This window comes from Pseudomonas sp. NFACC41-3, assembly GCF_900109505.1.
Taxonomy (GTDB): Bacteria; Pseudomonadota; Gammaproteobacteria; order Pseudomonadales; family Pseudomonadaceae; genus Aquipseudomonas; species Aquipseudomonas chlororaphis.
Genome location: NZ_FOAE01000005.1, coordinates 114,584 through 172,137, shown reverse-complemented (window position 1 = coordinate 172,137; position 57,554 = coordinate 114,584). Strand labels below are relative to the sequence as shown.

General features: G+C 62.8%; 46 protein-coding genes, 1 tRNA gene and 2 pseudogenes (2 of these 49 running past the window's edge). 20 read left to right on the top strand and 29 right to left on the bottom strand.

The window, feature by feature from the left end; translation table 11 throughout:
• From BMY68_RS22395 to BMY68_RS22385, 3 genes are all read left to right on the top strand, one after another.
• On the top strand, positions 1-4,163 hold the final stretch of the coding sequence (locus BMY68_RS22395) for a TcdA/TcdB pore-forming domain-containing protein (RefSeq protein ID WP_085534312.1). 4,813 nt of this gene lie to the left of the window's left edge; 4,163 of the gene's 8,976 nt are visible here — the last part of the coding sequence; its start codon lies beyond the left edge, outside the window; its stop codon occupies positions 4,161-4,163.
• A gap of 81 nt (positions 4,164-4,244) precedes the next feature.
• Positions 4,245-5,702, top strand: a complete 1,458-nt coding sequence (locus BMY68_RS22390; RefSeq protein ID WP_085534314.1) for a TolC family outer membrane protein — start codon at positions 4,245-4,247, stop codon at positions 5,700-5,702.
• Positions 5,703-5,821: 119 nt separating this feature from the next.
• Positions 5,822-9,391, top strand: coding sequence for a PAS domain-containing protein (locus tag BMY68_RS22385; protein ID WP_085534430.1), 3,570 nt, complete (start codon positions 5,822-5,824; stop codon positions 9,389-9,391).
• Here BMY68_RS22385 and BMY68_RS22380 read toward each other — a convergent pair.
• From BMY68_RS22380 to BMY68_RS22360, 5 genes are all read right to left on the bottom strand, one after another.
• Positions 9,388-10,305 carry a LysR family transcriptional regulator gene (locus BMY68_RS22380; RefSeq protein ID WP_085534315.1) on the bottom strand — a complete coding sequence of 306 codons (918 nt, stop codon included), beginning with the start codon at positions 10,303-10,305 and terminating at the stop codon, positions 9,388-9,390. The genes BMY68_RS22385 and BMY68_RS22380 overlap by 4 nt on opposite strands.
• Before the next feature lie 20 nt (positions 10,306-10,325).
• Positions 10,326-11,300, bottom strand: a complete 975-nt coding sequence (locus tag BMY68_RS22375) for a response regulator (RefSeq protein WP_085534317.1) — start codon at positions 11,298-11,300, stop codon at positions 10,326-10,328.
• Positions 11,301-11,500: 200 nt separating this feature from the next.
• Positions 11,501-11,962 carry a YccF domain-containing protein gene (locus tag BMY68_RS22370; RefSeq protein WP_009044436.1) on the bottom strand — a complete coding sequence of 154 codons (462 nt, stop codon included), beginning with the start codon at positions 11,960-11,962 and terminating at the stop codon, positions 11,501-11,503.
• Between the two features lie 72 nt (positions 11,963-12,034).
• The gene (locus tag BMY68_RS22365) at positions 12,035-13,798 is read right to left on the bottom strand and encodes a hypothetical protein (RefSeq protein ID WP_085534319.1); all 1,764 of its coding nucleotides are present in this window, start codon (positions 13,796-13,798) and stop codon (positions 12,035-12,037) included.
• A 216-nt stretch (positions 13,799-14,014) separates the two neighbouring features.
• Positions 14,015-15,013, bottom strand: a complete 999-nt coding sequence (locus tag BMY68_RS22360; RefSeq protein ID WP_085534321.1) for a bile acid:sodium symporter family protein — start codon at positions 15,011-15,013, stop codon at positions 14,015-14,017.
• An 84-nt stretch (positions 15,014-15,097) separates the two neighbouring features.
• Between BMY68_RS22360 and BMY68_RS22355 the strand changes: the two genes are divergently transcribed.
• The 3 genes from BMY68_RS22355 (at position 15,098) to BMY68_RS22345 (ending at position 16,502) form a co-directional block, all read left to right on the top strand.
• A complete protein-coding gene (locus BMY68_RS22355) occupies positions 15,098-15,886 on the top strand; it encodes an AraC family transcriptional regulator (RefSeq protein ID WP_085534323.1) in 789 nt (262 codons plus the stop codon).
• A 96-nt stretch (positions 15,887-15,982) separates the two neighbouring features.
• Complete coding sequence (locus tag BMY68_RS22350; protein ID WP_009044432.1) at positions 15,983-16,231, top strand: type II toxin-antitoxin system Phd/YefM family antitoxin; 249 nt, start codon at positions 15,983-15,985, stop codon at positions 16,229-16,231.
• The gene (locus BMY68_RS22345) at positions 16,221-16,502 is read left to right on the top strand and encodes a type II toxin-antitoxin system RelE family toxin (RefSeq protein WP_007930524.1); all 282 of its coding nucleotides are present in this window, start codon (positions 16,221-16,223) and stop codon (positions 16,500-16,502) included. Before BMY68_RS22350 ends, BMY68_RS22345 begins: the two co-directional genes overlap by 11 nt.
• 190 nt (positions 16,503-16,692) lie before the next feature.
• Here BMY68_RS22345 and BMY68_RS22340 read toward each other — a convergent pair whose 3' ends face one another.
• The 3 genes from BMY68_RS22340 to BMY68_RS22330 form a co-directional block, all read right to left on the bottom strand.
• Entirely contained in the window at positions 16,693-18,342 is a 1,650-nt protein-coding gene (locus tag BMY68_RS22340) for an FMN-binding glutamate synthase family protein (RefSeq protein ID WP_085534325.1), read from the bottom strand.
• Positions 18,343-18,394: 52 nt separating this feature from the next.
• Positions 18,395-18,877: an acyl-CoA thioesterase gene (locus BMY68_RS22335; protein ID WP_009044429.1), complete on the bottom strand. Its 483-nt coding sequence runs from the start codon at positions 18,875-18,877 to the stop codon at positions 18,395-18,397.
• A gap of 485 nt (positions 18,878-19,362) precedes the next feature.
• The gene (locus tag BMY68_RS22330; protein WP_085534327.1) at positions 19,363-20,154 is read right to left on the bottom strand and encodes a class I SAM-dependent methyltransferase; all 792 of its coding nucleotides are present in this window, start codon (positions 20,152-20,154) and stop codon (positions 19,363-19,365) included.
• A gap of 87 nt (positions 20,155-20,241) precedes the next feature.
• Between BMY68_RS22330 and BMY68_RS29705 the strand changes: the two are divergent.
• Positions 20,242-20,328: pseudogene (locus BMY68_RS29705) on the top strand (ATP-binding protein); the annotation flags it as partial.
• 359 nt (positions 20,329-20,687) lie between these two features.
• Here the strand turns inward: BMY68_RS29705 and BMY68_RS22320 are convergent.
• Positions 20,688-20,960, bottom strand: a complete 273-nt coding sequence (locus BMY68_RS22320; RefSeq protein WP_085534329.1) for a hypothetical protein — start codon at positions 20,958-20,960, stop codon at positions 20,688-20,690.
• 415 nt (positions 20,961-21,375) lie between these two features.
• Here BMY68_RS22320 and BMY68_RS22315 point away from each other — a divergent pair, with 415 nt between their 5' ends.
• The 4 genes from BMY68_RS22315 (at position 21,376) to BMY68_RS22300 (ending at position 25,070) form a co-directional block, all read left to right on the top strand.
• Positions 21,376-21,765, top strand: coding sequence for a RidA family protein (locus BMY68_RS22315; protein ID WP_085534331.1), 390 nt, complete (start codon positions 21,376-21,378; stop codon positions 21,763-21,765).
• 205 nt (positions 21,766-21,970) lie between these two features.
• Complete coding sequence (locus BMY68_RS22310; protein WP_009044425.1) at positions 21,971-22,735, top strand: IclR family transcriptional regulator; 765 nt, start codon at positions 21,971-21,973, stop codon at positions 22,733-22,735.
• Between the two features lie 37 nt (positions 22,736-22,772).
• A complete protein-coding gene (locus BMY68_RS22305) occupies positions 22,773-23,990 on the top strand; it encodes an amino acid deaminase (protein WP_085534333.1) in 1,218 nt (405 codons plus the stop codon).
• A gap of 162 nt (positions 23,991-24,152) precedes the next feature.
• Complete coding sequence (locus tag BMY68_RS22300; protein WP_085534335.1) at positions 24,153-25,070, top strand: sugar kinase; 918 nt, start codon at positions 24,153-24,155, stop codon at positions 25,068-25,070.
• Between the two features lie 187 nt (positions 25,071-25,257).
• Here BMY68_RS22300 and BMY68_RS22295 read toward each other — a convergent pair whose 3' ends face one another.
• The 12 genes from BMY68_RS22295 to BMY68_RS22240 all read right to left on the bottom strand — a co-directional run bounded on the left by BMY68_RS22295 (position 25,258) and on the right by BMY68_RS22240 (position 42,122).
• The gene (locus tag BMY68_RS22295) at positions 25,258-25,533 is read right to left on the bottom strand and encodes a peptidylprolyl isomerase (RefSeq protein WP_007932676.1); all 276 of its coding nucleotides are present in this window, start codon (positions 25,531-25,533) and stop codon (positions 25,258-25,260) included.
• A gap of 52 nt (positions 25,534-25,585) precedes the next feature.
• Positions 25,586-28,123, bottom strand: coding sequence for a PAS domain-containing sensor histidine kinase (locus BMY68_RS22290; protein WP_085534337.1), 2,538 nt, complete (start codon positions 28,121-28,123; stop codon positions 25,586-25,588).
• Positions 28,124-28,428: 305 nt separating this feature from the next.
• The gene (locus tag BMY68_RS22285) at positions 28,429-30,384 is read right to left on the bottom strand and encodes an acetoacetate--CoA ligase (RefSeq protein WP_085534339.1); all 1,956 of its coding nucleotides are present in this window, start codon (positions 30,382-30,384) and stop codon (positions 28,429-28,431) included.
• Between the two features lie 156 nt (positions 30,385-30,540).
• Positions 30,541-31,326, bottom strand: a complete 786-nt coding sequence (locus BMY68_RS22280) for a 3-hydroxybutyrate dehydrogenase (RefSeq protein ID WP_007924463.1) — start codon at positions 31,324-31,326, stop codon at positions 30,541-30,543.
• A gap of 7 nt (positions 31,327-31,333) precedes the next feature.
• Positions 31,334-32,725: a GntP family permease gene (locus BMY68_RS22275; protein WP_085534341.1), complete on the bottom strand. Its 1,392-nt coding sequence runs from the start codon at positions 32,723-32,725 to the stop codon at positions 31,334-31,336.
• 287 nt (positions 32,726-33,012) lie between these two features.
• Positions 33,013-34,431, bottom strand: a complete 1,419-nt coding sequence (locus BMY68_RS22270) for a sigma-54 interaction domain-containing protein (protein ID WP_085534343.1) — start codon at positions 34,429-34,431, stop codon at positions 33,013-33,015.
• 297 nt (positions 34,432-34,728) lie between these two features.
• Positions 34,729-36,303: an ABC transporter ATP-binding protein gene (locus tag BMY68_RS22265; RefSeq protein WP_085534345.1), complete on the bottom strand. Its 1,575-nt coding sequence runs from the start codon at positions 36,301-36,303 to the stop codon at positions 34,729-34,731.
• 17 nt (positions 36,304-36,320) lie between these two features.
• Positions 36,321-37,343: an ABC transporter permease gene (locus BMY68_RS22260; RefSeq protein WP_062822787.1), complete on the bottom strand. Its 1,023-nt coding sequence runs from the start codon at positions 37,341-37,343 to the stop codon at positions 36,321-36,323.
• On the bottom strand, positions 37,343-38,404 hold the full coding sequence (gene yejB / locus BMY68_RS22255; RefSeq protein ID WP_085534347.1) for a microcin C ABC transporter permease YejB: 1,062 nt from the start codon (positions 38,402-38,404) through the stop codon (positions 37,343-37,345). Before yejB ends, BMY68_RS22260 begins: the two co-directional genes overlap by 1 nt.
• Positions 38,404-40,272: an extracellular solute-binding protein gene (locus BMY68_RS22250; RefSeq protein ID WP_009044415.1), complete on the bottom strand. Its 1,869-nt coding sequence runs from the start codon at positions 40,270-40,272 to the stop codon at positions 38,404-38,406. The genes yejB and BMY68_RS22250 overlap by 1 nt, the downstream gene beginning before the upstream one ends.
• A gap of 135 nt (positions 40,273-40,407) precedes the next feature.
• The gene (locus BMY68_RS22245) at positions 40,408-40,689 is read right to left on the bottom strand and encodes a peptidylprolyl isomerase (protein WP_007924449.1); all 282 of its coding nucleotides are present in this window, start codon (positions 40,687-40,689) and stop codon (positions 40,408-40,410) included.
• Between the two features lie 341 nt (positions 40,690-41,030).
• Entirely contained in the window at positions 41,031-42,122 is a 1,092-nt protein-coding gene (locus tag BMY68_RS22240) for a 3-deoxy-7-phosphoheptulonate synthase (protein WP_085534349.1), read from the bottom strand.
• 641 nt (positions 42,123-42,763) lie between these two features.
• On the opposite strand from BMY68_RS22240, the gene BMY68_RS22235 reads away from it, so the two are divergent.
• On the top strand, positions 42,764-43,522 hold the full coding sequence (locus tag BMY68_RS22235; RefSeq protein ID WP_085534351.1) for a carbon-nitrogen hydrolase family protein: 759 nt from the start codon (positions 42,764-42,766) through the stop codon (positions 43,520-43,522).
• Positions 43,519-43,965: a GNAT family N-acetyltransferase gene (locus BMY68_RS22230; protein ID WP_085534353.1), complete on the top strand. Its 447-nt coding sequence runs from the start codon at positions 43,519-43,521 to the stop codon at positions 43,963-43,965. The genes BMY68_RS22235 and BMY68_RS22230 overlap by 4 nt, the downstream gene beginning before the upstream one ends.
• A 57-nt stretch (positions 43,966-44,022) precedes the next feature.
• Here the strand turns inward: BMY68_RS22230 and BMY68_RS22225 are convergent, their stop codons facing one another.
• On the bottom strand, positions 44,023-44,253 hold the full coding sequence (locus BMY68_RS22225) for a DNA-binding protein (protein WP_009044411.1): 231 nt from the start codon (positions 44,251-44,253) through the stop codon (positions 44,023-44,025).
• An 81-nt stretch (positions 44,254-44,334) separates the two neighbouring features.
• On the opposite strand from BMY68_RS22225, the gene BMY68_RS22220 reads away from it, so the two are divergent.
• The 3 genes from BMY68_RS22220 (at position 44,335) to uvrC (ending at position 47,313) form a co-directional block, all read left to right on the top strand.
• A complete protein-coding gene (locus BMY68_RS22220; RefSeq protein WP_009044410.1) occupies positions 44,335-44,700 on the top strand; it encodes a helix-turn-helix domain-containing protein in 366 nt (121 codons plus the stop codon).
• A 145-nt stretch (positions 44,701-44,845) separates the two neighbouring features.
• Positions 44,846-45,487 (top strand): response regulator transcription factor GacA, encoded by a 642-nt coding sequence (gene uvrY, locus BMY68_RS22215; protein ID WP_009044409.1) that lies wholly within the window; start codon positions 44,846-44,848, stop codon positions 45,485-45,487.
• A gap of 2 nt (positions 45,488-45,489) precedes the next feature.
• Positions 45,490-47,313 carry an excinuclease ABC subunit UvrC gene (gene uvrC / locus BMY68_RS22210; protein WP_009044408.1) on the top strand — a complete coding sequence of 608 codons (1,824 nt, stop codon included), beginning with the start codon at positions 45,490-45,492 and terminating at the stop codon, positions 47,311-47,313.
• An 8-nt stretch (positions 47,314-47,321) separates the two neighbouring features.
• Here the strand turns inward: uvrC and BMY68_RS22205 are convergent, their stop codons facing one another.
• Positions 47,322-47,738, bottom strand: a complete 417-nt coding sequence (locus tag BMY68_RS22205; protein ID WP_037004821.1) for a hypothetical protein — start codon at positions 47,736-47,738, stop codon at positions 47,322-47,324.
• Positions 47,725-48,855 carry a polymorphic toxin type 44 domain-containing protein gene (locus BMY68_RS22200; RefSeq protein WP_085534355.1) on the bottom strand — a complete coding sequence of 377 codons (1,131 nt, stop codon included), beginning with the start codon at positions 48,853-48,855 and terminating at the stop codon, positions 47,725-47,727. Before BMY68_RS22200 ends, BMY68_RS22205 begins: the two co-directional genes overlap by 14 nt.
• 362 nt (positions 48,856-49,217) lie before the next feature.
• Here BMY68_RS22200 and pgsA point away from each other — a divergent pair, with 362 nt between their 5' ends.
• Positions 49,218-49,778, top strand: coding sequence for a CDP-diacylglycerol--glycerol-3-phosphate 3-phosphatidyltransferase (gene pgsA, locus BMY68_RS22195; RefSeq protein WP_007924430.1), 561 nt, complete (start codon positions 49,218-49,220; stop codon positions 49,776-49,778).
• 63 nt (positions 49,779-49,841) lie between these two features.
• Positions 49,842-49,917 (top strand) — tRNA-Gly (locus BMY68_RS22190).
• Between the two features lie 196 nt (positions 49,918-50,113).
• On the opposite strand, the pseudogene BMY68_RS29700 reads toward BMY68_RS22190, so the two are convergent.
• The 5 genes and pseudogenes from BMY68_RS29700 to BMY68_RS22170 all read right to left on the bottom strand — a co-directional run.
• Positions 50,114-50,230, bottom strand: a pseudogene (locus tag BMY68_RS29700) (IS3 family transposase); the annotation flags it as partial.
• 141 nt (positions 50,231-50,371) lie between these two features.
• On the bottom strand, positions 50,372-50,941 hold the full coding sequence (locus BMY68_RS22185) for a hypothetical protein (RefSeq protein WP_009044406.1): 570 nt from the start codon (positions 50,939-50,941) through the stop codon (positions 50,372-50,374).
• Between the two features lie 11 nt (positions 50,942-50,952).
• Entirely contained in the window at positions 50,953-53,154 is a 2,202-nt protein-coding gene (locus BMY68_RS22180; RefSeq protein ID WP_085534356.1) for a xanthine dehydrogenase family protein molybdopterin-binding subunit, read from the bottom strand.
• A complete protein-coding gene (locus tag BMY68_RS22175) occupies positions 53,151-53,609 on the bottom strand; it encodes a (2Fe-2S)-binding protein (RefSeq protein ID WP_009044404.1) in 459 nt (152 codons plus the stop codon). The genes BMY68_RS22180 and BMY68_RS22175 overlap by 4 nt, the downstream gene beginning before the upstream one ends.
• A gap of 935 nt (positions 53,610-54,544) precedes the next feature.
• Positions 54,545-55,204 carry a YdcF family protein gene (locus BMY68_RS22170; RefSeq protein WP_085534358.1) on the bottom strand — a complete coding sequence of 220 codons (660 nt, stop codon included), beginning with the start codon at positions 55,202-55,204 and terminating at the stop codon, positions 54,545-54,547.
• Between the two features lie 729 nt (positions 55,205-55,933).
• Between BMY68_RS22170 and BMY68_RS22165 the strand changes: the two genes are divergently transcribed.
• Positions 55,934-56,203: a hypothetical protein gene (locus BMY68_RS22165; RefSeq protein WP_053262084.1), complete on the top strand. Its 270-nt coding sequence runs from the start codon at positions 55,934-55,936 to the stop codon at positions 56,201-56,203.
• 27 nt (positions 56,204-56,230) lie between these two features.
• Positions 56,231-57,554, top strand: the 5' portion of a protein-coding gene (locus tag BMY68_RS22160; protein ID WP_085534359.1) for a monovalent cation:proton antiporter-2 (CPA2) family protein. 431 nt of this gene lie beyond the right edge of the window; the window shows 1,324 of its 1,755 coding nt (coding positions 1-1,324); the start codon lies at positions 56,231-56,233; the stop codon falls past the right edge of the window.

Here is a 57,554-nt window from a genome sequence, read left to right as displayed (position 1 = left end):
TGCGCCTGGGGGCGGCGTTGACCACCTTAGACGCCGAGCAGTGGGGCGCGCGCTTCGAAGTCGCCAGCACCCGGCTGGCCCAGGAACATCAGTTGGGCGGCCAATGGATACCGATCATTGCCAACATCGAGGAGCAGAAGGAGGGCGGCTATCGGGTCCAGTTCATCAACCGTGAGCAACCCGAGCAGACTCGCTGGCTGGCCACCGACGATGGCACCTTTGTCGAGTTCCGGCGTTTCGTCGATGAGCACATGCGGGTGTTCAACCAGCACTTCACCCTGGAGCATGGGCAGATACGGCCCCGCGCCGGCGTTAGTGAAGCATCGCCGGTGGACGGCCTGAACGCCGGCTTCGCGGTACAGACGCTGATCCAGTGGTTTGCCGACAAGAACCGCAAGGACACAGCCCAGGGCACGGTTTCGCCGGACCTGGCCACCGCGCTGAAGATCCACAGCTACCTGGGCCTGGCGCAGATCGGCCATGGCACCTTGCAGGACGTGGTCAAGGTCACCGAACTGGTGCAGACCGCGTTGCGCGGCGAAGCCATGGCCGCCGAAACCTCGCTCAAGGACTTTGCCTCGACCCTGGGCCACACCGTCAACGAAGGCGCGGGCGTGCTGTTTGGCGGGGCCATGGTCGGCCTGGATGCCTATGAACTGGCCCATGCCGAGAACGATGTGCAGAAGGCGGTGTTCGGCACCCAGCTGGCGTTCGATTCGGCCAGCTTCGTCACTGGTGCAGCCGGGGTCGGCGCCGGGCTGCTCGGCGCCTCGACGGCGGCCGCGGTGCTCGGCGGCGCGGGGGTAATCCTCGGTGGCCTGGCGGTGGGTTTCACCGCGCTGGCCCAGGCCTTTGGCGCGGTGGCCGAAGACGCCAAGGCGGTCGGGCGTTACTTCGATACGCTCGACAAGGCCTACAAAGGCAATGGCTACCGTTATGACGCGGAGAAGAAGGTGCTGGTGCCGCTGGCCGGCGCGGTGGTCAAGCGCCTGGACCTGCGTAACAACCAGATCGGTTTCGACAGCCAGTACATTTACCGCACCCACCACGGCTCCACCGGTTCCGGGGCGATCAACTACTTTTTCTGGGCCGGGGATTTCCCGCGGATGATCCACGATCGTGGCCAGGCGATCGAGGTGCGCAGCGGTATCGGCTACAAGGACGCCACGCGTACGCTGGAGCATGGCGACAGCACGGCGGTGATCCTGCCGGGCACGCCCAAGTCCTACATCAGCTACGAGTACATGATCCTGCCGGGGTCCACCACCCGGCATGACACCGGTTTCGATGTGATCCGCCGGCTCGAGGAGGACCGGCGCTTCGACTACGACTTCTACATCTTCCCGAGCGAGGAGACGATCCGGCGGATTCGCCAGGAATACGTCGAGACCCCGATCGAGGTGCTGCTCGACTCGCGTGACCGGCAACTGGTGATACCCGAGCTGCCCAAGGAGCTGCACGGCTATCTGAACTACCAGATCAAGGGCGCGGGCGGGCGCTATCTGGTGGGGCTCAATGAGGGCACCCGGGTCGATCTCGCCAGCGAGGCCGGCACGCCGTCACGCTGGATTATCGATACCAGCCAGCTCGAGAGCGACAGCATCAGTGTGTCGAAAGACCAGCTGGTGGTCGGCGGCGTGGTGGTCAAGCTCGACCCGGCGAGCAACGGCCAGGTGCTGGTGGTCAACGCCAAGGGTGAGGTGCGCGAAGTCGATTTCGCCGGCATGAGCGCCCGGGTGGTGGAGGAAGACGCGAGCAAATGGCAGCTGCCTGGCCAGCGTATCGAACAGCACCTGAGCGAGCTGGCCAAGGCCCATCAGCTGCACGGTCAGTATGTGGTCGTCGATAACTACCGCCACGAAGGACGCAATGTCGGCCGGGCGTTCTACGACGTCGCCAACAAGCGCATGCTGTTCACCGACACCCAGGTGGAGCAGGCCAGGAACGCCCAGTTGGGGGCGGTCATCGGCGAACATGCCTACTTCGTCGACGCCGAGAACGCCGCGGCGTGGCGGGTCGAGATCGCCACCGGAAAGGTCGACGCGCAGTTCGCCCCGTCGTTCAACCAGAGCGCAGGCCGGATCAGCCGGTTCTGGCAAGAGGGCGAGGCGGTCTACCTGGCCCGTCGTTATCAGCTCAAGGAGCGCGAGGCCGAGCTGAACTTCCGCATCCTCGGTGACCGGATGGAGCTGGTCGGGGTGGTCGGCGATGACGCATTGCTGCAACTGTCGGCCCGTACCGACCAGCATGGCGATGCGCTCAAGACCCTGCTCCAGGGTTACCAGAGCCAGGCCACGCAGCGGGCCACCCCGGTGTACAGCCTGGGCGCGCCGATGATGGAACCGAGCGCCGCGGCGCTGGTGACGGTGTTTGGCCTGGATAACGCGAAAGTCGCGCACCGCTACTGGGTGCGCACCAGCGACGGCACGGTGATCAAGCCGAACCTGGCGCCCCCGGCGGGTCAGCAGCCGCCGGTGGATGCCCAGGGCAAACCCCAGAGCGCCTGGCCGATTCCGGCGGACCTGGTGTTCGCCGGCAGCATGCCGCAGCCCGCTGGCCAGGAAGTGTTTTTCTTCTACAGCCAGAAGCAGAAGGTGCTGTTCCGCCAGGAAGGGCCGGGGCAGAAAGTCCTCGACGGTAGCCAGCCGAGCGCCTTGCGCCTGGCCACGCCGACCCTGGCCAATGTGCTCGAACTCAACGGCCATCTGCTGGCCGTGACCGAGGACGGGCTGGTCGCGCGGATCGAAGCGACAGGGCGCCTGAGTTATGAAGCGGTCAACGAGCACTGGCTCAAGGGCCGCAGCACCTGGTGGCAGGACCTGGCCAGTGTCAACGGCAGCAACGCCACCCTGGCGGTATTCGGGGCTAAGGCCGCCGACGGCAAAAGTGCGCTGCCGGTGTGGTACCACAACGGCCAGGTGGTCGTGGCGGCGTCCTCGCTGCAAGGCAAGCCGCTGCAATTTCTCGGCTTCGACAGCGCCAGCTCCAGCGCGCGGCTGTTCGAGCCCGAGAGCGGCAAGCTCTACCTCCAGGCACCGATGACGTCCGAGGCGCTGGCGACCGCGTTCGGCGGCGACGAGGTGCTTGAGGCTTCGGCGCAGCTGCCCGCCGCCACGCTGCCGATGCCCGAGGTGCAACTGCGCTCGGCGGTCCAGGTGGATGCCGGGCTGCGGTTGACGACGGTGCAGGGCGAAATCCTGCTGCGCGCCAACAACGGCGATGTGCAGCTGGTGGCGCTCGACAAGGGCTGGCAGCAGCAACACCTGGGCAATCTGTCCCAGGCGCTGGCGCAAGTGGCTGGCCAGTGGCGAGCCAAAGGCGTGCTGACCTTGCCAGGCGCTGAGAGCCTGGGTTGGTTCGATGTCGCCAGCGGGCGGATGTTCGCCAGCACCGGCATTCCCGCCGCGAGCGACCTGCGTTTTATCGGGGTGGCCGCCGAATCGCAGCGCTCGGCCTACGTCTACAGCCCGACGGAACAGGTGCTGTACAAGGTCAAGGAAGGGGCTGCGCAGAAGCTCGGTCACTACGCCAATGTCGAGCGTATCGGTTCCTCGCTGCTGCTACAGGGCGGCGGCGGTCGTCAGGACGAACTGGCGCCGCCGCTGATCGCCGGGCTCGACAGGGTGGTGCTGCATGGTGGCGGTGCCAGCGACACCTACCGCTTCAGCCCGGCGATGTGGGTGCATTACCGCACGGTGGTGATCGACAACGATGACCCGGGCCAGGCCCTGGACCGCCTGATCCTGCCGGTGGCCGATGGCAAGAACATCCTCGTCAGCCGTCGGGGCGAGGACGTGCTGCTGACCGACGCCGGCTCTGGCACGGCCTTGGTGCTGCGCCAGGTGTTGGGCAGCCAGGCCGCGGCGCACCGGCATCTGCAGGTCGAGCTGCAAGGCGACTCGTCGGTGATCAGTGTCGATCAGCTGGTGAAGGGCTTTGCCCAGGCGGGATCGGCCAAGGACGCTTTGTTCGAGCTGTCCTCGCGCGAGCGCCAGGCCGTGCCGACGGCGAACGACATCGCCTCGGTGACGGAGGCCGAGGGGCCCAGCCTGGCCAAACTGAGCGGGGCCATGGCGGCCTTCGCCGACACCGGCGGGGCGCGTGAGCACCTGCCGCAAAACCGTCAGGCCGCCCAGGCGGTGCTGGTGCCTTCACTGACCTGACCACGCGGGAGCAACCACAGGAGGGGCGCAAAGCCTCTCCTGTCTCCGGCCGAATCACTTCTTTATGTAGAACAGCAAACCATGATCAACCCCATGATTTCGCGGCAGCGAGCCCTTGCCGGCTGGCTGCTTGTCCTTCTGTTGCTGGCCGCGTTGTTGGCGGCCTCCCTGGCGCAGGCCACCGAACACCCGCGCCAGGCCCTGCCCAGCGACCTGTGGCGGGTGTACCTGGATGCCCAGCAAAACAACAGCGAACTGGCGGCGGCCCGTGCCGACCAGGCCGCCCGCGCCGAGGTGGTGCCCCTGGCCCGGGCCGGGCTGCTGCCCACGCTGTCGGCCAGCGCCGAGCTGAACGGCACCAGCACCTCCCTGCAACAGCCACGGCAGGACACCCGGCGCAGCGGCACCAGCTACCAGGCGGTGCTGAACCAGCCGATCTTCCGTGCCGATCGCTGGTTCAGCCTCAAGGCCGCCGAAGCCGAGGACCAGCAGGCCCGGCTGGAGCTGGCGGCAGCCGAGCAGAAACTGATGCTCGACAGCGCCCAGGCCTATTTCGGCCTGCTCAAGGCCCAGGACGCCCTGGCGGCGGCCAAGGCGGAAGAGGCGGCGCTCAAGCGCCAGCTGGAACTGGCCGAGAAGGGTTTGCAGCTGGGCCTGTCGGACCGTACCGATGTGCTCCAGGCCGAGGCCGGGCATGACACCGCCCGGGCCAACCGGATCGTCGCGCAGAAGCGCACCGACGATGCCTTCGAGGCCCTGGACACCCTGACGCACCAGCAATACGCGGCGATCCAGGGCGTGCGGCATGACATGCCGATCTTGTTGCCCGAGCCCAACGATGCCCGGCGCTGGGTCGATACCGCGGTGCGCCAGAACCTGACCCTGCTGGCCAGCCAGCAGGCCCTGGACGCGACGCAGCAGACCCTGAGCGCGCGCAAGGCCGGGCACGCGCCGACCCTCGACGCGGTGCTGCGTTACCAGACCGGCGACAACGACAACCTGGGGTATGGCAACAGCGATATCCGTGGCAGCGGCTACGGCGGCAATGTCGAGCAGCGCTCCGTCGGCCTGCAGTTGAACATTCCGCTGTTCAGCGGCGGCCAGACCTCTTCCCAGGTGCGCGAGGCCCACCAGCGGATGAACCAGCGCGAGTACCTCAACGACAACCTGCGGCGCCAGGTGGTGGAGCAGACCCGTAACCTGCATCGCGGCCTCAACAGCGGCGTCGATCAGGTCAAGGCCCGGCGCCAGTCGATCATCTCCAACCAGGGCGCGGTGCTGGCCTCGCAACTGGGCTTCCAGGTCGGCACCCGCAATATTGTCGATGTGCTGGAAGCCCAGCGCCAGTTGTATAACGCCGTGCGCCAGTACAACGACAGCCGCTATGACTACATTCTCGACACTCTGCGGCTCAAGCAGTCGGTGGGAACCTTGTCGCCCCAGGACCTCAAGGCGCTTGGTGATTACCTCAAGGCCGACTACGATCCCGACCGCGATTTCCTGCCGCCGGAGTTTCCACGCCGGCTGGCGGCGCGTTGAGGCTGTTTGTCAGGGCACAGGCGTATGCGCACGGGTTTATCAGGTAAAGGGGCGAGGTGTTGCACAGGCTAACCAACTTCTTCGACAGCCACAGACGGTGTTGCTACGCCCTGGGCGTGGTGCTCGCGGTCGGTGCCGCGGTGGCGCTGGGCAACTACTACCGCCTGCAGGTCGAGGACGTCTACCAGGCCAGTATCGAGATGCAGACCCAGGAGTACGCCGCGGATCTGCAGCAGTGGAAGTCCGACGGTTTTGCCATTGGCGCGCTGTCGATCCTGGGGCGCCACAACCCCTCGCTGAAACGGGTAATCCTGGAGCGCGAGCCCTCGGCAGAATTGATGGCGCAGGCGGCGATCCCGTTGAAGACGCTGTCGATGGTGGTGGGCGCCAACCACGCCTTTGTCCTCAACCGCGACGGGGTGGTGGTGGCGGCCCACGATCACCAGGGCCAGGCGCCGCTGGGGCTGAATGTGGCCTTCCGGCCCTACTTCAAGGTGGCGCTCAACGGCGGCAGCAGCGTCTATGGCGCGATCAGCGTCACCACCGGCACCCGCATGTTCTACATGGCGGTCCCGGTCTACGAGTCGCGCACGCGCCAGGATCAGGTGATCGGGGTCCTGGTGGCGCGTTTCGACGGCAAGATGCTCGACACCAGCCTGAGCAAGCAGTATGGCGACGACCTGAAAATGATCCTGTCGCCCAGCGGCGTGGTGCTGGCCGCCAGCACTCCGGATTTCCTGCTCAAGGCCGATCGCGCCTGGTCGCTGCGCGAATTCGGCGGCGAGATCCGCCGCCAGTTCGGCGACTACCCGTTCGCCCACGGGGTGCCCGAACGCTTGCCGTTCGATGCCCGTCAGCCGCAGGTCAAGCTGGACGGCCGGCGCTACAGCCTGTCCCGGGTCGATTTCGACTGGAACGACCCCAGCGGTCCCTGGACCCTGGTCACCCTGGGCGACCTGGATACGGTACTGCCGGCCGAGCAGGTGCTGCTGATCAAGGGCTTGAGCGCCGTGGTGTTCCTGCTGTTGCTGTGGGGCGGCCTGCGGCGCTTGGCCGATGCCCGGCGGCACAAGGCCGACGTGGCGCGGATCGAGCAAAGCGAGCGACGCCTGGACATGGCCCTGCAAAGTGGGGCGCTGGGGCTGTGGGACTGGAACGTCAGCCTGGGGATCGTCATCAACAACGATGTCTGGCTGCGGATCCTCGGCTACAGCAAGGAGGAGCTGGACCAGACCTTTGGCAATGGCCTGGATCGCTGGGCCTGCCTGGTCCATCCCCAGGACCATGAACCGGTCATGGCCAGGCTCAGGGCGCACCTGAACAATGAAGTCGAGGAGTACCGCGCCGAGTACCGCATGCGCAGCAAAAGCGGGCGCTGGCTATGGGTGCTGGACATCGGCCGGGTCATGCAGCGCGATGCCGATGGCACGCCGACGCGGGTCACCGGCGTGCTGCAGGACATCACCCAGGCGGTCGAGGTGCAGCAGTCGATCGTCGACAGCCAGACCAAGTTGCAATCGATGATCGCCAACATTCCCGGGGTGGTGTTTCGCAGCCTGCCGGACGGCGCGCGGACCATGGTGTTCGTCAGCGAGGCCATCGAGGGGCTGAGCGGTTTTGCGGCGGCGCATTTCCTCGCCGGGCACAGCTATCGCGACCTGGTCCACCCCGACGACCTGGAGATTTTCGCCGGTTGCCTGGGCAGCGCCAGCTACATGCTCGAGTACCGGATCATCACCGCCAGCCAGGAGGTGCGCTGGGTCTACGACAAGGGCCAGACCATTGTCGTGGACGGGGTGCCGCAGTACCTGGACGGGGTGATTTTCGACATCAGCGAGCGCAAGGCGGTGGAGGCGCAGATCCAGCAATCGCGGCGCGACGCCGAGCTGGCGACCCAGGCCAAGTCGGAGTTTCTCGACAGCATGTCCCATGAAATCCGCACGCCGCTGAACGCGATCATCGGCATGGCCCACCTGGTGCAGGACATGCCCCTGGAGCGGGTGCAGCGCGACTACATCGAGAAGATCGACCGCGCGGCGCGCAACCTGGTGGGCACCATCAATGGCGTGCTCGACCTGTCGAAGATCGAAGCCGGCAAGCTGAGCATGGAGCAGGTCTGCTTCGACCTGCGCGAACTGGTGGACGATGTGTTGCTGCTGGTGCGCCAGCGCGCGGAAGAAAAGGCGCTGCAGCTGCGCCTGGACATTCCCGCCCTGCTGCCGCGCAGCTATGTCGGCGATCCGCTGCGCCTGGCCCAGGTGCTGACCAACCTGGTGGACAACTCGATCAAGTTCACCGAGGCCGGCCATGTGTGCATCGGCGTGTGCCTGGTGCGCCAGTGGAACGACAAGGCCCTGCTGTGCTTCAGCGTCACCGACACCGGGGTGGGCATCAGCGACGAGCAGCAGGCGCGGCTGTTCAATGCCTTTGTCCAGGCCGACCTGTCGATCAGCCGGCGTTACGGCGGCAGCGGCCTGGGGCTGACCATCTCGAAAAAAATCGTGCAGATGATGCAGGGCGACATCTGGGTGCACAGCAAGCCGGGGCAGGGAGCGCTGTTCAAATTCACCGTGCAGTTGAACGTGCCGCAACGGCGGCCGCAGGAATCGCCCACAGCGAGTTGCAGCGCGCCGGCCACGCCATCGGTGGCCGGCGCGGCGGGGCTGTGCACGGTCAACGACTACGCGCGGTTGCTGGCGGGGACGCGGGTGCTGGTGGTCGAGGACAACCGGCTGAACCAGGATGTGCTGCAGGGCCTGTTGCAGCGCGCCGGGGTCCAGGTGGTGCTGGCCGCCAACGGCGCCGAGGCCTTGCAGCGGTTGCTTGAGGACGAGCGCTTCGACGGGGTGCTGATGGATTGCCAGATGCCGGTCATGGACGGCTACGGCACCACGCGCAAGATCCGCGGTTACCCGCACCTGCGCTCGCTGCCGATCATCGCGGTGACCGCCAGCAGCCAGGCCGATATCCAGGGCCGGGTGCTGGCCGCCGGCATGAGCGACCTGGTGCGCAAGCCGCTGGAGGTCACGGCCTTCTATCGGACCCTGGTGCGCTGGATCAAGCACCTGGAACTGCCGCCGGGGGCGATTGCGGCGGATCCGCCCAGCGGCGTCTCGACCCCGGGCTACGAGGGCATCGACTCGGCGCTGGGGCTGGCGGTGGTGAACCAGGACCTGGCGCTGCACCAGAAGCTGCTCGCGGATTTTCGCGATGACCAGCAGCAGGTCATCGAGCGCCTGTGGCTGGCCCATGCCGCCGAGGACTTGCAGGCCATCGGCTTTCTGGCCCACAGCCTGCAGGGGGCGGCCGGCAACATCGGCGCCACCGCGGTCCGCCAGGCCGCCAGGCAACTGGAGGAGCAGTGTGCCGGGCAGGCCGACCTGGTGCCCTTGATCCGCCAGCTGGCGTTGTGCTTGGAGCCGCTGCTGGCCGGCCTGGTGTGCTTGCCAACGGCGGGTGCCGAGCCTCCGGTCCGGGACAACGAGGCACTGGGCAGTGAGCAGCTGTTAAAACTGGAGCGACTGGCCAAGCTGCTGCACAACCATAATGCGCAGGCCCTGGCGCTGATCGATGAGTTGTGCGAACAGAGCCGTAGCGGCGCCCTGCGGACGATTCAGGAGCGGATCTATCGGCTGGAGTTCCAGCAGGCCTATGCGCTGCTGGTCGAGTTGCGCGCGGCCCAGGGTTAGCGCGCGGCGCAGGTCAGCTCGAGGTAGCGCGCCATCCGGTCCGTGCAGTGCTCCACCAGGCACTGGTGCAGGGCCCGCAGCGACTCGGTGATTTGCGAGCGGTGCGATACCACCAGGCTCAACGGCGCGGCGTCGGCCTGCCAGCCAGGGAGCAGGGGCAGCAGGCGCCCGGCGAGCAGGTCCTCGACCACGTTCAACAGCGGCAGGTAGACCACGCCATGGCCGGCCACCGCCCAGCGCCGCGCGGCATCGCCATCGTCGCAGCAGAAGTGCCCCTGCACCCGTACGTCCTCGACCTGGCCCGGCGCATGGAAACGCCAGCGGCTCTCTGGCCGGCCAATGCTGTGACAGATGATGCACTCGTGCTCGCTCAGCTGTTCCGGCGATTCGGGCGTGCCATGTTCGGCCAGGTAGCCGGGCGCGGCGCAGGCGATGAAGTGGTGCTGCTTGAGCACCGGCAGTTCGACCAGGTCCAGCGCCAGGCTTTTGCCGTAGCGCAGCGCCGCGTCGAAGCGGCCCTTGAGCAGGTCCTCTTCCTTGTCGCTCAGGGCCAGCTTGATATACAGCCGCGGGCGTTCCTGCTTGAGCCGGGCGAGCAGGTCCAGCAGCAGGTTGCGGCCCAGGTCGGAAGACACCGTGAGCTCCAGCATGCCGTCGTCGTGGGTCAACGAGCGCTTGCCGTTGGCCAGGATCTTCAGGGCGTGCTGCGCGCTTTCCAGGTAACGCACGCCCTCGGGGGTGAGTTTCATGGTGCGCGTGGAGCGGGTGAACAGGCGCACGCCGAGACGGTTTTCCAGGCGTTTGAGCGCCAGGCTGGCGGCGGCCGGGGTGATCGACATGATGCGCGCGGCGGGCGACAGGCCCTGCAGCTCGGCAATCAGCACGAACAGTTCCAGGTCGGCGAGGTTAGGCATGGGCAAGGCTCACTGTCCGTTCACAGGTCGAAAAAGCTCTGTGACGAACTCAGCAAGGCCGCCGAGAGCGACGCCGGGCCGCAGGCGATGCATTGCTCGAACCCCGGCTGTTGAGACATCCGCGCCATGGCCTGGGCGTGCCGGCCGGGAAGGTCGCCGCCGGGTTGCAGCAGGCTCAGGTGGTAGTCCAGCGCCAGGGCGAACAGGCGGGCCGAGAGCGGCAGATCGAGGCTTGCCGGGCCGCGGTCGCCCTGGAGCAGCGCCGCGGCATGGGTGATTTTCCAGGCGAGGTTGAGGATGCGGTCTTCCGGGTCGGCGTGGGCGAGAATCTCCTCGATCAGCACCCGGCTGTGGGCCAGGGCCTGGCCGATGCTGCCGCCGGGCTGGTTGAGGCCCATCAGGGCCAGGCAGGCGGCGCTGCGAAACGCCGCGGGGTCGCTCTGGGTCACGCCGCTGTCGAGCAGGATCGACAGGGTGTCGAGCAGCGCCTCGAGGCGGATCCGCGGGTTGCCGGCCAGCTGCAAGGCCAGGGCGCCGACGAAACCGTCGCGCATGTCGCTGCCGGCCGAGGGCTCGGCCGCCGGTTGCGGGCTGTGCAGGGGTTTGTCGCGGTAACCCAGTTGTGTCGCCACCCGGGCCAGCACCACCGGCGGCGAAATCGGCTTGGCGATGTAGTCGGCGGCGCCGAGCAGCAGGCCCAGGCGTTCGTCTTCGACGCTGCTGCGCGAGGTCAGGAAAATCACCGGGATGGCGGCGGTCGCCGGGTGGCTCTTGAGTTCGCTGAGCACCTGGAAACCGTCCATCTCGGGCATCAGGATGTCGAGGATGATCAGGTCGGGGCTGGCGCTGCGGGCCAGGGCCAGGCCACGCTCGCTGTTCTTCGCCAGCAGCACTTCATATTCGCTCGTCAGGGTTTTCGAGAGCACGATCAACGACTGCGGGTCGTCGTCGATCGCCAGGAGGGTATAGGGCTTGGGGGCGTGCTCTGCGGGCATGACGGGGGCGCCTGATCAAGAGAGGGCGGCAGTTTACTTTATTTGATCGGCCGGTCGCGCTGGTGCGTTGCCGCAGGGGGCACGGGTGAAAGGTGTAGCGATTTGCGAGCTTGAGGGCAGTCGGAGTGCGCAAGCGTGGGGAGAATGCCGGCCGGCATGCGCAGCGGCGGAGGCCTCGACGAGGTCTCCGCGCCTGAACTTCAGCCCGGCTGACGCTGTTTCAGCGCCGCATCCTGGGCATTGAAAGTACGCGCCGCGGCGGCCACTTCCTTGCGCACAATGGTCTTGCCGATCGGTGCCAGGGCGATGCCCGCCAGCTTCAGGTGCTGGATGCCGAAGGGAATGCCGATGATCGTGATAAAGCACAGCAGCGCCGACATCACATGCCCCAGCGCCAGCCAGATCCCGCCGAACACAAACCACAGCACATTGCCGATCACCCCCAGGCCGCTGGTGCCGATATCGTCCTTGTTGTTCAGCTCGCGCCGGCTGATCGCTTCCTTGCCGAACGGAAAGAACGAGAAGGCACCGATCACGAAACAGGCCCGGCCCCAAGGGATGCCGACGATGCTGATAAAGGCCAGGATGCCCCACAGCCACCAGCACAGGCCCATGAAAATGCCGCCGAGGATAAACCAGAGAAAATTGCCGATGGCGCTCATGTGAAGCTTCCTTGTTTGAACCGTGAAGGGTATTGAACAGGCCCCGTTCGAGGCCCGTGCAGGTATAGACGCTTATTCCTTGCGCCGAGTCAGGCCGGAGACGATCGCCACCAGCAACAGGCTGATGCCCCAGCCGATCAGGGTTTCCAGCCAGATCAGCAGACGGATGCCGTGGCCCCATTCGAGATTCTTCAGTTCATCCCAATAGCTGGGGAAGGGCGTTGGAGTGATAGGTCCCCAGTCCTTCTCCTGCTGCAGATCGACCAGCGACAGCAGGATGTCCAGCGAATAGGCGCCGGGGCTGAAACCCGTGTACTCACCGCGCAAGGCCTTGCAGGTGTACCAGTTGCCGATATCGGAAGGCAGGTCCTGTTTAGGGTGCTGCTGCTTCCAGGCCTCGCCATATTCCGCGGTACAACTGGCGTAGGTCTCGTTCTGGAACACCAGCGGGTTGCTGGGGGCGAAGACCTTGTGTTCGACGGCGGCGTACCAGTAGACGCTGGTGAACAACAGCCAGATGCCCAGTATCCAGGCCAGCAGCCGCATGGGGCGATAGCCGTAGCCGGTGAGAGCGCCATAGAGCACGTGGGGGACCTTGCCGAGCCAGCGGGTTCCCCATATCCAGTTGGCGGTGCGATGGCCCACCATGCCGACCTTGCGTAGACGCTGTTCGAAAGCAATGCCGACCTCGCGTGCCTCTTCGAAGTGGCCCATCTTTTCAAAGACGTGCTTCAGCTGGAGCCAGGGCTGTGGCAGGAATCCGCTGTCGGCGCCTTTGAGGCCGTCGTCACCGGTGCTGGATGGCAGCTGTGAGTCGAGCCAGGCGATACGATCCTTGGCCCTCAAGGGGGAATCGGTGGTCAGGAAGTCGTAGGTAAAACCGTTAAGGCCCAGCTCCTTGCCCCAGGTCTTTGAGTCGTCGTTCAAGGTTTTGACGTGAGAGCCGCTGAAAGCCGCATTCTGTAAAGGATGCTCCAGATGGGTGAGCATCAGTGTTCTACCGACGATCATGTTTTGCGCGAGCAAGGAAAAGCCGCCGTTGCCATCCAGATGATGTGAACCTTTCAGGCTTAGTTGTCCGTCGATCTGCGCGGCTGTGAGGCGCACGGTACCTATGGAGTGGAAGCCGGTAGAGAGAAACACACTGCCACTCACACGGGCTTTGTCAGCATTCAAGGCAATGCCGGTGGTGGCGGTAAAGGTGCAGTTCGAGCAATTCAAGCTTTTCATGGTTGCGCTGTTCAATCGCACTTCGCCCAGAGACTTGAACCCTTCGTCAAAGATGATGTTTGCGTCGATTACACAGCGGTCTGCCTCCAGAGCATTGTTCCCCAGACCATCGAGCTGAGCTGCGCTGAATATCAGCGACCCCGCGATTTTTGCTCCGATCAGGCAAATGGTTCCCTGGGAATGGAACGCTTTCATCTGGACCGATGAGCACACGCGAAGATACTGGGCCGCAACGCCGGAAAACTGGCTGCCGTTCAAATCAAGCCAGCCGTCGATAACCGTGTTTTCAAGCCGCAGGTCCTTGTCACACAAACAATGGGTCAAGCTGACGTTGGTGGCGATCGTGGCGGAACTGAGATGCAGGGAGCCCTGGATGAAGGCGCCTTCGAGGTGAACCCCGTTCAGATCTATTGGGTTCTTGTCATCGCCGCCCAGTATCAGGAACCTCAGGAAACTGGCGCGAATGGTGTTCTCCGCAGTGCCGGCTACCGGCCTTTGCTTGGCGATACTGAACCGCGCTCCTGTGGCGCCGTACGCCAGCAGTTTTTTTTCCACCGGGTTCAAGGGCAGGTAGTGCTGGAGTACCCGATCGGCTGTAAGCGTCATGCTTTTCACTCCTGAGCAGCGCTGAGTTCGGCGGGAGTGGGCGCTTGTCTGAGGCGGCAACCAGTGAGGAGGGGCAAAGCGTAAGGCACGAGCGGGAAACACATAAAAACTTCCATGTAGGGGCGTCGGGCGGCAAAAGGGCTGGCAGTATGCCATTGGCTTGCCGTCCCGACAAAAGCACAAGCCCCTGCTCCTGCAAGGGCTGTTGCGGGTGCTTCAGGGATCGACCTGCGCCATCAGTTCCGGCACCGACTCAGGGCGTTTGGCGTAGCGCTGGGCCAGCACCGCGCAGACCATCAGCTGGATCTGGTGGAACAGCATCAGCGGCAGGATCAGCACGCCCATGGTGCTGCCGGCGAACAGCACCTGGGCCATGGGCACGCCGGTGGCCAGGCTTTTCTTCGAGCCGCAGAACAGGATGGTGATGCGGTCTTCCTGGTTGAAGCCGAACAGCTTGCTTAGCAGGCTGGAGGCCAGCAGCGCCAGCGCCAACAGCACGCAGCAGGCCAAGACCAGCCCGCCCAGTTCCCACAACGGGATCTGATGCCAGATGCCTTCGTTCACCGCTTCGCTGAAGGCGCCGTAGACCACCAGCAGGATCGAACCCTGGTCGACGAATTTCAGCCAGTTCTTGTTGCGGCCGACCCAGGCGCCGATCCAGCGGCGGGCGATCTGCCCGGCGATAAAGGGCAGCAGCAATTGCACGCTGATCTTGACGATGGCATCCACGGTCGAGCCGGCATCGCCGTGCACATTCAGCAGCAGGGTCACCAGCAACGGTGTGAGGAAAATCCCGAACAGGCTGGACGCCGCGGCGCTGCAGATCGCCGCCGGCACGTTGCCCCGCGCCAGGGAGGTGAAGGCAATCGCCGACTGCACGGTGGCGGGCAGGGCGCAGAGGTAGAGCATGCCCAGGTACAGGTCGTTGCCGATCAGCGGCGACAGCAGCGGCTTGAGCGCCAGCCCGAGGATCGGGAACAGCACGAAGGTCAGGCTGAAGATCAGCAGGTGCAGACGCCAGTGGCCGGCCCCGGCGATGATCGCCTCGCGCGACAGCTTGGCGCCGTGGAGGAAGAACAGCAGGGCGATGGCGGCGTTGGTCAGCCAGCCGAAGCCTAGCGCCACCTGGCCGCTGGCGGGCAGGAAGCTGGCCAGCAGCACCACGCCGATCAGGGTCAGGGTGAAATTGTCGGGCAAAAGACGTGAGCGACTCATAACGGGATCATCCAGGGGTTGCCAGGGCGGTGGGCCGACTCTAACGTGATGGCGGACTGCCGACTAACGCCAATGAGCCAGTAAATGCCGCCTAAAGGACATGAAAAGATCGTCCGCCGCAGTATTCCCGGTCTGCCAAGCCTGCCGCGACCGGTGTACGGGCGCACCGAATCCCTGCCCAATCGGGCGCTGACCCGGCGCCACAGCCACCCCTGGGTGCAACTGTCCTACGCCATCCAGGGCGTGCTGGAAGTGCAGACCAGCGCCGGGCGTTTCATCGCCCCGCCGCAACGGGCGGTGTGGATTCCCGCTGGCATGCCGCACAAGGTGTTCAGCTCGCCGCGCACTGAAATGCGCAGCCTGTACCTGGATTGCCGTGTCACTGCCTGGGCCGGCGAAACCTGCCAGGTGCTGGCGGTGAGCAGCCTGCTGCGCGAATTGATCCGCGCCTTCAGCGAGCTGCCGGTGGAATACGCCGAAGACGGCGCCGACGGCCGCCTGGCCCAGGTCCTGCTGGACCAACTGGCCGCCGCGCCGCAACTGGACCTGATGCTGCCGCTGCCCCAGGACCCGCGCCTGCGACAGATCTACCGCAGCCTGCAAGCGCACCCGGACCAGCCGACCACCCTGGGGCAGTGGAGCGAGAAACTGGGGGTGACGGAGAAAACCCTGAGCCGCCTGTTCCTGCACGACACCGGCCTGACCTTCCGCGCCTGGCGCCAGCGCCTGCGCCTGCTGGGCGCCCTGACGCCCCTGGAGAACGGCGAGCGGGTGACGGACGTGGCACTGGCCTGCGGCTACGACTCGACCTCGGCCTTTATCGCCGCGTTCCGCCAGCAGTTCGACGCCACGCCCGGGGAATTCTTCCGCTAGCGCTCGTTCCCTGACACTTCTCGTCTGCTCTCAAGGTACTTTTTTACGCAAAAGTGCTATTTTGAGTGCTCTTAACAGCACTCGTGAGAGCACTCCATGACCCATGTTCTTCTGTCCAATGTCGTCGCGAGCATTTCCGAGCTCAAGAAAAACCCCATGGGCACCGTTGCGGCCGGTGGTGGTTCCTCCGTGGCCATTCTCAATCGCAATGAACCGGCGTTTTACTGCGTTCCGGCCAAGGAATACGAAGCGATGATGGAGCGTCTGGAGGATATGGAGCTGCTCGCCTTGTGCCGTGAGCGAGAGAATGATCCGACCATCAAGGTTTCGCTCGATGACTTATGAGCTGGAGTTCTCCGAGAAAGCCTGGAAGGAATGGCAAAAGCTGGGCCCCACGCTGAAAGAGCAATTCAAGAAGAAGCTGCAGGAACGACTGGTCAACCCCCATGTTCCGGCTGATCGCCTGAGCGGTTTGGGCAATGCCTACAAAATCAAATTACGTACGGCGGGCTACCGCCTGGTGTATCGGGTGGTGGATGAGGTGTTGGTGGTGACGGTCATTGCCGTGGGCAAGCGGGAGCGGGGGAGTGTCTATCAGCAAGCCAGGAAGCGTTAGTCAGCCAGGAGAAGCTCAAACTATCCGCAATGGTCTGTGGCCCTTGTAGCCGCTGCCGCAGGCTGCGATCGGGCGCTTGCGCCCGTCACGATCTGACTTCTGGAATGCGCTGACGCCGACAGCCGCCACCCTTCAACCCTGGACCTGATACCCATCATCCAGCGCGAGCGGCCACCGCGTCCTTCAAAAACTAAGCCGGCGTCAGCCGCTCAATCCTGGCGGGCGTAGCCACAACCAGCGGCGCAAAGCTGTGGGGTTGGGCCATGTTCCACATGCGTGCGTAGAACTCCGAACTGATGGGGCGTTGCAACAGCTCGCCGGGTTCGAGGAACACGTGGATCTGCGAGAACAGTCGAACCTCGGTGGTGGTCAGGCGCCGTACCAGGTGCTTGGCCTGCAATTGCGCCGGGTGGTCGAGGCCGGCGGCGCTGAGCATCTCGCCGAGGGCGACCAGGGTGTTGCGATGGAAGTTGTGCACCCGCTCGGCCTTGTCCGTGACCAGCAGCGCTTTCTGGCGCAGCGGGTCCTGGGTGGCGACGCCGGTGGGACATTTGTTGGTGTGGCAGCTTTGCGACTGGATGCAGCCGATGGCGAACATGAAACCGCGCGCGGCATTGACCCAGTCGGCGCCGATGGTCAGCACGCTGGCGATGTCGAAGGCACTGATCACCTTGCCGCTGGCGCCCAGCTTGATCTGCGAGCGCAGGCCGGCGCCGACCAGGGTGTTATGCACGAACAGCAGGCCCTCGCGCATGGGCATGCCGATGTTGTCGGTGAACTCGCGAGGCGCGGCGCCGGTGCCGCCTTCCTTGCCGTCGACCACGATAAAGTCCGGCTGGATGCCGGTCTCGAGCATGGCCTTGACGATGGCCATGAACTCCCAGGGATGACCCACGCAGAACTTGAAGCCCACCGGCTTGCCACCGGACAGGTTGCGCAGCTTGACGATGAACTCCAGCAGTTGCATGGGCGTGCTGAACTCGGAGTGCCGCGCCGGCGACACGCAGTCATGGCCCATCTGCACGCCACGGGTCTTGGCGATTTCGGCGGTGACCTTGTGCTTGGGCAGGATGCCGCCATGGCCGGGCTTGGCGCCCTGGCTGAGCTTGATCTCGATCATCTTCACCTGCGGATGGCTGGCCTGCTCGGAGAAGCGCTGGGCATCGAAACGACCGTCCAGGGTGCGGCAACCGAAGTAGCCGCTGCCGATTTCCCAGATCAGGTCGCCGGCGAATTCCTGATGATAGGGGCTGATGCTGCCTTCTCCGGTGTCGTGGGCAAAGCCGCCGAGCCGGGCGCCTTTGTTCAGGGCGCGGATGGCGTTGGCGCTCAGCGCGCCGAAGCTCATGGCCGAGATGTTGAACACCGAGGCGCTGTAGGGCTGCAGGCAATCCGGCCCGCCGACCACCACGCGGAACTGGCTGGGGTCGCAGGCGTCGCCCGGGACCATGGAATGGCTGATGAATTCGAAGCCGGGCTGATAGACGTCGGCCAGGGTGCCAAAGGCCTTTTCCGCGGGCTGGTTCTTGGCGCGGGCGTAGACCATCGAACGCTGCGAGCGGGAGAAGGGTAGCTTCTCGTCGTCGCCTTCCAGCAGGTACTGGCGGATCTCCGGGCGAATCGACTCGATCAGGTAACGGATATTGCCGATGACCGGGTAGTTGCGGCGCACCGCATGGTGGCTTTGCAGCAGGTCGTTGAGGCCGACCAGGCTGAGCACCCCGGCCAGCACGATCAGCCCCTGGCCCCAGAGGCTGGCGGGCCAATACAACAGGCCGAACAAGGTAAGGGCAAGGCAAAGGGTCAGGGTCGCGTAGCGACTGAGCAGCGATATCTTCATGGTCGTTCCTTGGGCAAATCGCAAGACATGGGTTCAGGCGGGCAGGGCGGGCTCAATCCGAGTTGCGGATCTGCCGATAGCGCTCCTGCAGCTCCTGGCGCTGCTGTTTGCGCAGCAAACCCTGGGCGTAGCGGCGTTGTTCGATGGCGGTTTCCGGCACGAAGGCGCGCACCGGGTGCGGGCGCCCGTCGGGGTCGACGGCGACCATGGTGAAGTAGCAACTGTTGGTGTGGCGCACCGTGCGTTCGTGGATGTTCTCGGTCATCACCTTGACCCCGACCTCCATCGAGGTGCGTCCGGTGTAATTGACCGAGGCGAGGAAGGTCACCAGCTCGCCGACATGGATCGGCTCCTTGAAGATCACCTGGTCCACCGACAGCGTGACCACATAGCGCCCGGCATAGCGCTTGGCACAGGCGAAGGCCACTTCGTCGAGCAACTTCAGCAGCGCGCCGCCGTGCACGTTGCCGGAGAAATTGGCTTTGTCGGGCGTCATGAGCACGCTCATGCTCAATTGATAACTGCCTGGTTCCATGGGTGACCTCATCAGTAATCGATGTTGTCCGGATAGGCAGGCTAGAGCCCCGCGGACAGCATTTGGCTGGAGACCGGAGGGTAATAAGAAGTCTTGATAGTTAGCTAGCTATCTTTTGCAATGAGCTGTTGTGGGGATTGCAATAATGAGTGGGGAGGGGGGATACCTAGCGCTTGTTATTCAACGGTGAGTCGCTTTGGTTGCAGTCAGGGCTAACAACCCTGCCGAGTTCACTCGCATGGGGAGCAGATTCGTTCAAGCCTATCGGTAATACCGCGAACTCTGTAGCCGCTGCCGCAGACTGCGATCAGGCGCTTGCGCCCGCCAAGCCTGATCCACGATTTGAACGATGGGGGGCGCTACGGTAGCGACTGTTTCTTTGCATGACACCGCCCTGTAGGAGCGAGCTGGCTCGCGATAGCGTCCGTGCTCGCGCTGCCGTTTTTTGGACGGAGTCATAGGTCGCCAAAAAATTGAATGCAGGATCAATAATGATAACGACGGATTGCTTGTTCAAGACGGAATTCCGTTTTCGGAGGATTGTCCACAAGCCGCGCAACAATGAAGAGCTTATCGACATCATCGACCATGTGTCGCAGGTAACAGTTGACCATTCGATAGCGTTCTATGGCGAAATAGGTGTTCATTATTTTGATTTTTTCGTCCATATCACCGTCATCGCCTACGTTGCCAGCACCTGGCCCGAAAACATTGTGGCTTTCAAACAGTAGGTAGCCACCCGGCTTTAGAAACGACACCAGGCGCTTCATGTAGTTTTCAAACCCCATATTGAGGTTGCCATCAATGGTGTGATGATTGGAAAACGACAGCACCACATCAAATTTTTTATCTGTGGCAAATACCGAAAAATCGCTTTCTATAAACTCTATATTGCCGCGCTTCAAATAACGCGCGGTATCCTTCGCCACTTTATTGAGAAAAGGATTGAGTTCGACGGCTGTCACGGATTTCGCCAGTCGCGAACAATAGACTGAGACAAAACCGCAGTTGCTGCCGATGTCCAGTACGTCAGCGCCCTTCAATGCTTCATCGATGGCGTATTGCTTGAACCGAAAGCCCGTAGGCTTCACGCCTGTGATGCCCAGTTCTTCCAAGCCCTGATAGAAATATCCTTGGCTGTATTGTTGCTTCTTTGGCCAGTTCTTCTGCTGCTCCTTCAAATGCCCTCGCAAACGCTTCTGGATGAAAAGCGTGCCTTTGAAGAGTCCCTTCCAGAAATCAAAAAATGAAAGCCTGACGCTATATGGAATTTCCATTGATCACCCTGAAATAAGACGTCGATACTGGTGAACCTTCCAGACTATCGGCCGCAGGTGGGTTCACATTAGGCGTGCAGCCTTAACAAGATGACCACGGCGTTGCTGGATCGGCTGGCACACCACTGCCACATCGTCGAAATGGGCAACGAGTCCTATTGCCTGCAACACAGCAGGTTGGTCGCCCAGACAAAGATCAAACACGACATATCCATTGCTGCGGTCACGGCGGCTTATGGTGTCGCCCTTACGGCGGGTCACTTTTTTTCAAACGCCAAAAAAAGTAACCAAAAAACGCTTGCCCCTGCGTACGGCCTTCGCTGCGCTCAGGTTCCCTCGCTCTGGCGTCCATCAGGGGGCATCGACTCCGGTCGGCTTCGCTTCGACCTCCATACGATGTCCTCGACTGCGTCGAGGGGCGCTGCGCGCCTGTCCCCTGATGAACACCTCCACTCGGCCTCCCGGTGGGGCGGGTGGATCAAGATCAAAAACAAAGCCAAAGCACAGCAAGAGCAAAGGCTAAGGCGGTTCGGTTAAGGGTTTGGCAGATCCATCGCTCGTTGTTCTACCACGTGCAACACGTCGCATCCGTCCTGCAACAACAAGGTTGCCACGCTGGAGAAGCGCATCAGGTCGAGATCATCGGCGTTGCGGCTGGTCATGCCGGACACGCAGTCCAGCATGTCGCGGGCAGCGCGGATACGCAGGCCGGCGTAGGTCAGCAGGTCAAGCAAGGGGGCTTGCGGGTTGATAAAGGCGACGGGGTGGTCGGTGGTGTTGGAAGAGGTGAGGGGTTGGAAATCCATGACGGTGACGCTCCATGAAGGAAGTTTAGGGTGTGCTCATGGAGATTCGGACGGCCAAATCCGGTCGCAGTGTTGGGAGCGACGAAACGGAATATAGGAGGCGTATAGCGGAGTAACAAGCCTGGAGGGCATGTTTACACCAGATACAGAAACGCCTTACACGAGCCGTCATTAATGGCTGAATAAATAGGGAGTAGCAGCATTTATTTCAGGCCTGTTCTCTATCTCCTTGGTTCCAGATGTGTTGCCTATCCTCTGTTATCCCTCTCTTTCCCATGGCACACTCTTCGTGAATTTTCCGTTGTTGTATATTTTGATCCGCTATAGCGGAATAAATGTCTCCTGGAGTTACGCGAAGCGCCTTTTAGGAACGGCTTATTCTGCTCAACCTTCCCTTTACTCAGGAGAACACCCCATGAGCATCACTCGCTACGGCACCGGCAGCACCGCCGGTGGTGGCCAGCCTCGTCCTTTCGCTCGTGCCGTTGAGGCCGATGGTTGGTTGTATGTGTCCGGTCAGGTGCCGGCGCTGGATGGTGAAATTATTCATGGCGGGATTGTTGAGCAGACCCATCAGACGATGCGCAATGTGGTGGCGATTCTGGAGGAGGCGGGGTACAGCCTGGAGGATGTGGTGCGGGTTGGGGTGTGGCTGGAAGATCCGCGGGATTTCTGGAGTTTCAACAAGGTGTTCGGTGAGTATTTCAAGCCGGAGCATGCGCCGGCGCGGGCCTGTGTGCAGGCCAGCATGATGGTGGATTGCAAGGTCGAGATCGATTGCGTGGCTTACAAGAAGAAGGGCTGATTTGCGGCGTTTTTGTAGACGCCTGTAGCCGCTGCCGAGCCCGCGAGGCTGCGATCGGCCCCGAAGGGGACGCGGCGATTTTGAAATCCATGCGCCCGCGTTGCGGTCGATCGCAGCCTCGCGGGCTCGGCAGCGGCTACGGGGATAGGGGCAATGCCGGGGTTTTGGGCGCCGGGAATTTCGCAGTTTTGCAAAAGGCACAAAGATGACCGAAGACACCATCAAGCGTCGGGCCAAGGGGCTGGACCGGGCGTTCGATATTCTCGATTTCCTCAAGGAGATCGGCCAGCCGTTGCGCCCCAACGATATCGCCAAGGGGATCGGCAGCCCCAAGTCCACGGTGTACGAGCTGGTGGCGTCCTTGCTGGAGCGGCGGGTTCTGGAGCCGGTGGGCCAGGACGGGCATGTGTACCTGGGCCGGCAGCTGTACTTCCTGGGGCAGGCCCATCTGCGCCATTTCGACCTGACCCGCGAGGCCGACTCGGCCTTGCAGGAGATTGTCAGCCAGACCCGCGAGACCGCGCAGATGTGCCTGCTCAACGGGCGCAAATACACGGTGGCGCTGATGAAGGAGGGCGAGCGGCATTTCCGCATCTCCTCGAATATCGGCGAGAACGCGCCGATTCCCTGGACCGCTTCCGGGCGGCTGCTGCTGGGGCATTTGAGCGATGAGCAGATTGTCGAGTTGATCGACGAGCGCGACTTCATGCTCCCCGACGGGGAGCGTCTGCCTGTGGCGACCTTCTTGAAGGAGATCCGCCAGGCCACGCAGGACGGTTTCTTTTCCTTCGACAGTGTGGCCGACACCTTTACCCATTGCTTCGCCGCTCCGGTGCGGGACGAGCGCGGGGTGTGCATCTGCACCCTGTGCATCGTCGCACCACGGGCCGATGCCCAGAACAATTACGCTGACTACCGCCGGGTGCTGATCGACAGCGCGAATCGCCTGGCCCGTCGCATCAACGACTAATGCCAGCCCCTGTGGCTGCGCCGTAAGGAGTTCGAATATGTCTTCTGCCTTGATCAATGCCGCGGTGGAAAAGGGCGCCGCTCAACCGGGCGTCAGCCTGGTGCGCGATGTCAGCCTGCCGGCCCTGGTACTGCACCGCGCGGCGCTGGAACACAACATCCGCTGGATGCAGAAGTTCGTCAGCGACAGCGGCGCCGAGCTGGCGCCCCACGGCAAGACCAGCATGACCCCGGCGCTGTTCCGTCGGCAGCTGGAGGCGGGCGCCTGGGGCATCACCCTGGCCACCGCGGTGCAGACCCGCGCGGCCTACGCCCACGGTGTGCGCCGGGTGCTGATGGCCAACCAGCTGGTGGGCACGCCGAACATGGGGCTGATCGCCGAGCTGCTGGTCGACCCGACGTTCGACTTCTATTGCATGGTCGATCACCCGGACAACGTCGCCGACCTCGGGCAGTTCTTCGCCGCGCGCGGGGTGCGCCTGAACGTGATGATCGAGTACGGCGTGGTCGGTGGCCGTTGTGGCTGCCGCAGCGAGCAGGAAGTGCTGGCGCTGGCGCAGGCGATCAAGGCGCAACCGGCCCTGGCCTTGTGCGGCATCGAGGGCTACGAAGGGGTGATCCATGGCGATCACGCGGTGAGTGGCATTCGGGAGTTTGCCGCGTCCCTGGTGCGCCTGGCGGTGCAGTTGCAGGACGACGGGCTGTTCGCCATCGATAAGCCGATCATCACCGCGTCGGGGTCGGCCTGGTATGACCTGATCGCCGAGTCCTTCGAGGCGCAGAACGCCCAGGGGCGTTTCCTCAGCGTGCTGCGCCCCGGCAGTTACGTGGCCCACGACCATGGCATCTATAAAGAGGCGCAGTGCTGCGTGCTCGACCGTCGCAGCGACCTGCACGAAGGCCTGCGCCCGGCGCTGGAAGTCTGGGCCCATGTGCAGTCCCTGCCGGAGCCGGGGTTCGCGGTGATCGCCCTGGGCAAGCGTGACGTGGCTTATGACGCCGGCTTGCCGGTGCCGTTGTTGCGCTACAAGCCGGGCGCGGTGCCGGCCAAGGGTGATGATGTCAGTGCCTGCAAGGTCACGGCGGTGATGGACCAGCATGCGTTCATGACCGTGGCGCCGGGGGTTGAGTTGCGGGTGGGGGACATTATTTCTTTTGGTACTTCGCACCCGTGCCTGACCTTTGATAAGTGGCGCACCGGGTTGCTGGTGGATGAGCGGCTGGATGTGCTGGAGAGCATGGAGACCTGTTTCTAAGGCGACCATCGCCGCGTTTCGGCTATCGCGAGCAATCGAGCGTCGACCGGCTGCTCCTACAAAGGACCGCATTGCCCTTGTAGGAGCGGCCGGTGGACGATCCGGCTTGCCCGCGATGACGTTCTCCCCAACAACAAAAAACTGTCAGAGACGCCTCCCCCCATGAACACTTTCAGCACCGGGAAACGCATCGCCCTGATCGGCGAATGCATGATCGAACTGCAACACCGCGCCGACGGTAGCCTGCAACAGAGCTTCGGCGGCGACACCTTGAACACCGCGGTGTACCTGGCCCGTGAATTGGGCGAGGGCGCCCATGTCGACTATGTCACCGCCTTGGGTGACGACAGTTTCAGCGATGCGATGTGCCAGAGCTGGGCCGAGGAAGGCATCGGCCTGGGCATGGTCCAGCGCCTGCCGGGGCGTTTGCCCGGGTTGTACTGTATCCAGACCGACGCCAAGGGCGAGCGGCGCTTTCTTTACTGGCGCAACGAAGCGGCGGTGCGCGACTGTTTCACCACCCCCGCGGCCGAGCCGATCCTCGCGGCGTTGCCGACCTACGCGGTGCTGTATTTCAGCGGCATCACCCTGGCGGTGCTCGGCGAGTTGGGGCGCAAGAAGCTGATCGAGACCTTGGTTGAAGCACGCAAGCGTGGGGCGCAGATCGTCTTCGATAACAACTACCGGCCACGGCTCTGGGCCTCGGTGGAGCAGGCGCAGGCGGCTTATCGCGAGGCGCTGGCCTATGTCGATCTGGCGCTGCTGACGGTGGATGACGAGCAGGCGCTGTTCGGTTATGCCGACAGCCAGGCGGTATTGGCGGCCTACGCGGACACGCCGGAAGTGGTGCTCAAGCGTGGCGCCGAAGCGTGCCTGATCCGCTGTGACGGTGAGTCGTTCGAAGTGCCGGCGCAGCGGGTGGAGCAGGTGGTGGACACTACGGCGGCGGGGGATTCGTTCAGTGCGGCGTATCTGGCGTGTCGACTAAAGGGCGGTAATCCGCAGCAGGCGGCGCAGGCCGGGCATCGCTTGGCGAGCCGGGTGATCCAGGTGCCGGGGGCGTTGATCCCAAGAGCCTGACGCCAGCCTGTAGCCGCTGCCGAGCCTGCGAGGCTGCGATCGGCACCGCAGGGGCCGCAAAACCTGGCAGCGCGGTCTACCTGAAAGATTGGGGATACCGCCCTTGCGCCGGCTGCGCCGTCGATCGCAGCCTCGCAGGCTCGGCAGCGGCTACAGGGGCGTGGTCGAAGCGTGGTGAGCGACGCGGTCAATCGCGGTAGAACACCTGCACCAGGTGATAGCCGAACTTGCTCTTGATCGGCCCGTGCACGGTGCGCAGGGGCTTTTTGAAGATCACTTGGTCGATGGCCCCGACCATCTGCCCCGGACGCACTTCACCCAGGTCGCCGCCGCGTTTGCCGGAGGGGCAAGTGGAGTATTTCTTCGCCAGCACGTCGAAGGCTTCGCCCTTGGCGATGCGTTGCTTGAGCTGTTCGGCCTCTTCGGCGGTTTTCACCAGGATGTGGCGGGCTTGGGCTTTCATGGGGCAATTACCTTGGAACGGTGCGGACGGCGGGGGCGGATTATGCCTGAAATCAGCCCTGCCGGCCGATCATCTGACGAATCTTCTGGGCCAGCGCCTCGATGGAAAACGGCTTGGCGATCAGGTCCATGCCGGCGTCGAGAAAGCCCTGGCGCTCGGCGGCTGTTTCCGCGTAACCGGTCATGAACAGCACCTTGAGTTCCGGCCGCCGCTGGCGGGCGATCTCCGCCAGTTGCCGGCCGTTCATGCCCGGCAGGCCGACGTCGGTCACCAGCAGGTCGACGCGCCGCTCGGACTCCAGCAACGGCAAGGCGCTCTTGGCGTCCTCGGCCTCGAAGGCGCTGTAGCCCAGTTCGCTCAGTACGTTGAGCACCAGCATACGCACCGCCGGGTCGTCCTCCACCAGCATCACCGATTCGCCGGCCACCGCGTACGGCGCTTCGACGCTGGCCGGTGCGGGGCTGGCGGGTTGGGCGACGCTGTACAGGCGCGGCAGGTACAGGCGCACGCAGGTGCCCTGGCCCGGTTCGCTGCTGATGGTCAGGTGGCCGCCGGATTGCTGGGCGAAGCCGTAGATCATCGACAGCCCCAGGCCCGTGCCCTGGCCGATGGGCTTGGTGGTGAAGAACGGGTCGAAGGCCTTGGCCAGTACTCGCGGGGTCATGCCGGCGCCGTTGTCGCTGACGCCGAGCATCACGTAGTCGCCGGCCTTGACCGGTTCCAGGGTGCCCAGGTCGCTGCCGTTGAGGTAGCTGTTGGCGGTCTCGATGGTCAGCACGCCGCCGTCGGGCATGGCGTCGCGGGCGTTGATCACCAGGTTGAGGAGGGCGTTTTCCAGCTGGCTGGCGTCGCTGTTGATCGACCAGACGTTGGCGCCCAGGTTCATCTTCAGCTCGATATGCTCGCCCTTGGTGTGGTTGAACAGGTCCTGCAGCGAACGCACCAGCTGGTTCGGTTCCAGTGGCCGGCGGTCCAGCGACTGGCGTCGGGAGAATGCCAGCAGGCGGTGGGTGAGGGCGGCCGCGCGCTTGGCCGAGGACATCGCCGCTTCGGTGAAGCGGCCGATTTCCGCGCTGCGGTCGGCGTCGATATAGCGCTGCATCAGCTCCAGGCTGCCGATGATGCCGGTGAGCATGTTGTTGAAGTCGTGGGCGATGCCGCCGGTGAGCTGGCCCACGGCTTCCATCTTCTGCGCATGGCGCAGGGCGTTTTCGGCGCGCTCGCGTTCGAACATCTCGCTCTGCAGGCGCTGGTTGGCGGCGGCCAGCGCCTGGGTGCGCTCGGCCACCCGTTCTTCCAGGGTTTCGTTGAGGTTGCGCAGGGCTTCCTCGGTCTGTTTGCGCTCGGTTTCGTCGATCACGAAGATGTAGAAACCATTGATCGCGCCGTCGGCGCCGTAGCGCGGCAGGTACTTCATCAGCGCGTGCCGCGCGCGCCCGTCGCGGTGCGGCGAGTTGGCTTCGAAGCTGCAGGGTTTGCCGGCCAGGGCGGCGGCGATCTTGTCGGCGCGGGTGGCGTAGATCTCGTCCCCCACCACTTCGCGGATGGTCCGCCCGTACAGCTCCTGCGGGGTCAGGCCGTACCAGTCGAGGTAGGCGCTGTTGTTCAGGCGAAAGCGCTCTTCGTGGTCGACGTAGCCGATCAGCACCGGCATGGCGTTGATGATCAGTTGCAACTCGGTCTGGCTCTGGCGCAGCGCCTGTTCCATCTGCTTGCGGTCGGTCAGGTCCAGGACGGCGCCGAGGAAGCGCACCGGCCGGCCGTGGTGATCCTTGTAGCAGCGCCCGCGGGCGAAGACCCAGCGGATCTGCCCGTCGGGCTGTTGCAGGCGGTATTCCTCGGCGTATTCGGTGCCGTGGGTGATGCAGTGCTTGATGCTGCGCGCCACCATGCCGCGGTCTTCCGGGTGCACGCCCTTGAGGTAGTCGCTGATGGGCAGTTGCCCGGCCTGGGCCGGGTCGATGCTGTGCAGTTGGGCGAAGTGGGCGTCGGCGATAAAGCGGTCGTCGCCGATGTCCCAGTCCCAGGTGCCGACGGCGTCGGTCGCTGCCAGTGCCAGTTGCAGGCGCTCTTCGGTTTCGTGCTGGGCCTTGAGGCTGGCTGCCGAACGCTGCTCCAGTTCCAGGGCGATGCGCCGGCGCTCGTTGGTTTCGATGCTGGTGACCAGGATCCCGGCGACTTCGCCGCTTTCGTCGCGGATCGGGCTGTAGGTCAGGTCCAGCCAGACGTCCGACTCGCGGCCGTGGCGCAGCAGGGTGAAGGGTTTTTCGCTGAAGGTGCGCACCTGGCCTTGCAGCACGGCTTGGTAGATCGGCGCGGTGAAGTCCTGGAGTTCCGGCCAGGTCAGGTGGGTCGACTGGCCGAAGGCGCCAGGGTGCTTGTTGCCGGCCAGCAGGGCGAAACCGTCGTTGTAGATCTGTGTCAGCTGCGCGCCCCACAACAACAGCATCGGCATCGGCGAGTGAATCACGATGTCCACCGCGGTGCGCAGGCTCTGCGGCCAGTGGTCGACCGCGCCCAGCGGCGTGGCGGCCCAGTCCAGCCGGGCAATCAGGGTTTCGGCTTCGCTGCCGGAGGGGGAGGCGTTCATGTCGGGGGTGTCCTGAGCGTGCATCACGTCGGCATTGTAGCCGCTGCCGCAGGCCGCGATCGACGGCGTAGCCGGCGCGAGGGCGGTTTCCCCGATCCGGCAGGTGGATCGGGTCGCCCGGTTTGGCGGCCCCTGCGGTGCCGGGCGCAGCCTGCGGCAGCGGCTACAACTGGCACCGCGCCCAGCCCTTGTAGCCGCTGCCGAGCCTGCGAGGCTGCGTAAAGGCCCACAGGGCCTTCAGCGGTCCTGAGATCGCGCCCCTGCGGGTCGTTCGCAGCCTGCGGCAGCGGCTACAGGGGCAGCCGTCAGTCCTGTAGCTCAGGGCGATCGCGAAACTGCTCCAGCGCCTCGGGGTTGGCCAGGGCGTCGGTGTTTTTCACCGGCAGGCCGTGCACCACGTTGCGCACCGCCAGTTCGACGATCTTGCCGCTGATGGTCCGCGGGATGTCGCTGACCGCGAGGATCTTCGCCGGCACGTGCCTTGGCGTGGTGTTGGCGCGGATCACCTGGCGGATCTGCTCCTGCAGGGCGTCGTCCAATTGCACGCCGTCCTGCAGGCGCACGAACAGCACCACCCGCACGTCGTTGTCCCATTGCTGACCGATGGCCAGGCTTTCCAGGACCTGTTCGAGTTTCTCCACCTGGCGGTAGATCTCCGCGGTGCCGATGCGCACGCCGCCGGGGTTGAGCACGGCGTCCGAGCGGCCGTGAATCAGCCAGCTGCCATGGGCCAGTTGCTCGGCGTAGTCGCCCTGGGCCCAGACCCCGGGGAACTGGCTGAAGTAGGAGGCGCGCAGCTTCTCGTGCCGCGGGTCATGCCACAGGCCGATTGGCATGGCTGGGAAATGCCGGGTGCAGACCAGTTCGCCCTTTTCGCCGATCACTGCCTGGCCCTGGTCGTTCCACACCTCGACGGCCATGCCCAGGCCCTTGCCCTGCATTTCGCCGCGGTGCACCGGCAACAGCGGGTTGCCGATGATGAAGCAGGAAATGATGTCGGTGCCGCCGGACATCGAGGCCAGGCACAGGTCCTGTTTGAACGCGCGATACACGTAGTCGAAGCTTTGCGGCGACAGCGGCGAGCCGGTGCTGAGCAGGGTCTTGAGGCTGGCCAGGGAATGGCTCTGGCGCGGCTCGATGCCGGCCTTTTCCAGGGCCACCAGGTACTTGGGGCTGGTGCCGAAGACACTGATGCCTTCCTGGTCGATCAGGTCGATCAAGTGTTCGGGCGCCGGGTGGAACGGCGAGCCGTCGTACAGCAGTACCGTGGCGCCCACCGCCAGGGCGGAGACCAGCCAGTTCCACATCATCCAGCCGCAGGTGGTGTAGTAGAACAGCACCTCGCCGGCGTGCAGGTCGGTGTGCAGGCCGTGCTCCTTGAGGTGCTGCAACAGCACGCCGCCGGTGCTGTGGATGATGCACTTGGGCACGCCGGTGGTGCCGCTGGAATAGAGGATGTACAGCGGGTGGGCAAAGGGCACGGCGACGAACGCTGGCTCGCCGCCGGGGCGGTAGAAGTCGTCCCACAGCGCGACGTTGGCCGAGGTGCGGAAGTCTTCGGCGCGAGCTTCGGGCCGCGCGTACGGCACAATGATCAGCTGTTGCAGGGACGGCAGGCGTTCGAGGATCTCGTTGACCTTGGCCGTCTGGTCGATCTGTTTGCCGGCGTAGCGGTAGCCGGCGCAGGTGATCAGCACCTTGGGTTCGATCTGGCCGAAACGGTCGATCACCCCCTGGGTGCCGAAATCCGGCGAGGAGCTGGACCAGACGGCCCCGAGGCTGGCGGTGGCGAGCATGCCCACCAGGGTCTGCCAGGTGTTGGGCAGGCAGGCCGCGACCCGGTCGCCAAGGCCGACGCCGGCGGCCCGCAGGCTCTGTTGCAGGCCGGCGACATGGGCCGCCAGCTGGTTGTAGGTCAGCTGTTCGCGCTGGCCGTTCTCGTTGATCGCGATTACCGCGACACCGTCGTCACGCCGCTTGAGCAGATGCTCGGCGAAGTTCAGGGTGGCGTCGGGGAACCACTGGGCGGCGGGCATGTTGCGGCCTTCGATCAGCACCGCGCTGGGGGACGCATGGAACTCGACGTCGAAGAAGTCGACGATGGCCTGCCAGAAGTCCTCGCGCCGCTCGATGCTCCATTGGTGCAGGGCGGGGTAGCCGTCGAGGTCCAGGTCGTGACGATGATTGATCAAGCGCCGGAAGGCTTCCATGCGGGTCTTGCTGATGCGCTCGGCACTGGGTTGCCAGAGTAATTCGGACATGGGTGGCCTCTTGTTTTTCTGCTGCACACACAAAGCGGGTCCAACTCTACCTGTAGCCGCTGCCGAAGGCTGCGATCGACCGGAACGGTCGTGGCGGTCTCAAGGTCGCGGAGGTCCTTCGGACCTATCGCAGCCTGCGGCAGCGGCTACAGCGGTTTACTGCGCCAGCCAGCCGCCGTCGATATTCCACGCCGCGCCACGCACCTGGCTGCCGGCCTCACTGCACAAGAATAGGACCAACTCGCCCAGCTGCGAAGGCGTGACGAACTCCAGGGACGGCTGTTTTTCCGCCAGCAGGTCGTGTTGCGCCTGTTGCGGATCGACCCCCGCGGCGATGCGGTCGTCGATCTGCTTTTGCACCAGCGGGGTCAGGACCCAGCCCGGGCAGATGGCGTTGCAGGTGACGTTGCTGGTGGCGGTCTCCAGGCCGACCACCTTGGTCAGGCCGATCACCCCGTGCTTGGCCGCCACATAGGCGGCCTTGCCCACCGAGCCGACCTGGCCATGCACCGAGGCGATGTTGACGATCCGCCCCCAGCCCTTGGCGCGCATGCCGGGCAGGCTCAGGCGGGTGCTGTGGAACACCGACGACAGGTTGATGGCGATGATCGAGTCCCAGCGCTCCACCGGGAATTCCTCTACTGCCGCCACATGCTGGATGCCGGCGTTGTTGACCAGGATGTCGACGCCGCCGAACTCGCGCTCGGCGTAGGCCAGCATGTCGGCGATCTGCGCCGGGTCGCTGACGTCGGCCGGGTGATGGCCGACCTTGCCGCCGCTGTCTTTATTGAGGCGCGCGACCTCGGCGAGCACCGTCGAGGCATCGCCGAAGCCGTTGAGGATCAGGTTGGCGCCGGCCTTGGCCAGGCTCAGGGCGATCCCTAAGCCAATGCCGCTGGTGGAGCCGGTGACGAGGGCGGTCTTGCCCGCAAGATTGCTCATGAATACCTCACACAATGCCGGTGGCGTAGAAAGTGGCGATCACGACGAAGACGGCCAGGGTCTTGATCAGCGTAATGCAGAAAATGTCCTTGTAGGCTTGGCGGTGGGTCAGCCCGGTGACCGCCAGCAGGGTGATCACCGCGCCGTTGTGCGGCAGGGTGTCCATGCCGCCGCTGGCCATGGCGGCCACGCGGTGCAGCACTTCCAGCGGGATGTTGGCGGCGTGGGCGGCGCTGATGAAAGTCTCCGACATGGCCGCCAGGGCGATGCTCATGCCGCCCGAGGCGGAGCCGGTGATGCCGGCCAGCAGGGTCACGGTGATGGCCTCGTTGACCAGCGGGTTGGGGATGCTTTTCAGCCAGTCCGACAGCACCAGGAAACCCGGCAAGGAGGCGATCACCGCGCCGAAACCGTATTCCGAAGCGGTGTTCATCGCCGCCAGCAGGGCGCCGCTGACCGCGCTCTTGCTGCCCTCGGCCAGCCTGCCGCGAATGGCCGAGAAGCCGAACACCAGGACCATGATGATGCCCACCAGCAGGGCGGCCTGGACCGCCCAGATGGCGGTGAGCTTGGCGACGTCGGTCTGCACCGGGGCGGCCATGCCGGCCAGGGCCAGGCTGTGGGTCTTGCCGTACCACTGGGGAATCCAGTGGGTGAACAGCAGGTTCATCAGGCCCACCAGCAGCAGCGGCGACAGGGCGATCCAGGGGTTGGGCAACTGGATGTCGGCGGCGGTTTCCGGCTCGTTGCGCAGGTCGCTGCCGTAGCCTTCACCGGCGTTGTGCGCCTTGTTGCGCTGGCGCTGGAGAAACAGCATGCCGGCGCAGAACACGAAGACGGTGCCGATCACCCCCAGCCAGGGCGCGGCCCAGGCGGTGGTGTTGAAGAAGGTGCTGGGGATGATGTTCTGGATCTGCGGGGTGCCGGGCAGGGCGTCCATGGTGAAGGAGAACGCGCCGAGGGCGATGGTCGCCGGGATCAGGCGCTTGGGGATATTGCTCTGGCGGAACATCTCCGCGGCGAACGGGTAGACCGCGAACACCACCACGAACAGCGACACGCCGCCGTAGGTCAGCAGGGCGCAGACCAGCACGATCACCAGCATCGCCTGGCGGGTGCCGAGCAGGCGGATGGCCGCCGCGACAATGGAGCGGGAGAAGCCCGACAGCTCGATCAGCTTGCCGAACACCGCGCCGAGCAGGAACACCGGGAAGTAGAGTTTGATAAAGCCGACCATCTTCTCCATGAACACGCCGGTGAAGGCGGGCGCCACGGCGGACGGGTCGGTGAACAGGACGGCGCCGAGGGCGGCGATGGGGGCAAAGAGGATAACGCTGTAGCCACGGTAAGCAGCCAACATCAGCAGCGCGAGGGCTGCTAGGGCAATGATCACACTCATGGTGTGTCTCTCCAGGATTGTTATTTTTGTAGGGTGTTGCGGGTGTGGGAGGGGCTATAGCGAGTTTTGTGCCATATGTTTAAGTGCTTGATAAATAAAGATATTTTTATGATTCTGGAGAGTGAAAACAGAGCTTTGTCTCTACTTTGAGACTTTTGGTGATTGAAAGGGCGTCATCGCGAGCAAGCTCACTCCTACAGGGACGGTGTGAACCCCCGTAGGAGTGAGCTTGCTCGCGATGAGCGCGAAGCGCTCAAGGCTGTCTCTACATGGAGATTGATATCTCTTTATTGAGACTCTTCGATCCCCAGCGCCGCCATCTTCTTGTACAGGGTCGAGCGCCCCAGCCCCAGGCGCGCCGCGGCCTCTACCACCTTGCCGCCACAGTGCGCCAGGGCCGACTCGATCACCTGGCGGTCGAAACGCTCGCGCGCGGCGGCGAAGGTTTCGTCGGGCTGCACTTCGGCGGCCTGGGGGCTTGCCGCGCGCGGCACCGGGCTGAAGGTACCGATGGCCGCGCGCAGGTCGTCGGCGTTGAGCATCAGGTCGTCGCTGAGCAGGGCGGCGCGTTCCAGCACGTTGCGCAGCTCGCGGATATTGCCCGGCCAGGCGTGCTGGCCGAGCAGGGCCAGGGCATCGGGGGTCAGTTCGTGCTGGCTGCGCAGTTCTTCGAGGATGGCTTCGCTGAGGGCTGGCAGGTCGTCCAGGCGCTCGCGCAGCGGCGGCACCTGGATCGGCAGCACATTGAGGCGGTAATACAGGTCGGCGCGAAATTCGCCGCGCTTGATCGCCGCTTCCAGGTCGGTGGAGGTGGCAGCGATCACCCGCACGTCGCTCTGGATCACCTCGTTGGAGCCCACCGGCTCGAACTCTTTCTCTTGCAGCACCCGCAGCAGCTTGCTTTGCAGGGGTAGGGGCATGTCGCCGATCTCGTCGAGGAACAGCGTACCGCCCTGGGCGATCTGCAGCTTGCCGGCGCGGCCCTTGCGGTCGGCGCCGGTGAAGGCGCCGGGGGCGGTGCCGAAGAACTCGGCCTCCAGCAAGGCCTCGGGAATCGCCGCGCTGTTGATGCTGACGAAGGCCTTGTGCGCCCGTGGCGACGCGGCGTGGATGGCCTGGGCCAGCAGCTCCTTGCCGGTGCCGGTCTCGCCTTGCAGCAGCACCGGCGAGTCGGCGCTGGCGCTGCGCCGCGCCCGGCGTTTGACTTCCAGGCTGGCGGCGCTGGTGCCAATGAAGTGGGCGAAGTTGTATTTGGCCTGCCGCGCCCGCAGCAGCGAGCGCGTGGAAGCAAGCTCTTCCTGCATGCTCAGGTAGCGCTTGAGCATCGGCGACAGGCTGCGCAGCTCGTCGAACAGGGCAAAGCCGATGGCGCCGATCACCGCCCCGGCGTCGTCGTGGATCGGCAGGCGCATCACCACCAGCGGGTCCTTGGGGGTGTCCTGCATGTCCAGCAGGATCGGCCGCCCGGTGCGCACCACTTCGCGCAACAGGCTGCCGGGGATCACGCTTTCGCAGGCCTTGCCGATGGCGAACGCCGCCGACTCCAGGCCGAAGCGCCGGGCGTAGCGCTCGTTCATCCAGACGATATTGGCGTCGCGGTCGACGATCACCGTGCCCTCGCTGGATTGCTCGATGATCTCGAACAGCGAACGGATCGCCAGTTGGCGGACCCGCTGGTAATCCTTGAGGCTTTCGGTGTCGTTCATGGGGGAGGTCCTGAAGGGAGCGCGGCGCCGATTATGCCGGGAATCTTCACGGCGACGCGACCATCAGGGTTGCCGCTATCCCTGTAGCCGCTGCCGCAGGCTGCGAAAGGTCCGAAGGACCTCCGGCGGCCTCCAGACCCTGCGCCCGCTTCGCGGTCGATCGCAGGCTTCGCCAGCGGCTACAGAGTGGTGCGTCTGTAGGAGTGAGGCTTGCCCGCGATGGGGTCGGCGCGGTGGGCCTGCAATACCGCGGTGCTTGCATCGCGAGCAAGCTCGCTCCTACAGGGGAATGAGGGTTCAGGCGGGGTGGGCGGCGGCCAGCAGTTCCTGGGTGTAGGGGTGTTGCGGCGCGTCGAACACTTCGTGGCTGGGGCCGCGTTCGACCACCTTGCCGTCCTTGATCACGATCATGTCGTGGGCCAGGGCACGGACCACCGCCAGGTCGTGGCTGATAAACAGGTAGGTCAGGCCATGCCGCTCCTGGAGCTGACGCAACAGCGCCACCACCTGTTTCTGCACGGTGCGGTCGAGGGCCGAGGTCGGTTCGTCCAGCAAAATCAGCGCCGGCTTGAGCACCAGGGCCCGGGCAATGGCGATGCGCTGGCGCTGGCCGCCGGAAAACTCGTGGGGGTAGCGATGGCGGCTGGCCGGGTCCAGGCCAACTTCTTCCAGCACCTGGATCACCTGCTGCTCGCACTGCTGGGCGGTGGACTGGCTGTGCACTTCCAGGCCTTCGCTGATGATCTGCGCCACCGACATCCGCGGGCTGAGGCTGCCGAACGGGTCCTGGAACACCACCTGCATCTGCTTGCGCCACGGCCGCAGCTGCTTCTGGTTGAGGCCGTCGAGGGCCTCGCCCTGGAAGCGGATGCTGCCTTCGGAGTCCAGCAGGCGCAGGATCGCCTGGCCGAGGGTCGACTTGCCGGAGCCGGACTCGCCGACGATGCCCAGGGTCTTGCCCCGTTGCAGGCTCAGGCTGATGCCATCCACCGCCCGCAGGTATTGCTTGCGGCGGAACAGCCCGCCGCCGATCTGGAACTGCACGTTGAGGTCGTCCACTTGCAACACCACTTCGCGCTCGTCCCGGGGCAGGGCTTCGCCTTCCGGCTCTGCATTGAGCAGCACGCGGCTGTAGGGGTGCTGGGGCGCGGTGAACAGGGTTTCGCACGGCGCCTGCTCGACAATCTGCCCGGCCTTCATCACACAGACGCGCTGGGCGATGCTGCGCACCAGGTTGAGGTCGTGGCTGATCAGCAGCAGTGACATGCCCAGGCGTTGTTGCAGGGATTTGAGCAGCAACAGGATCTTGCGCTGCACCGTCACGTCGAGGGCGGTGGTGGGTTCGTCGGCGATCAGCAGTTCCGGCTCGCAGGCCAGGGCCATGGCGATCATCACCCGCTGGCGCTGGCCGCCGGAGAGCTGGTGTGGGTAGGCCTTGAGCCGTTCCTCGGGTTTCTGGATGCCCACCAGGCGCAGCAGCTCGAGGATCCGCGCCTGGGCCGCCTTGCCGCCCAGGCCCTTGTGCAGCAGCAGGGTTTCGCCGATCTGCTTTTCGATGCTGTGCAGGGGGTTCAGCGAGGTCATCGGCTCCTGGAAGATCATGGCAATGCGGTCGCCGCGCAGCTTCTGCAAGGTCCGCGCATCGGCACCGAGCAATTCCTGGCCGCGGTAGCGGATGCTGCCGCTGCTCTGGGTGTCGCAGTCGGGCAGCAGTTGCAGGATCGAATGGGCGGTCACCGACTTGCCCGACCCCGACTCGCCGACCAGGGCCAGGCACTCGCCGGGGCGGATATCCAGGCACAGGTCGCGCACCACTTTCTGACCGTTGAAGGCCACATTGAGGTCGCGGATTTCGATCAGGTTGTCAGTCATTTAACAGTCCGCTTGATTCAGGAGCGTGGGTCAAAGGCATCGCGCAGCGCCTCGCCGATAAACACCAGCAGCGAGAGGATCAGCGCCAGGGTGAAAAACGCCGTCAGGCCCAGCCAGGGTGCTTGCAGGTTTTGCTTGCCCTGGCCGATCAGTTCGCCCAGGGAGGCGCTGCCGGCCGGCATGCCGAAGCCGAGGAAGTCCAGGGCGGTGAGGGTGGAAATCGCCCCGGTGAGAATGAACGGCAGGTAGCTCAGGGTGGCGTTCATCGCATTGGGCAGGATGTGCCGCACGATCACCTTGCGGTCGTTGAGGCCCAGGGCGCGGGCGGCCTTGACGTATTCCAGGTTGCGTCCGCGCAGGAACTCGGCGCGCACCACGTCCACCAGGGCCAGCCAGGAGAACAGCGCCATGATCCCCAGCAGCCACCAGAAGTTCGGCTCGACGAAACCGGAAAGGATGATCAGTAGGTACAGCACCGGCAGCCCCGACCAGACTTCCAGCAGGCGCTGGCCCAGCAGGTCGACCCAGCCGCCGTAATAACCCTGCAGGGCGCCGGCGGCGATGCCGATCAGGGCGCTGATAAAGGTCAGGGCCAGGGCGAACAGGATCGACACCCGGGCGCCGTAGATCACCCGGGCCAGCACATCGCGGGCCTGGTCGTCGGTGCCCAGCCAGTTGACCGCGGTCGGCGGGCTCGGCGCCGGGCGGCTGAGGTCGTAGTTGGGCGTGTCTTCGCTGAACGGGATCGGCGGGAACAGCAGCCAGCCGCCGTCCTGGCGGATCAGCTGCTGCACGTAGTCGCTGCGGTAGTCGGCCTGGAACGGCAGCTGCCCGCCGAACTCCTGCTCGGTGTAGCGCTTGAACACCGGGAAATACAGCGAGCCCTGGTAGCTGACCACCAGCGGTTTGTCGTTGGCGATCAGCTCACCGCCGAGGGTGAGGATGAACAGGCCGATAAACAGCCACAGCGACCACCAGCCACGGCGGTTTTTCTTGAAGCGCTCGAAGCGCCGGCGCGCCAGCGGGGAGAGCTTGAGCATCAGGCGTTCCTCGCGGCGAAGTCGATACGCGGATCGACCAGGGTGTAGCAGAGGTCGCCGATGAGTTTTATCAGCAGGCCGAACAGGGTGAAGATGAACAGCGAGCCGAACACCACCGGATAGTCCCGCGACACCGCGGCCTCGTAGCTCATGCGGCCGAGGCCGTCGAGGGAGAAGATCACCTCGATCAGCAGGGAGCCGGCGAAGAACACGCTGATAAAGGCCTGGGGAATACCCGAGACCACCAGCAGCATGGCGTTGCGGAACACATGGCCGTAGAGCACCCGGCGTTCGCTCAGGCCCTTGGCCCGGGCGGTGACCACGTACTGGCGGGTGATCTCGTTGAGGAACGAGTTCTTGGTGAGGATGGTCAGGGTGGCGAAACCGCCGATCACCAGGGAGGTCACCGGCAGCACCAGGTGCCAGAAGTAGTCGGCGATCTTGCCCAGGGTGCTCAGTTGCTCGAAGTTCTCCGAGACCAGCCCGCGCACCGGGAACCAGTTCAGCGAGGTGCCGCCGGCAAAGACCACGATCAGGAACATGGCGAACAGGAAGGCCGGCATGGCGTAGCCGATGATGATCGCCGTGCTGCTCCAGATATCGAAATGGCTGCCGTGGTGCACCGCCTTGCGGATCCCCAGGGGGATCGACACCAGGTAGGTGATCAGCGTGGCCCAGAGCCCGAGGGAAATGGTCACCGGCATTTTCTGCAGGATCAGCTCGGTGACCGTGGCGCCGCGGAAGAAGCTCTTGCCGAAGTCCAGCTGCGCGTAGCTCTTGAGCATCAGCCACAGGCGTTCGTGGGCCGGCTTGTCGAATCCGTACTGCTTCTCGATGTCCTTGATCAGCTGCGGGTCGAGGCCACGGCTGGCCCGCGAGTTGCCGCTGATGCCATCGCTCGAACCGCCGAGGTTGCCGCCACCGCCTATGCCTTGCAGGCGGGCGATGGCCTGTTCCACCGGACCGCCGGGGGCGGCCTGGACGATGGCGAAGTTGACCAGCAGGATGATCAGCAGGGTCGGGATGATCAGCAGCAGGCGCCGCAGGATATACGCCAGCATCAGTGCGGCCCTCCGGGCTTGCCGCGCTGGACGCGCTCGGCCGCCATTTGCTCGTTGGTCAGGGGCGTGCGGCTCATTTCCCACCAGCTTTCGATGGCTTCGTCATTGCTGGCGGGAATGGCCGGCATGCCGAAGCGGTTCCACCACACGGTGGAGGTGCCCGGCGGGTAGTAGTTGGGGATCCAGTAGTAATTCCATTGCAGCACCCGGTCCAGGGCGTGGGCGTAACTCAGCATCTGCGGTTGGCTGGTGGCCTTGACCAGGCCGCTGATCAGGCTGTCCACCGCCGGGTTCTTCAGCACCATCAGGTTGCTGGAGCCGGGGTCGTTGGCCGCCGCCGAGCCGAAGTAGTTGTACAGCTCCAGCCCCGGCGAGGTGGTCACCGGGTAGCCGGTGACGATCATGTCGTAGTCGCGGGCCATCAGCCGGTTGACGTACTGCGAGGCGTCGATGCGGCGGATCTCCAGGGTGATGCCGATCTGCGCCAGGTTGCGCTTGTAGGGCAACAACAGGCGTTCGATGCCGTTCTGGCTGTTGAGGAAGGTGAAGCGCAGCGGCTCGCCGTCGGCGTTGACCAGCTGGTCGCCGTCGGGTTTCCAGCCGGCCGCTTCGAGCAGGGCCAGGGCTTGCAGCTGTTTATCGCGGATCAGGCCGCTGCCGTCGGTTTTCGGTGCCTCGAAGACCTGGGTGAAGACTTCGTCGGGAACCTGGCCGCGCAGCGGTTCGAGGATCTTCAGTTCTTCGGCATCCGGCAGCGCCCGCGCGGCCAGGGCGCTGTTGGAGAAGAAGCTCTGCTGGCGGATGTACAGGTCGCGCATCATCTGCCGGTTGCTCCACTCGAAGTCCCAGAGCATGGCCAGGGCCTGGCGCACGCGGCGATCCTGGAACATCGGCTTTTGTAGGTTGAACACGAAGCCCTGGGCCGGTTGCGGCGCCTCCTTGGCCAGGTGGGCCTTTTGCAGGCGGCCGTCGCTCAGGGCCGGGCTGTCGTAACCGATGGAGAAGCCGGTGGCGGAGAACTCGCGGTTGTAGTCGTAGGCGCCGCCGCGCAGCACCTGGCGGGCGACGTCGGTGTCGCCGAAGTACTCGATGCTGAAGCGGTCGAAGTTGTACAGGCCGCGGCTGACCGGCAGGTCCTTGCCCCACCAGTCGGCATCGCGGGTGAAGGTGATGCTGTTGCCGTTATCGACCTTGCTCACCTTGTACGGGCCGCTGCCCAGGGGCGCTTCGTAGCCACCGCCGCCGGCGAAGTCGCGACTCTTCCACCAGTGCTCGGGCAGTACCGGCAGGGTCGCGATATCCAGGGGCAGGGTACGGTTTTCATTGCTCTTGAAGTCGAAGCGGATCACCCGCGGCGACTCGACTTCGACGTCCTTGACGTCGGCGAACTGGGTGCGATAACGCAGGCTGCCCTGGGTCATCAGCAGGTTGTAGGTGTAGCGCACGTCTTCGGCGGTGATTGGCTGGCCGTCGGCGAAGCGCGCCTTGGGGTTGAGGTAGAAGCGCAGCCACAGGCCGTCGTCGGCGCGCTCCATCTTTTGTGCCACCAGGCCATACACGGTGTAGGGCTCATCCAGCGAACGCTGGGCCAGGGGCGAGTAGATATAGCCGTCGAGTTGCGAGACACCGATGCCTTTGTCGATGTAGGGCAGCACATGGTCGAAGCGGCCGATCTCGATGGCCGAGCGGCGCATGCTCCCGCCCTTGGGCGCCTGGGGGTTGGTATAGGCGAAGTGGCTGAAGCCGGCGGGGTACTTGGCCGGTTCGCCATAGACGGTCAAGGCGTGTTGCGGTGCGGCGTCGGCACTCGCGGTGCCCAGCAGCAGGGCCAGGGCGGTGAAGATCAGGGAGGGGAAAAGCAGTCGCATTGTCAGCCTTAAGAGCCGGGTGATCGATGATCACGATTTGTACGCTACCGGCGCGCTACTGACCAGCGCGGGCCGTAGCCCAAACACAACGGCCCACCAAAGGGCGGGCCGTCGTTCACGCAAATCGCGACAGGATCAGTCCTGGCGGCTGGTCACTTCCAGCAGGTGATAACCGAATTGGGTTTTCACCGGGCCTTGCACGACGTTGACCGGGGCGCTGAACACCACGGTGTCGAATTCCTTGACCATCTGGCCTGGGCCGAACGAGCCGAGGTTGCCGCCGTCACGGCTGGATGGGCAAGTGGAGTTCTTCTTGGCGACTTCGGCGAAGTCGGCGCCGGCTTCGATTTCGGCTTTCAGTTCGTTGCACTTGGCTTCGCTGGCAACGAGGATGTGACGGGCAGTGGCTTTGGCCATGGGGAGTTGCTCCTTTCAAGAAAGTGGTGAGCCTACCGGATTGTGTAGCCTATTTCTCGTCAAAGTTCCGTCAAAGCGTTGCAGCAAAGGATGGCCGGCAGCTCCACCTGTAGCCGCTGCCGAGCCCTGGCGAGGCAGCGATCGACCGCCCGGCGGTCGCCTGGCCGGACGAGCGCGCAGCCCAGGCATGCCGCATCCTCAGGTTTACGGGGCTGCGCCCCGATCGCAGCCTGCGGCAGCGGCTACAGGCCCAGCTCTTGCCCGCGATAGAGGCGATGCGAAAGGTCAGTTACACCTCGTTATCGTTCATCGCGGGCAAGCCTCGTTCCTACGGTGCAGGTTCAGGCGGAGGCCGGAATGGCTTGCCGGCTGTTGCGCAGTTGCCGGGCGGCATTACGCAGCAGCTGCTCGGTGGCGTCCCAGCCCAGGCAACCGTCCGTCACCGAAACCCCGTAGCGCAGCGTCGGGCTCAGGGGTTGGCAACCCTCGAACAGATGGCTCTCCAGCATCACCCCGACCAGGGACGAATCGCCCTGCAGGCGCTGCTCCAGGACCTCGCCGAACACCGCCGGTTGGCGCAACGGGTCCTTGCCGCTGTTGGCATGGCTGCAATCGACCATGATCCGCGCCGGGATCTTCAGCTTCTGCAGGTCGTGCTGGACCTGGGCCACGCTCTGGCGATCGTAATTCGGGCCGCGATGGCCGCCACGCAGCACCAGGTGAGTGTCGGGATTGCCCGGGGTCTGGATCACCGCCGGATGGCCCTGGCTGTCGACGCCGAAGTGGCGGTGCGGGTGCGCTGCCGAGCGCATGGCGTCGCAGGCGATGCCGACGCCGCCGTCCGTGCCGTTCTTGAAGCCCACGGGCATGCCCAGGCCGCTGGCCATTTCCCGGTGGATCTGCGATTCGGTGGTGCGCGCGCCAATGGCGACCCAGCTCAGCAGGTCGTCGAAGTAGCCCGCGGCCATGGGTTGCAGCAGCTCGGTGGCGATCGGCAGGCCCAGGCGGAGGATTTCGCGCATCAGTTCGCGGGACAGGGTCAGGCCGCCGGCCATGTCGTCGCTGCCATCCAGGCGCGGGTCGTAGGCCAGGCCTTTCCAGCCGACGGTGGTGCGCGGTTTTTCGACGTAGGCGCGCATCACCAGCAGCAGGTCGTCGCTGACTTCGGCGGCCAGGCTGGCCAGGTTGCTGGCGTATTCCAGGGCGGACTGGGGATCGTGGATCGAGCAGGGGCCGACGACGACCAGCAAACGGGAGTCTTCACCGTTGAGGATGGCGCGCACCGCCTGGCGATGGGCGGCGACTTGCTGGCCGAGGGCCGGGCTGAGCGGCAGTTGCTGCTTGAGCTCCAGCGAGCTGGGCAGTCGCTGGCTCAGGGTTTCGTTGGCGCAGTTGCGGGTGGACAGCGGCAGAGCGGAGACGGACGAGTTCATGTTCAAGGCTTCCTGGGCAGGCGGCGGGTGGTGTCCCGCACGCGGCCCTACTGGGGTGTTCGACAATTGGCCGGATTGGCTGTGCAGGTGTGTTTGCCACCAGTAGGTGACCGATCGGAGGCGGCAGGCTGTCCCGAACGGAGGCTGCTAAATCGCCAGGTGGTGCAAGTGTCGTAACGGTAATAGGTGGCGTAGTTCATGGTTTCAATCCTCGGTAAGTTCGGTGTGTCGCTGAAAGTCGTGGTTAAAAATCGTTGGCCCAGAAAAACAAAACCCCCGGTCGGGAGGCCGACCGGGGGTGAGATTTTCTCTGGTAGGCGACCCGTTCAAGTGGGCGCCGTTTGGGTATCAGGCGCGCCAGTGGCTAAACCAATACCCAAAATAAAAGCTCGCCGGAGCGCAGGCGTTTTTCACCCAGGCAGCCGCACCGACGCGCGAGGCGCTGGCAGTGTGACGATGCATGGAAAGGGTGAGGGACGACATGCTGTTTCTCCGTGAAGTGGGCCGAGCTTACTAGAGGCCGGGGTGGCGGTTCAATCAGAAATTCCTATTACATAACCAGTAAGTGCCTATGAGTTAAGCGCTTTGAAGTTTTATGACACACTCGCCTCGCCCTCATTTGTGCTCATTCAGGACGAATCATGACTTCCCTGACCCTTGCCGCCGCCCAATCGATTTCCGTCGCCGGAGACCTGCCGGGCAATATCGCCCGGCACCAGGCCTTTATCCGCGCCGCGGCGGAGCAGGGTGTGCAATTGCTGGTGTTTCCCGAGTTGTCCCTGACCGGCTACGAGCCCACGCTGGCGGCCGAGCTGGCGGTCTTGCCCCAGAGCCCGTTGTTGCAACCGTTACGCGATCTGGCCCGGGAGCTGGGGGTGACGGCGGTGGTGGGCATGCCCATTCGCCTGTCGGCCGAGGGCCCGCTGTTGATCGGCGCCCTGGTGCTGGCGGCCGATGGGTCGTTGGCGGTCTATAGCAAGCAGCATCTGCATGCCGGCGAGGAGTTGGTGTTCAGCCCAGGCGCGGGTGGCGCGAACCTGAGCTTCGCCGAGGACCGGGTGGCCCTGGCGGTGTGCGCCGATTTCTCCCAGGCCAGCCACGCGCGTGCGGCGGCGCAGTCCGGTGCCGGTATTTATGCCGCCGGCGTGCTGATCAGCGAAAACGGCTACGCCGCGGACAGTGCCTTGTTGCAGGGCTATGCCGCGGAGCATGCAATGCTGGTGCTGATGGCCAACCACGGCGGACCGACCGGCGGCTGGGTGTCGGCGGGCCGCAGCGCGATCTGGGGGCCGGATGGCGGGTTGATCGTAGTCGCGGCGGGCACTGGCGATGAGTTGCTGATCGCCCGGCGCGACGCCGGTCGCTGGAGTGGTCAACAAGTGACGGTCGAAGCGTCTTGAACGGTTTCCAACTGCGTCCGGCCAACACCCCGGAGGATCTGCTGTTCGCCCGCGACCTGACCCGCAGCACCATGCTGGGCTACTACATCCGTCACGACCTATTGTGGCTGGACGAAGCCTTCGATGTGGCCTGGGCCGGGCGGGAGAACCTGCTGATCTGCCAGGGCGCCGAGGTGCTGGGGTTCGTCAGCCTGAGTCGCGATTCCAGGGCCTTGTATATTCGCGAGCTGCATGTGCTCAAGGCGTTTCGCGGGCAAGGTGCCGGGGCCTGGGCCATCGAACAGGTGCGGGCGATGGCGCGCGGCGAACGGCGCGGGCTGCTGCGGCTGACAGTGTTCAAGGACAACCCGGCGCAGGCGCTCTATGGGCGCATGGGGCTGAAGGTGGTCGGGGAAGACGAGTGCTTTCTACGGATGGAGCGAAGCAGCGCCGCGGATGCGTAGCCGCTGGTTTCTGTGCGGGGCGGCGGTCGTCCCGAGCAGTGTGGCGACAGTCGAGGATCAGGCGGGCGCCTGATCGGGACCCTCCGGCTCGGCAAGGATGATGCCGTCTTTCATGCCCAGCAATACGGCCACCTTGTGCGCCTCTCCGCGTCGTCCTTTCTTGCGGCCGGCCAATACCTGGTAGGTGGTGGCTGGGTCGACCCCGTGTTCACGGGCGAACTGTTGAACCGATTTACCTTGATGTTCAAGCCAGGCCTTGGCTTGTGCGGCAGTGCGGATACCGGGCATAGTTCAAAACCGTTCAAATTTGTTCAATGCTTGAAGGGTGTAACACCCCTAGGGGTGCATAAAAAAGGATCATACATCCAAATGAGTGGAATCGGTTCGCGGTTAAGACAGGAAAGGGAACGCCTGGGGTTGTCGCAGAAAAAATTTGGTGAAGTTGGCGGCGTGGAAGCCAATGCCCAAGGCAGATATGAAAATGGAGACCGTGTGCCCAAGGCGGATTACTTGTCCCGGGTGGCGGCAAAAGGGGTCGATGTCCTTTATATAGTGACTGGCAGGCGGACCCCGACCAGGGCCGATAACCTCAGCCAGAGCGAAGAGAAAATCCTCGTCAGTTATCGGGCTTTGTACAAGGAAGATCAGGACGCGATCCGGCACCTGACCCATACCCTTGCCGAGCTTTCGGTTTCCAGCCTCATGAAAAGAAAGGCGGACGCCCGAGAGCCTTAGGGCAGGGCGTTCGCAGCGCATCAACCATCCACCGGATACCCCTGGTGAACAAGTGCTTTTTATATGGTGTTTGTCATTAGGTCAGCACGCTGCTTTTTTGCTAAGGTGTCCGGCAACCTATAAGACCAAATCGCGAGGTGTCTGCTTGATTAGGGTGCTAGTAGTCGATGACCATGATCTCGTTCGTACAGGTATTACACGAATGCTGGCTGACATCGATGGCCTGCAAGTGGTCGGTCAGGCCGAGTCAGGGGAGGAATCCCTGATCAAGGCCCGGGAATTGAAACCCGATGTGGTCCTCATGGACGTCAAGATGCCCGGGATCGGCGGTCTTGAAGCCACGCGCAAGTTGTTGCGCAGTCACCCGGATATCAAAGTCGTGGCCGTCACCGTGTGTGAAGAAGATCCGTTCCCGACTCGCTTGCTGCAAGCCGGCGCGGCGGGTTATCTGACCAAGGGCGCGGGTCTCAACGAAATGGTGCAGGCCATCCGCCTGGTGTTTGCCGGCCAGCGTTACATCAGCCCGCAAATTGCCCAGCAATTGGTGTTCAAGTCATTCCAGCCGTCCAGTGATTCACCGTTCGACGCCTTGTCGGAGCGCGAGATCCAGATTGCGCTGATGATTGTCGGCTGCCAGAAAGTGCAGATCATCTCCGACAAGCTGTGCCTGTCTCCGAAAACCGTGAATACCTACCGTTACCGTATCTTCGAGAAGCTCTCGATCAGCAGTGATGTCGAACTGACGTTGCTGGCGGTTCGCCACGGCATGGTCGATGCCAGCGCCTGACAATGACCGACCCGTTTGATCCCAGTGCTTTTCTTTCCACCTGCAGTGGCCGTCCTGGCGTGTATCGCATGTTCGACGGCGATGCACGTCTGCTTTACGTCGGTAAAGCCAAGAACCTGAAGAGCCGCCTGGCCAGCTACTTTCGCAAAACCGGCCTGGCGCCGAAGACTGCTGCCCTGGTGGGGCGCATCGCACAGATCGAAACCACCATCACCGCCAACGAAACCGAAGCCCTGCTGCTGGAGCAGACGCTGATCAAGGAGTGGCGGCCGCCGTACAACATCCTGTTGCGCGACGATAAGTCCTATCCCTATGTGTTTCTGTCGGACGGCGAGTTTCCGCGTTTCAGTATCCATCGTGGGGCGAAGAAGCAGAAGGGCAAGTACTTCGGCCCGTACCCCAGCGCCGGGGCGATTCGCGAGAGCCTGAGCCTGTTGCAAAAGACCTTCATGGTCCGCCAGTGCGAGGACAGCTACTACAAGAACCGCACCCGGCCGTGCCTGCAATATCAGATCAAGCGCTGCAAGGCGCCGTGCGTCGGCCTGGTGGAGGCCGAGGTGTACGCCGAGGATGTGCGCCACTCGGTGATGTTCCTCGAAGGCCGCAGCAATGCCCTGACCGACGAACTGTCGGCCGGCATGGAGCAGGCGGCCAGCACCCTGGACTTCGAGAAGGCCGCCGAGCTGCGCGACCAGATTTCCCTGCTGCGGCGGGTGCAGGACCAGCAGAGCATGGAAGGCGGCAGCGGCGACGTCGATGTGGTGGCGGCTTTCGTCAACCCGGGCGGTGCCTGCGTGCACCTGATCAGCGTGCGTGGTGGCCGGGTGCTGGGCAGCAAGAACTTCTTTCCCCAGGTGGGTATCGAGGAAGAGGTGGCCGAGGTCATGTCGGCATTCCTTGGCCAGTACTTTCTCAGCAGCCCGGAGCGCGACCTGCCCAGCGAGCTGATCGTCAACGTGGTCCATGAAGATTTCCCGACCCTGATCACCGCGATCCAGGCCTTGCGCGGTCGCGAGCTGAGCATCAGCCACCGGGTGCGTGGCACGCGGGCGCGCTGGCAGCAACTGGCGGTGACCAACGCCGAGCAGGCCCTGAGCGCGCGGCTGGCCAATCGGCAGCATGTGGCCGCACGTTTTGAAGCCCTGGCCGAAGTGCTGAACCTGGACGAGCCGCCGCAACGCCTGGAGTGTTACGACATCAGTCACTCCAGCGGCGAGGCGACCGTGGCGTCCTGCGTGGTATTTGGCCCGGAAGGTCCGCTGAAGTCCGATTACCGGCGCTACAACATCGAAGGCGTCACCGCCGGCGACGACTATGCGGCGATGCACCAGGCCCTGACCCGGCGCTTCAGCAAACTCAAGGACGGCGAGGGCAAACTGCCGGACATCCTGTTGGTGGACGGCGGCAAGGGCCAGCTATCCATGGCCCGCGACGTGCTCAACGAGCTGGCGGTGCCCGACCTGATCCTGCTGGGGGTGGCCAAGGGCGCGACGCGCAAGGCCGGCTTCGAAACCCTCTACCTCAACGATGCGGCCCATGAGTTCACCCTCAAGGGCGACTCACCGGCGCTGCACCTGATCCAGCAGATCCGCGACGAGGCTCACCGTTTCGCCATCACTGGCCACCGCGCGCGCCGCGGCAAGACCCGCCGCACCTCGACCCTCGAAGGCGTGGCCGGCGTCGGCCCCAAGCGCCGCCGCGACCTGCTGAAACACTTTGGTGGATTGCAGGAACTGTCTCGCGCCAGCATCGAGGAGATCGCCAAGGCGCCGGGGATCAGTAAAAAGCTCGCTGAACTGATTTATGCGAACTTGCATAGCGAGTAGGGGAGAGTTCAGGGGCGGAAAGGGTCGGGCTGACCGGGGCACTGTTTCAGGCGGGCAATAACATCAGGGGCTGTTTTCGTGATGTCGATCTTAGCGCTCCCATCAAGGTAAATGCCCATTGTTCTCCACCGTTTTGGCGTGATGTAGATGCACCGGGCCGGGGTCGTATCGGCCCACCAATCGAACATCATAAAGAAATCCTTATCGGGGAAAATATGCCCTGCATCACCGGTTGTCTCACCCGGCATCAAGTCTCGTCGAAATATTGAATGCTGCGTATTGAAGACGTATTTGAGTTCTTTTGAGCCATCGTCTGAGTAGTAAATGACGACCCTTGGCAAAGCCAAATACCAGCATGCAATGAGGACGCAAACGAATCCTGTAATCCACCGCCCTAAGTAGCGCTTTTTCTCACTTGCAGACATGTGGTTGAACTCCTTTCGCCCAGTCGCTTATGGGTACTGCCAACACTTTGTCCATAATGATTTTCCCTGTGAGGCCGCCATTTGGATATTCCTTGTATAGGCTCATCCCGATAATAATCGAGACCCTGTCGGGTACATCATCCCATGCGCGCATACCTTCAACGCCCTGGGTCCTTTGCGGGCCATCAAATCTCTTAGGGTTTTTGATGAAGCGCCAAGTGTCTGATCCAATTTGCTCTACACCAGCACCGTCCAATAAGACACTCTCAGAAAGCCCACCTGCGACACCAACATATCCGTAGTGGATGTTCGACCAGATATCGTAGAAATATTCATAGGCACCTTGCTTATGCCAAGGGTATTCACCAAAGAGATTTTTCAGCTTTGGCTTGTGGTCCCAAGGCCGGTTCTGCCCCACTCGCTCAGTCCAGATAGCAAAAGCCTTGGCTTTCTTTCCGAGCGCCAAACTGTAGAAGTCTGGGCCGGGACCGAGCCGCATGTAGAACGGAAGCTCAGCGTATTTTCGTGTTTCCATTGCTGGGTCAAAGTTATTCAAATCCTTCATCTGTCGCACAGACGGGCTGTTGATGTTGGCATTCATCTCGCCCGCAATATAGGCAGCCAGTTCCTCCATGCGATCGGGGTCGGTACAGGCCTTCTCCTCTGGCTGCTCTTCAGGCGCCTTAGAGGTCGCATTGGGATCAATCAAGGCATTTGCAGCAGTCGCCTTCTCGGTCAGCCTCGGGTCGGCCAGCAAGGTCGCCATCTTTTCATCGTCTACCGAGCCGTCTGGGCGAAACACACCGAGGGTTGCGAAGTTAATGATTGCCGCGTCAGGAGTGGGGCCCATGACAAAGCCACCGAAGGTGTCACCCGACCCCGTAATGATTGTCCCACCGTGACTGGTCGGGCTCCCTAAGTGGGCCATAGGGCGGCCATTCAGGATGATCGAGGGAAACCCCGTGGTGATGACTGCGCCACAACCGCAAGTGTCACCGACTCGGGCTGCTCCCATGAAGTTGATGTTGATGTCACCAGAAGCGGAAGCAATAGGAGTGGTGCCGTGACCGGGAAGAGGGCAGACGTGTTTGTCGCCCAGGCGAGCAGAAGAGAGCATTTTATCGTCCCTGCGTTGACTGATCCGCGGGGCTCTTTGTAGAGCCGCGCAAACCTAGCAAGCGGCGATGGGCAAGGCTTTAGGACGATTCTGAACTTGGATAGAGTCTAGCGAGGTCTGAGAGTCTGGCTGGAAAATCTGCATGGCCACCGCACTACGTCTACATACGAGGGTTCCAGCAGACTTGCGAACTGAGTCTGATACTGCGCGCGCAGGCCCCAGGAAGTTGCGCTTTCGAGGGGCTCAACGTGTTGGAACAGTGTTAGACACGCTGTGCGAGAAGCCCGTAGAATGGCCGTGCCTAGCTCATCTGCTGTCTTTTTCGAGTAGATTGCCAACTCACCTCGTAGCCAGTTGTGCCGATGAATATCCCTAATCTGATCACCGTTCTACGCGTTCTGCTCATCCCGATCTTCATTTTGCTGTTTTACCTGCCTTACTCCTGGAGCTACATGGCCGCCAGTTCCGTCTTCGCGTTCGCCGCGGCCACCGACTGGCTCGATGGCTACCTGGCGCGACGCCTGGAGCAAAGCACACCGTTCGGGGCCTTCCTCGATCCGGTGGCCGACAAGTTGATGGTGGCGGTGGCCCTGGTGCTGCTGGTGCAAGAGCACGGCAACCTGTGGCTGACCCTGCCGGCGGCGGTGATCATCGGGCGTGAAATCGTCGTTTCCGCCCTCCGCGAGTGGATGGCCGAACTGGGTGCCCGCGCGCAAGTGGCGGTATCCAACATGGGCAAATGGAAAACCGCCGCGCAGATGCTGGCGCTGGTGATTCTGCTGGCCAACCCGCCGGCCTTCACCTTCTGGGTGCTGCTGGGTTATGCCTTGTTGCTGATCGCGGGAGGCCTGACCCTGTGGTCCATGCTGCAGTACCTGCGCGCCGCCTGGCCGCATCTGAAGACCGATGTGGAAAAGAAATAAAACTTTTTTGAATCAAGGGGTTGACGCAGTTTCGAATTTCTATAGAATGCACACCACCAAGACGCGGGAATAGCTCAGTTGGTAGAGCACGACCTTGCCAAGGTCGGGGTCGCGAGTTCGAGTCTCGTTTCCCGCTCCAAATATTGTTCTACAGGCTTCTATTGAGGTCTGCAGAAAATGAAAAAAGAGGCTTCGGCCTCTTTTTTCGTTCCAGTAAGTTTTTCTCGAAAGTATTAGCAGCCACGATTTTTTAGTACATTAATCCGGCGCTTTGACCCCTGATCCGAGTGAAACAGTAGGTCCTGCGGATCCAGCACAACCGCCAGATAGTGTCATTTATCCTGGGCCAAGATGTAAGTGATGTCCCCGCACCACACCTGGTTGGGTGCCGGCACATCGAACTCCCGACTCAAAATGTTCGGGATATCCAACCATTCGGCCGTCGCTCTTTTGGTTAACGGAGTGCCGCAGTCAATCACACAGACCACGCGGCGGGTATGGATCTCGCTCTCCAGCGCAGCATGCCTTGAGTCGCAGACGTCAATAGGCCAATGACGTTAACCAGCAGCAGCGTCATGTGTTGATTGTCACGCTCAGCGTGCCGCTGCTTGCTCGTCCGGGCATGGCATCCCAGCCTTGGCCCAGAGTTCCAATCGCTCGATAAACTGATCGTGTGTGATGCTTGGCGTGGATCGACCAGCACCGGGATCCCAAGCCCATAGCACCAGCGGATCGGTTCTCATATGTTCGATGACTTCTTCGGGTGTTTTACGATTGCCATTGCGTTTGGGGTCCTGCATTTGATGGCATATCTGCGCACTGGTCAGCCCCTCCCAGACCATAGGCAACGGTGGCATATGCCACCCGCGAGCACCTGGCACCTTGCCGTCGGCGGTGTTCTTCTCTTGATGGCAGGCAATACATTGCATCGTGGGTGCTCCCAGACCTGCCGTGCCACGCACTACATTCTGGATATGAGCAATCATCGAATCTTTTTGGGTCGGCCGTGCACTCTGATGGCAGTTCATACAGCGGGGGCTTTGTAAGACGCTCACGACTGGATCGAACAATTGATAAGCGTTGGGCTCCTGAGCCTGTGCGTCGAATGACATAATACTCAGCGCGGCAGACAGCCGCAGAATCGTCGCTCTTGTGATGTACATGTCAGGTTACCTTAGACAACACGAAAGGAATGGCGTAGCGGTAGCGATCGTACTGGCTGCCCGGTCGCCCATAGGATTGCGTTGGCCAGCGCTGGAGCCACGCCAGCAACGCCAGGCTCCCCAGCGCCACCGGGAGACTCGGCGCTTTCTACTACCATCGTTTCGATCTGCGGCATCTGACTCATGCGGACGACTGGATAGTCATCGTAGTTGCCCTGCTGTACCTCTCCTTTGTTCAGGGTAATTTCGCCGTACAGCGCTGACGAGAGACCAAAAGCAATGCTCGACTCCATCTGCGCCTTGACCAGGTCGGGATTCACCGCCACGCCGCAGTCAATGACGGAGTACACCTTATGCACGGTAAGCGTTTGATCAGTCGCGACGCTAGCCTCGACCACGGTCCCTACAAAACTACCGTATGACTCGTGGACCACAATGCCTCGGAATACGCCTGCTTTCGGTTGCGTCGACCAATTGGCCAACTTGGCCACTGCATCGAGTGTGGCAAGGTGACGCGGCTTTTCTTGCAGCAGTTCACGGCGCATTTGGTAAGGATCCTTGCCTATCCCATGCGCAATCTCTTCAAGAAAGTGCTCAACGGCGAAGGCTGTATGCGAGTGCCCCACTGAGCGCATCCACAATACGGGAACCTGGAAGCGTGGCGTGTGCAAGTCGACTCGCAGATTCGGGATGGCGTAAGGAATATCTTCAGCTCCTTCAACCGAGAGCGAGTCAATGCCGTTTTTGACAATGAAGCGTTCCATCACTGTGCCGGTACCGATCGACTGCACGGCGATACGGTTGGTCCAAGAGGTAATAGTGCCCTGAGAGTCAAGAGTCGCACTGAGCCGATGGTAGGCACTGGGACGATAATAACCGCCCTGGATATCTTGATCGCGTGTCCAGATCATCTTGACCGGCCGACGAACTGCCTTGGCGATGTGCGCGGCCGCGATGATGACGTCGAAACCGAGCGAAGAGCGTCGACCAAATCCACCGCCGGTCAACAGGGTATGAAGTTTTACCTGCTCCGGTTTCAGCCCAAGTACCGAGGCCGCCGCATGTTGGTCACCTTCGGGCCATTGCGTGCTCATCCACACTTCAGCAGTGTTTCCTCCGCGATAATCGATGGTGGCATTAAGTGGCTCCATCGGCGCGTGAGTGAGGTAAGGAAACCAGTAGTCGGCGGTGAATGTTTTCGCGGCGCTCCGTTGTGCCAATCCTATATCGCCAGTGCTACGTGCCACCGTTCCTTCAAGTGACATCAGATGACGATACATAATGCGCTGTTCATCCGTCGAAACGCGCTCGCCATTCACATCGCTATACATCAGAACGAGGGCATCACGAGCTCGCTTTGCCGACCAGAAATCCTTGGCCACCACAGCGACCCCCTGCGGCGTTTCATAGACACCGACGACATTGGGCATAGCCTTGGCCACTGTGGCGTCGACGTGTGAGATTTTGCCACCGAAAAGCGGCGGGCGCGCGAGCACCGCGATGAGCATGCCAGGTACATAGGCATCCATGCCAAACTTACCCGAACCGTCGACCTTGGTCATGGCGTCGATACGACGAAGTGGTTTGCCGATGATCTTGAAGTTCTTCGGGTCCTTGAGCTTTGGATTTGCTGGCGGCTCAATACCCACGGCATCGACTGCTAGCTCACCGTAAGTGGCACTACGATCGCTCGCGTCGTGGATCACGCGGCCGGTGTCGGTACGCAGTGATGACACATCGACGTGCCAGCGCTTTGCGGCGGCAGCTAGCATCACTTCGCGGACAGCGGCACCGGCTTTACGCTGAGGCTCGTATTGGGCGATTGTCGTCAGGCTGCCACCCGTAAGTTGCTGATGCATTAGAGGGTTCTGATAGGCGGGTGCCGTGGGTGCCTGCTCCCAACGCACACGTTGCCAATCAGCGTCCATTTCCTCGGCAACCAGCATTGGGATTATGGTTGTGACGCCTTGCCCCATTTCGGTATGACCCACAATTACCGTGATCCAGTTGTCAGCAGTGATACGTACAAAAGCATTAGGCTGCACGGTTTTATGGGGCATCTGTACAGGGGTACCCGCCATCACTTCGGGTAAATGAAAACCCACCATGATCCCGCCACCGGCAATTGCGCTTAATTGAAGAAAATGTCGCCGACTAAGGCCTGTGACTGAGGCAGAGTGCTTCGTTCCAAAGGTATCCAGAATGCGTTTCATGCCAGGCTCTCCGCAATCTGGTGAATGGCTGCCCGAATACGCGGGTACATCCCACATCGACAGATGTTGCCTGACATGGCCTGATCAATATCAGTGTCGGTGGGCTTCGGTATTTGTGTAAGTAATGCCACCGCGGCCATTACTTGACCCGATTGACAGTAACCGCATTGGGGGACATTGAGGTCCGTCCATGCCTTCTGCACACGCTTGCCAATATTAGAACTCCCCATCGCCTCGATGGTGGTGATGGACCTGCCTGTCACAACTTCGGCAGGCGTCACGCAGGATCTAACGGGTATGCCATCGAGAAGCACGGTGCAGGCACCGCACAGCGCCGCACCGCAACCAAACTTGGTTCCCGTGAGTTGCAAGTCTTCACGTAATGCCCATAAAAGAGGACGACCATTCGAGGCGTCAACTTCTCGCCAATCTCCATTAACTTTAATCTTAGCCATGATATTCCCTCTTTATTGGACGGAAAAATATGGAGCAATCTCACCTACGGCTGTAGCGATGATGCCGGTGGCAAGAGTGGCGTGGATATAGTAGAAGTAGGCACCCTACGGCCTGGTTACTCGAGCGGGTAACGTGGTGGTATTAAAGCCAAGCATGTACCTGCAACTCGGAATCAACGGGTGATGACCAGATAATTGTAAGACAATAGACGTGCCTACAAAGCGCCAAAGCATGAGGTGACGATAGAGCAGGTTTTGCCTGGGATACCACTTCGGCATCCAAGGCTTTGATCCCAACAAATAGTCGTACCTGGATCGCTTTTACTCGATGCGCTGTTGCAGTAAATCACTAGTGTGCTTCCCTGTTGTGCCAAGTCGCGAGGAATCAATCCACCTGTTTTCTGTTCCCCCGTCGATGAAAACAATTTCACTCTTGATCGGGTAGCCTGCTACATGGCCTGCTCCTGGAGGCAGGAGATATCGCTTACTTTAAAACGTTCGAATTTAAAAATAAGCTAGTCATTTATGGATAGACAATCCTTGATTTCTGAACAATGGAAGTATGCCTCCGAATATCCGGTCCCGCACACTTAAACCGGCTCCCATCTATGAGGGTAGCGACTTGGCAATATCACTTGCCCGTTGAATCGACATGAAGGGTAATGGGTTAAACGATTGTAATAAGTTCGTAGCATTTGAGACTGTAATCCAGCGCTTTGCTAATAACCGAGTCGCCGTGTACGAGCTGGCTCTGGGCGATCATCCAGGCGTGCAAGAGGTCCATCACTGGCACGGCCTTATCGTCACATACCAACTTGACCTTCCTATCTTGCTGGAAGTTGTGAGGGTGTTCTCCGCCGCGGACTGCGTCTTTTCAGGACGTCGTGCTGCCTGCACGCCAGTTGGTGATGCCAAGATGTCGACAAGTATTTCTGTCAGATGACGGAACCCGGCTCTGTTGTCGGCGGATTCGATTTCGCTGGATCGATGCGATCCAGGCTTGAACCAGGAATTGCTGGATACGGCCCAAGCTCTTCAAGCTCCCGCAGGAGTCCGCTGTCGATGTAGCCAGGAATCTTTCGATACTCACCCAGCACTCGCGCGTAGAACTCAGGGTCTTGATGCCAACTGGATTTGTCGACGCGGAAATAATTGATCCACCGCGCACTTATCGAGGGTTCGGGCCAGTGGCGCCGCAGCGTCATCAGGTATCGCCGCGCCGAGCAAACCTTGCCGACGGCAAGGACGCTGCGCCGCTCTTCGGGAGCAAGTTGCGATTGCGCCAGCGCACGCGCAAAGCGAACGTTCTCGCCGGTGTTCATGGCTGTGGGCTCTATGAGGAGGGCAGTCTCCGGAATGCCGAGTTCCATCAGCCGGCTCGCGATGACGCGCGCCTCGACGGTGGAGCATTCTCCAGTTTGGCCGCCCGAGACGATAGCCCGCAGAAACATCTGAGCGTGCCACAGGGTAGCGATCTCCGCACAGAACTCTTCAACGCCGTGCCGCGTGCCAAAGATCAACGCCAGATCGGAACGGGTGGCCGGTATCTCCGGCATTACGTAGTCACCGATCGCCTGCAGCTCTTCGTTCGTCATCAGATCACCTTGTGCAAGGAGGGTCGAATTCGAGAATGCGGATCATACGAGGAAGGGCGTCGCTTGGTTGTCATCCCGAAAGCGTCCTCCATTGCCAAAATGGAATCTGGATCGGCGAGTACAACATGTCACCGCTGATTACTGTGCGCAGTGGCGGGCACGGTGGCCGATAACCAAACAGAAAAACGCGTGATGACATATGGCTGACATCAAGTTGTTGTCCTTTATGAAAAAGGCAGTTTGAACTGGGCGGAATTTTGGGATTGTCTATCCAGATTGGACGAGTTTATCTGTCAGTCCCTCTTACCTAGACTTCAACGCTATCCAGCAGGCAGGGCGGATATTTCCCATGGTCGCCATTCTGTCACTGGAGCAATTGTATTTCTCGCCGGTAGTGAGGCCAGGGTCCTGGGTGGTCTGCTTGCACGCGACCTGAACCAGAGGGTTTCGCTTGACTGCAACAGAGCTGTACGCCTATGGGTCTGTCGTCGCGGTTCCTGTGGTAGGGCACAGTCTTGCAGGGGGGCGATTCTACGCGAAGCGCCGCGGCTCCCTTTCGATTGCCCATGCAGGACAGCGCACCCGATGCATGGGCGGTTTGTGCCTTCTCAACATCGGTATTTTCGCCTGTGCCCGCGAGGCGCAACAGCGTTTTTTGCTTATTGCGCGAGGCTTGTCGGGGCAGGGCGTTTTGCCCAGCCTGACGTTGCGCGAACCAGGAGGTTGGACATGCATGTACTGATGGTCATGGCGGGAGGTCTGCTCCTTCTGTTGGTGTTTATTCTGTTCGGCTGGCTTTGGGGCGGGGACAGCCTGGGCATGGCACTGGCGACCAAGGCCTTTGTCCCTTTCTGGCTGCTGATGGCAGGCATCAATATGTGGGTGGGTGTCACCTACGCGGGTTATAGCGTGCGCCAAGAGTTGCCTATCCTGTTGCTGGTCTTCGCCATGCCTACCCTGGCCGCGGGCATTGCTCTCTGGCAGTTCGCCCGTGCCTGACATGCCTTGGATACGGGAGATTCATTTATGTCGGTAGAGGGCAGCGCGGGTGATCTGGTCAAGGTCGTGACCTTACTGGGGGCGGCGGTGGTGGCAGTGCCCCTGTTCAAACGCCTGGGCCTAGGCTCCGTACTGGGCTATCTGGCGGCGGGGCTGGTGATCGGTCCCTTCGGGCTGGGCCTGTTCAACGACCCGCAGACCATCTTGCACACCGCCGAGTTAGGGGTGGTGATGTTTCTCTTTGTCATCGGGCTGGAAATGCGCCCCTCTCATCTGTGGAGCATGCGGCGCGACATCTTCGGCCTGGGCAGTCTGCAGACACTGACCTGCGGTGTGTTGCTGACCGGGGTAGGGTTGGCGTTCGGTTTTCCGCTGGCGGTGTCTTTCGTCAGCGCGATGGGCTTTGTGCTCACGTCTACCGCCATCGTCATGCAGTTGTTGGGCGAGCGTGGCGACGTTGCCGCAGCACGCGGGCAGAAAATCGTGGCGATACTGCTTTTCGAAGACCTGTTGATCGTACCGCTGTTGGCGCTGGTGGCGTTTATCGCCCCTCTCGATCCTTCTGTGCCGGTTGCCGACTCGCGCTGGGCCAGTATCGGCATCGCGGCAGGTTCACTCGCGGCGCTGGTCGCCGTGGGGACCTGGCTGCTCAACCCGTTGTTTTACATCCTGGCCAACTCCAGGGCGCGCGAGGTGATGACTGCGGCCGCATTGCTGGTGGTGCTGGGCGCGGCACTGTTGATGCAACTGGGCGGTCTGTCCATGGCCATGGGGGCCTTCCTCGCCGGGGTGCTGTTGTCGGAGTCGACTTTCCGTCACCAGCTCGAGGCGGATATCGAACCCTTCCGTGGTTTGCTGCTGGGGCTGTTCTTCCTGGGCGTTGGGATGTCGCTGGACTTGACGGTGGTCGCACGCAATTGGCCGCTCATCGTCGCCGGCGTGCTGGCGATGATGGCCGTCAAGTCACTGTGTATCTACAGCCTGGCGCGGCTGACGAGGAGTTCCCACGCCGATGCCATGGACCGGGCCGTGCTGATGGCCCAGGGCGGTGAGTTCGCCTTTGTGCTCTTTGGCGCCGCCTTGGCCAGTGGGGTGATAGCCCCGCAGGTCAACGCCAACATGACCGCCGTGATCGTGCTCTCCATGGCACTGACGCCGTTGGTGGTCATCGTCTACCGGCGTTGGGGACCCAAGCACGGAGCCTCCCTGGAAGGCACGCAGGCGCCGGAGAATCTGGCCGGCAGCGTGCTGATCATCGGCTTTGGCCGTTTTGGGCAGATCGTGAGTCAGCATGTGCTGGCGATGGGCGCCGATATCTCCATCATCGACAACCAGCCTCAGGTTATACGCG

Bases quoted from the DNA above. Each gene is read 5' to 3' on its own strand.
- BMY68_RS22390 (WP_085534314.1), top strand. From the start codon at position 4,245: ATGATCAACCCCATGATTTCGCGGCAGCGAGCCCTTGCCGGCTGGCTG.
- BMY68_RS22380 (WP_085534315.1), bottom strand. From the start codon at position 10,305: ATGCCTAACCTCGCCGACCTGGAACTGTTCGTGCTGATTGCCGAGCTG.
- BMY68_RS22375 (WP_085534317.1), bottom strand. From the start codon at position 11,300: ATGCCCGCAGAGCACGCCCCCAAGCCCTATACCCTCCTGGCGATCGAC.
- BMY68_RS22370 (WP_009044436.1), bottom strand. From the start codon at position 11,962: ATGAGCGCCATCGGCAATTTTCTCTGGTTTATCCTCGGCGGCATTTTC.
- BMY68_RS22365 (WP_085534319.1), bottom strand. From the start codon at position 13,798: ATGACGCTTACAGCCGATCGGGTACTCCAGCACTACCTGCCCTTGAAC.
- BMY68_RS22360 (WP_085534321.1), bottom strand. From the start codon at position 15,013: ATGAGTCGCTCACGTCTTTTGCCCGACAATTTCACCCTGACCCTGATC.
- BMY68_RS22355 (WP_085534323.1), top strand. From the start codon at position 15,098: ATGCCGCCTAAAGGACATGAAAAGATCGTCCGCCGCAGTATTCCCGGT.
- BMY68_RS22350 (WP_009044432.1), top strand. From the start codon at position 15,983: ATGACCCATGTTCTTCTGTCCAATGTCGTCGCGAGCATTTCCGAGCTC.
- BMY68_RS22345 (WP_007930524.1), top strand. From the start codon at position 16,221: ATGACTTATGAGCTGGAGTTCTCCGAGAAAGCCTGGAAGGAATGGCAA.
- BMY68_RS22340 (WP_085534325.1), bottom strand. From the start codon at position 18,342: ATGAAGATATCGCTGCTCAGTCGCTACGCGACCCTGACCCTTTGCCTT.
- BMY68_RS22335 (WP_009044429.1), bottom strand. From the start codon at position 18,877: ATGGAACCAGGCAGTTATCAATTGAGCATGAGCGTGCTCATGACGCCC.
- BMY68_RS22330 (WP_085534327.1), bottom strand. From the start codon at position 20,154: ATGGAAATTCCATATAGCGTCAGGCTTTCATTTTTTGATTTCTGGAAG.
- BMY68_RS22320 (WP_085534329.1), bottom strand. From the start codon at position 20,960: ATGGATTTCCAACCCCTCACCTCTTCCAACACCACCGACCACCCCGTC.
- BMY68_RS22315 (WP_085534331.1), top strand. From the start codon at position 21,376: ATGAGCATCACTCGCTACGGCACCGGCAGCACCGCCGGTGGTGGCCAG.
- BMY68_RS22310 (WP_009044425.1), top strand. From the start codon at position 21,971: ATGACCGAAGACACCATCAAGCGTCGGGCCAAGGGGCTGGACCGGGCG.
- BMY68_RS22305 (WP_085534333.1), top strand. From the start codon at position 22,773: ATGTCTTCTGCCTTGATCAATGCCGCGGTGGAAAAGGGCGCCGCTCAA.
- BMY68_RS22300 (WP_085534335.1), top strand. From the start codon at position 24,153: ATGAACACTTTCAGCACCGGGAAACGCATCGCCCTGATCGGCGAATGC.
- BMY68_RS22295 (WP_007932676.1), bottom strand. From the start codon at position 25,533: ATGAAAGCCCAAGCCCGCCACATCCTGGTGAAAACCGCCGAAGAGGCC.
- BMY68_RS22290 (WP_085534337.1), bottom strand. From the start codon at position 28,123: ATGAACGCCTCCCCCTCCGGCAGCGAAGCCGAAACCCTGATTGCCCGG.
- BMY68_RS22285 (WP_085534339.1), bottom strand. From the start codon at position 30,384: ATGTCCGAATTACTCTGGCAACCCAGTGCCGAGCGCATCAGCAAGACC.
- BMY68_RS22280 (WP_007924463.1), bottom strand. From the start codon at position 31,326: ATGAGCAATCTTGCGGGCAAGACCGCCCTCGTCACCGGCTCCACCAGC.
- BMY68_RS22275 (WP_085534341.1), bottom strand. From the start codon at position 32,725: ATGAGTGTGATCATTGCCCTAGCAGCCCTCGCGCTGCTGATGTTGGCT.
- BMY68_RS22270 (WP_085534343.1), bottom strand. From the start codon at position 34,431: ATGAACGACACCGAAAGCCTCAAGGATTACCAGCGGGTCCGCCAACTG.
- BMY68_RS22265 (WP_085534345.1), bottom strand. From the start codon at position 36,303: ATGACTGACAACCTGATCGAAATCCGCGACCTCAATGTGGCCTTCAAC.
- BMY68_RS22260 (WP_062822787.1), bottom strand. From the start codon at position 37,343: ATGCTCAAGCTCTCCCCGCTGGCGCGCCGGCGCTTCGAGCGCTTCAAG.
- yejB (WP_085534347.1), bottom strand. From the start codon at position 38,404: ATGCTGGCGTATATCCTGCGGCGCCTGCTGCTGATCATCCCGACCCTG.
- BMY68_RS22250 (WP_009044415.1), bottom strand. From the start codon at position 40,272: ATGCGACTGCTTTTCCCCTCCCTGATCTTCACCGCCCTGGCCCTGCTG.
- BMY68_RS22245 (WP_007924449.1), bottom strand. From the start codon at position 40,689: ATGGCCAAAGCCACTGCCCGTCACATCCTCGTTGCCAGCGAAGCCAAG.
- BMY68_RS22240 (WP_085534349.1), bottom strand. From the start codon at position 42,122: ATGAACTCGTCCGTCTCCGCTCTGCCGCTGTCCACCCGCAACTGCGCC.
- BMY68_RS22235 (WP_085534351.1), top strand. From the start codon at position 42,764: ATGACTTCCCTGACCCTTGCCGCCGCCCAATCGATTTCCGTCGCCGGA.
- BMY68_RS22225 (WP_009044411.1), bottom strand. From the start codon at position 44,253: ATGCCCGGTATCCGCACTGCCGCACAAGCCAAGGCCTGGCTTGAACAT.
- BMY68_RS22220 (WP_009044410.1), top strand. From the start codon at position 44,335: ATGAGTGGAATCGGTTCGCGGTTAAGACAGGAAAGGGAACGCCTGGGG.
- uvrC (WP_009044408.1), top strand. From the start codon at position 45,490: ATGACCGACCCGTTTGATCCCAGTGCTTTTCTTTCCACCTGCAGTGGC.
- BMY68_RS22205 (WP_037004821.1), bottom strand. From the start codon at position 47,738: ATGTCTGCAAGTGAGAAAAAGCGCTACTTAGGGCGGTGGATTACAGGA.
- BMY68_RS22200 (WP_085534355.1), bottom strand. From the start codon at position 48,855: ATGCTCTCTTCTGCTCGCCTGGGCGACAAACACGTCTGCCCTCTTCCC.
- pgsA (WP_007924430.1), top strand. From the start codon at position 49,218: ATGAATATCCCTAATCTGATCACCGTTCTACGCGTTCTGCTCATCCCG.
- BMY68_RS22185 (WP_009044406.1), bottom strand. From the start codon at position 50,941: ATGTACATCACAAGAGCGACGATTCTGCGGCTGTCTGCCGCGCTGAGT.
- BMY68_RS22180 (WP_085534356.1), bottom strand. From the start codon at position 53,154: ATGAAACGCATTCTGGATACCTTTGGAACGAAGCACTCTGCCTCAGTC.
- BMY68_RS22175 (WP_009044404.1), bottom strand. From the start codon at position 53,609: ATGGCTAAGATTAAAGTTAATGGAGATTGGCGAGAAGTTGACGCCTCG.
- BMY68_RS22170 (WP_085534358.1), bottom strand. From the start codon at position 55,204: ATGACGAACGAAGAGCTGCAGGCGATCGGTGACTACGTAATGCCGGAG.
- BMY68_RS22165 (WP_053262084.1), top strand. From the start codon at position 55,934: ATGCATGTACTGATGGTCATGGCGGGAGGTCTGCTCCTTCTGTTGGTG.